The 56,150-nt window shown below is 64.6% G+C and carries 55 protein-coding genes (1 of these 55 running past the window's edge); 29 read left to right on the forward strand and 26 right to left on the reverse strand.

Going from position 1 to position 56,150, the window contains the following annotated elements; translation table 11 throughout:
* Positions 1-345: 345 nt before the first annotated feature.
* The 9 genes from pdhA to AC13FW_RS11565 all read left to right on the forward strand — a co-directional run bounded on the left by pdhA (position 346) and on the right by AC13FW_RS11565 (position 7,324).
* Positions 346-1,434 carry a pyruvate dehydrogenase (acetyl-transferring) E1 component subunit alpha gene (gene pdhA / locus AC13FW_RS11525; RefSeq protein WP_282273229.1) on the forward strand — a complete coding sequence of 363 codons (1,089 nt, stop codon included), beginning with the start codon at positions 346-348 and terminating at the stop codon, positions 1,432-1,434.
* A complete protein-coding gene (locus tag AC13FW_RS11530; RefSeq protein ID WP_282273230.1) occupies positions 1,427-2,506 on the forward strand; it encodes an alpha-ketoacid dehydrogenase subunit beta in 1,080 nt (359 codons plus the stop codon). The genes pdhA and AC13FW_RS11530 overlap by 8 nt, the downstream gene beginning before the upstream one ends.
* Position 2,507: 1 nt before the next feature.
* A complete protein-coding gene (locus AC13FW_RS11535) occupies positions 2,508-2,861 on the forward strand; it encodes an SH3 domain-containing protein (RefSeq protein ID WP_282273232.1) in 354 nt (117 codons plus the stop codon).
* On the forward strand, positions 2,858-4,228 hold the full coding sequence (locus AC13FW_RS11540; RefSeq protein ID WP_482989134.1) for a dihydrolipoamide acetyltransferase family protein: 1,371 nt from the start codon (positions 2,858-2,860) through the stop codon (positions 4,226-4,228). The genes AC13FW_RS11535 and AC13FW_RS11540 overlap by 4 nt, the downstream gene beginning before the upstream one ends.
* A 338-nt stretch (positions 4,229-4,566) precedes the next feature.
* Entirely contained in the window at positions 4,567-4,908 is a 342-nt protein-coding gene (locus tag AC13FW_RS11545; RefSeq protein WP_282273279.1) for a hypothetical protein, read from the forward strand.
* A gap of 26 nt (positions 4,909-4,934) precedes the next feature.
* Entirely contained in the window at positions 4,935-5,564 is a 630-nt protein-coding gene (locus AC13FW_RS11550; RefSeq protein WP_482989135.1) for a DUF998 domain-containing protein, read from the forward strand.
* Positions 5,565-5,603: 39 nt separating this feature from the next.
* Complete coding sequence (locus AC13FW_RS11555; protein WP_296246982.1) at positions 5,604-5,990, forward strand: VOC family protein; 387 nt, start codon at positions 5,604-5,606, stop codon at positions 5,988-5,990.
* A gap of 70 nt (positions 5,991-6,060) precedes the next feature.
* On the forward strand, positions 6,061-6,483 hold the full coding sequence (locus AC13FW_RS11560; RefSeq protein ID WP_482989136.1) for a hypothetical protein: 423 nt from the start codon (positions 6,061-6,063) through the stop codon (positions 6,481-6,483).
* Positions 6,484-6,559: 76 nt separating this feature from the next.
* Complete coding sequence (locus AC13FW_RS11565) at positions 6,560-7,324, forward strand: SDR family NAD(P)-dependent oxidoreductase (protein WP_482989137.1); 765 nt, start codon at positions 6,560-6,562, stop codon at positions 7,322-7,324.
* A 188-nt stretch (positions 7,325-7,512) separates the two neighbouring features.
* Here the strand turns inward: AC13FW_RS11565 and AC13FW_RS11570 are convergent, their stop codons facing one another.
* Complete coding sequence (locus AC13FW_RS11570; protein WP_282273161.1) at positions 7,513-8,145, reverse strand: NAD-dependent epimerase/dehydratase family protein; 633 nt, start codon at positions 8,143-8,145, stop codon at positions 7,513-7,515.
* A gap of 118 nt (positions 8,146-8,263) precedes the next feature.
* Between AC13FW_RS11570 and AC13FW_RS11575 the strand changes: the two genes are divergently transcribed.
* The 3 genes from AC13FW_RS11575 to AC13FW_RS11585 are packed head-to-tail and all read left to right on the forward strand — an operon-like array spanning position 8,264 to position 11,064.
* Complete coding sequence (locus AC13FW_RS11575) at positions 8,264-9,805, forward strand: GGDEF domain-containing protein (protein ID WP_482989138.1); 1,542 nt, start codon at positions 8,264-8,266, stop codon at positions 9,803-9,805.
* Between the two features lie 55 nt (positions 9,806-9,860).
* Positions 9,861-10,397 (forward strand): RNA polymerase sigma factor, encoded by a 537-nt coding sequence (locus AC13FW_RS11580; RefSeq protein WP_482989139.1) that lies wholly within the window; start codon positions 9,861-9,863, stop codon positions 10,395-10,397.
* 4 nt (positions 10,398-10,401) lie between these two features.
* The gene (locus tag AC13FW_RS11585) at positions 10,402-11,064 is read left to right on the forward strand and encodes a hypothetical protein (RefSeq protein WP_482989140.1); all 663 of its coding nucleotides are present in this window, start codon (positions 10,402-10,404) and stop codon (positions 11,062-11,064) included.
* Between the two features lie 153 nt (positions 11,065-11,217).
* Here AC13FW_RS11585 and AC13FW_RS11590 read toward each other — a convergent pair whose 3' ends face one another.
* A complete protein-coding gene (locus AC13FW_RS11590) occupies positions 11,218-12,126 on the reverse strand; it encodes a DUF808 domain-containing protein (RefSeq protein ID WP_482989141.1) in 909 nt (302 codons plus the stop codon).
* Between the two features lie 144 nt (positions 12,127-12,270).
* Here AC13FW_RS11590 and AC13FW_RS11595 point away from each other — a divergent pair, with 144 nt between their 5' ends.
* Together AC13FW_RS11595 and AC13FW_RS11600 are read left to right on the forward strand one after the other, a co-directional pair.
* Positions 12,271-13,965 (forward strand): ABC1 kinase family protein, encoded by a 1,695-nt coding sequence (locus tag AC13FW_RS11595; protein ID WP_282271459.1) that lies wholly within the window; start codon positions 12,271-12,273, stop codon positions 13,963-13,965.
* Between the two features lie 452 nt (positions 13,966-14,417).
* Entirely contained in the window at positions 14,418-16,517 is a 2,100-nt protein-coding gene (locus tag AC13FW_RS11600; RefSeq protein ID WP_482989142.1) for a phosphoglycerol transferase I, read from the forward strand.
* Positions 16,518-16,681: 164 nt separating this feature from the next.
* Here the strand turns inward: AC13FW_RS11600 and AC13FW_RS11605 are convergent, their stop codons facing one another.
* A complete protein-coding gene (locus AC13FW_RS11605) occupies positions 16,682-19,102 on the reverse strand; it encodes a DUF3772 domain-containing protein (RefSeq protein WP_482989143.1) in 2,421 nt (806 codons plus the stop codon).
* Positions 19,103-19,190: 88 nt separating this feature from the next.
* Positions 19,191-19,439, reverse strand: a complete 249-nt coding sequence (locus AC13FW_RS11610) for a hypothetical protein (RefSeq protein WP_481615066.1) — start codon at positions 19,437-19,439, stop codon at positions 19,191-19,193.
* 190 nt (positions 19,440-19,629) lie between these two features.
* Between AC13FW_RS11610 and AC13FW_RS11615 the strand changes: the two genes are divergently transcribed.
* The 3 genes from AC13FW_RS11615 (at position 19,630) to AC13FW_RS11625 (ending at position 21,933) form a co-directional block, all read left to right on the forward strand.
* Entirely contained in the window at positions 19,630-20,124 is a 495-nt protein-coding gene (locus tag AC13FW_RS11615) for a lipocalin family protein (RefSeq protein ID WP_481615065.1), read from the forward strand.
* Positions 20,125-20,154: 30 nt separating this feature from the next.
* A complete protein-coding gene (locus AC13FW_RS11620) occupies positions 20,155-21,366 on the forward strand; it encodes an NAD(P)/FAD-dependent oxidoreductase (RefSeq protein ID WP_482989144.1) in 1,212 nt (403 codons plus the stop codon).
* Positions 21,367-21,474: 108 nt separating this feature from the next.
* Positions 21,475-21,933, forward strand: coding sequence for a hypothetical protein (locus tag AC13FW_RS11625; protein WP_482989145.1), 459 nt, complete (start codon positions 21,475-21,477; stop codon positions 21,931-21,933).
* An 83-nt stretch (positions 21,934-22,016) separates the two neighbouring features.
* On the opposite strand, the gene AC13FW_RS11630 is transcribed toward AC13FW_RS11625, so the two are convergent.
* Positions 22,017-22,340 carry a DUF6122 family protein gene (locus tag AC13FW_RS11630; RefSeq protein ID WP_482989146.1) on the reverse strand — a complete coding sequence of 108 codons (324 nt, stop codon included), beginning with the start codon at positions 22,338-22,340 and terminating at the stop codon, positions 22,017-22,019.
* Between the two features lie 182 nt (positions 22,341-22,522).
* On the opposite strand from AC13FW_RS11630, the gene AC13FW_RS11635 reads away from it, so the two are divergent.
* Positions 22,523-22,993, forward strand: coding sequence for a YehS family protein (locus AC13FW_RS11635; protein ID WP_482989147.1), 471 nt, complete (start codon positions 22,523-22,525; stop codon positions 22,991-22,993).
* Between the two features lie 185 nt (positions 22,994-23,178).
* Here the strand turns inward: AC13FW_RS11635 and AC13FW_RS11640 are convergent, their stop codons facing one another.
* From AC13FW_RS11640 to AC13FW_RS11655, 4 genes are all read right to left on the reverse strand, one after another.
* Positions 23,179-23,640 (reverse strand): hypothetical protein, encoded by a 462-nt coding sequence (locus AC13FW_RS11640; protein WP_282271457.1) that lies wholly within the window; start codon positions 23,638-23,640, stop codon positions 23,179-23,181.
* Positions 23,641-23,944: 304 nt separating this feature from the next.
* A complete protein-coding gene (locus tag AC13FW_RS11645; RefSeq protein WP_482989148.1) occupies positions 23,945-24,517 on the reverse strand; it encodes an OmpO family porin in 573 nt (190 codons plus the stop codon).
* Between the two features lie 211 nt (positions 24,518-24,728).
* Positions 24,729-25,184: a Cu(I)-responsive transcriptional regulator gene (gene cueR / locus AC13FW_RS11650; protein ID WP_482989149.1), complete on the reverse strand. Its 456-nt coding sequence runs from the start codon at positions 25,182-25,184 to the stop codon at positions 24,729-24,731.
* 24 nt (positions 25,185-25,208) lie between these two features.
* Positions 25,209-27,701 carry a heavy metal translocating P-type ATPase gene (locus AC13FW_RS11655; RefSeq protein ID WP_482989150.1) on the reverse strand — a complete coding sequence of 831 codons (2,493 nt, stop codon included), beginning with the start codon at positions 27,699-27,701 and terminating at the stop codon, positions 25,209-25,211.
* A gap of 131 nt (positions 27,702-27,832) precedes the next feature.
* Here AC13FW_RS11655 and AC13FW_RS11660 point away from each other — a divergent pair, with 131 nt between their 5' ends.
* Positions 27,833-28,021 (forward strand): heavy-metal-associated domain-containing protein, encoded by a 189-nt coding sequence (locus tag AC13FW_RS11660; RefSeq protein ID WP_482989151.1) that lies wholly within the window; start codon positions 27,833-27,835, stop codon positions 28,019-28,021.
* 138 nt (positions 28,022-28,159) lie between these two features.
* On the opposite strand, the gene AC13FW_RS11665 is transcribed toward AC13FW_RS11660, so the two are convergent.
* Positions 28,160-28,564, reverse strand: a complete 405-nt coding sequence (locus AC13FW_RS11665) for a hypothetical protein (protein WP_482989152.1) — start codon at positions 28,562-28,564, stop codon at positions 28,160-28,162.
* A 130-nt stretch (positions 28,565-28,694) separates the two neighbouring features.
* Between AC13FW_RS11665 and AC13FW_RS11670 the strand changes: the two genes are divergently transcribed.
* Positions 28,695-29,084, forward strand: a complete 390-nt coding sequence (locus AC13FW_RS11670; RefSeq protein WP_482989153.1) for a DUF6165 family protein — start codon at positions 28,695-28,697, stop codon at positions 29,082-29,084.
* A gap of 623 nt (positions 29,085-29,707) precedes the next feature.
* Here AC13FW_RS11670 and AC13FW_RS11675 read toward each other — a convergent pair.
* On the reverse strand, positions 29,708-30,724 hold the full coding sequence (locus AC13FW_RS11675; RefSeq protein WP_481534374.1) for a hypothetical protein: 1,017 nt from the start codon (positions 30,722-30,724) through the stop codon (positions 29,708-29,710).
* 608 nt (positions 30,725-31,332) lie between these two features.
* On the opposite strand from AC13FW_RS11675, the gene AC13FW_RS11680 reads away from it, so the two are divergent.
* Entirely contained in the window at positions 31,333-31,692 is a 360-nt protein-coding gene (locus tag AC13FW_RS11680) for a DUF1428 domain-containing protein (protein WP_296246941.1), read from the forward strand.
* Between the two features lie 240 nt (positions 31,693-31,932).
* Here the strand turns inward: AC13FW_RS11680 and AC13FW_RS11685 are convergent, their stop codons facing one another.
* Together AC13FW_RS11685 and AC13FW_RS11690 are read right to left on the reverse strand one after the other, a co-directional pair.
* Complete coding sequence (locus AC13FW_RS11685; RefSeq protein ID WP_296246939.1) at positions 31,933-33,132, reverse strand: TFIIB-type zinc ribbon-containing protein; 1,200 nt, start codon at positions 33,130-33,132, stop codon at positions 31,933-31,935.
* Positions 33,132-34,208: an SPFH and helix-turn-helix domain-containing protein gene (locus AC13FW_RS11690; protein ID WP_296246937.1), complete on the reverse strand. Its 1,077-nt coding sequence runs from the start codon at positions 34,206-34,208 to the stop codon at positions 33,132-33,134. The genes AC13FW_RS11685 and AC13FW_RS11690 overlap by 1 nt, the downstream gene beginning before the upstream one ends.
* 119 nt (positions 34,209-34,327) lie before the next feature.
* Here AC13FW_RS11690 and AC13FW_RS11695 point away from each other — a divergent pair, with 119 nt between their 5' ends.
* Positions 34,328-36,679, forward strand: coding sequence for a membrane-bound PQQ-dependent dehydrogenase, glucose/quinate/shikimate family (locus AC13FW_RS11695; protein WP_482989154.1), 2,352 nt, complete (start codon positions 34,328-34,330; stop codon positions 36,677-36,679).
* A gap of 174 nt (positions 36,680-36,853) precedes the next feature.
* Here AC13FW_RS11695 and bioD read toward each other — a convergent pair whose 3' ends face one another.
* The 3 genes from bioD to AC13FW_RS11710 are packed head-to-tail and all read right to left on the reverse strand — an operon-like array spanning position 36,854 to position 39,424.
* The gene (gene bioD / locus AC13FW_RS11700; protein WP_482985779.1) at positions 36,854-37,504 is read right to left on the reverse strand and encodes a dethiobiotin synthase; all 651 of its coding nucleotides are present in this window, start codon (positions 37,502-37,504) and stop codon (positions 36,854-36,856) included.
* The gene (gene bioA / locus AC13FW_RS11705) at positions 37,501-38,793 is read right to left on the reverse strand and encodes an adenosylmethionine--8-amino-7-oxononanoate transaminase (RefSeq protein WP_482989155.1); all 1,293 of its coding nucleotides are present in this window, start codon (positions 38,791-38,793) and stop codon (positions 37,501-37,503) included. Before bioA ends, bioD begins: the two co-directional genes overlap by 4 nt.
* Positions 38,794-38,842: 49 nt before the next feature.
* On the reverse strand, positions 38,843-39,424 hold the full coding sequence (locus AC13FW_RS11710; protein ID WP_482989213.1) for a M23 family metallopeptidase: 582 nt from the start codon (positions 39,422-39,424) through the stop codon (positions 38,843-38,845).
* A gap of 171 nt (positions 39,425-39,595) precedes the next feature.
* On the opposite strand from AC13FW_RS11710, the gene AC13FW_RS11715 reads away from it, so the two are divergent.
* Entirely contained in the window at positions 39,596-39,871 is a 276-nt protein-coding gene (locus AC13FW_RS11715; RefSeq protein ID WP_482989156.1) for a hypothetical protein, read from the forward strand.
* Between the two features lie 269 nt (positions 39,872-40,140).
* Here AC13FW_RS11715 and AC13FW_RS11720 read toward each other — a convergent pair whose 3' ends face one another.
* Complete coding sequence (locus tag AC13FW_RS11720; RefSeq protein ID WP_482989157.1) at positions 40,141-40,836, reverse strand: TorF family putative porin; 696 nt, start codon at positions 40,834-40,836, stop codon at positions 40,141-40,143.
* A 133-nt stretch (positions 40,837-40,969) separates the two neighbouring features.
* Positions 40,970-41,761, reverse strand: coding sequence for a hypothetical protein (locus tag AC13FW_RS11725; RefSeq protein WP_482989158.1), 792 nt, complete (start codon positions 41,759-41,761; stop codon positions 40,970-40,972).
* A 178-nt stretch (positions 41,762-41,939) separates the two neighbouring features.
* On the opposite strand from AC13FW_RS11725, the gene AC13FW_RS11730 reads away from it, so the two are divergent.
* Positions 41,940-42,917, forward strand: coding sequence for an HPP family protein (locus tag AC13FW_RS11730; RefSeq protein ID WP_481510181.1), 978 nt, complete (start codon positions 41,940-41,942; stop codon positions 42,915-42,917).
* A 36-nt stretch (positions 42,918-42,953) separates the two neighbouring features.
* Here AC13FW_RS11730 and AC13FW_RS11735 read toward each other — a convergent pair whose 3' ends face one another.
* The 3 genes from AC13FW_RS11735 to AC13FW_RS11745 all read right to left on the reverse strand — a co-directional run bounded on the left by AC13FW_RS11735 (position 42,954) and on the right by AC13FW_RS11745 (position 45,223).
* A complete protein-coding gene (locus AC13FW_RS11735) occupies positions 42,954-43,352 on the reverse strand; it encodes a hypothetical protein (protein ID WP_482989159.1) in 399 nt (132 codons plus the stop codon).
* Entirely contained in the window at positions 43,345-44,004 is a 660-nt protein-coding gene (locus AC13FW_RS11740; protein ID WP_481510179.1) for a glutathione S-transferase family protein, read from the reverse strand. Before AC13FW_RS11740 ends, AC13FW_RS11735 begins: the two co-directional genes overlap by 8 nt.
* A gap of 76 nt (positions 44,005-44,080) precedes the next feature.
* Entirely contained in the window at positions 44,081-45,223 is a 1,143-nt protein-coding gene (locus AC13FW_RS11745) for an alpha/beta fold hydrolase (protein WP_482989160.1), read from the reverse strand.
* A 255-nt stretch (positions 45,224-45,478) separates the two neighbouring features.
* Between AC13FW_RS11745 and AC13FW_RS11750 the strand changes: the two genes are divergently transcribed.
* Positions 45,479-46,297, forward strand: coding sequence for a carboxylesterase family protein (locus AC13FW_RS11750; protein WP_482989161.1), 819 nt, complete (start codon positions 45,479-45,481; stop codon positions 46,295-46,297).
* Positions 46,298-46,586: 289 nt separating this feature from the next.
* Positions 46,587-47,705 (forward strand): alkene reductase, encoded by a 1,119-nt coding sequence (locus AC13FW_RS11755; protein WP_482989162.1) that lies wholly within the window; start codon positions 46,587-46,589, stop codon positions 47,703-47,705.
* 175 nt (positions 47,706-47,880) lie between these two features.
* Here AC13FW_RS11755 and AC13FW_RS11760 read toward each other — a convergent pair whose 3' ends face one another.
* The 3 genes from AC13FW_RS11760 to AC13FW_RS11770 all read right to left on the reverse strand — a co-directional run bounded on the left by AC13FW_RS11760 (position 47,881) and on the right by AC13FW_RS11770 (position 51,648).
* The gene (locus AC13FW_RS11760) at positions 47,881-49,095 is read right to left on the reverse strand and encodes a DUF2268 domain-containing putative Zn-dependent protease (protein ID WP_482989163.1); all 1,215 of its coding nucleotides are present in this window, start codon (positions 49,093-49,095) and stop codon (positions 47,881-47,883) included.
* A gap of 224 nt (positions 49,096-49,319) precedes the next feature.
* Positions 49,320-50,930 (reverse strand): hypothetical protein, encoded by a 1,611-nt coding sequence (locus AC13FW_RS11765; protein ID WP_482989164.1) that lies wholly within the window; start codon positions 50,928-50,930, stop codon positions 49,320-49,322.
* A 43-nt stretch (positions 50,931-50,973) separates the two neighbouring features.
* Positions 50,974-51,648 (reverse strand): hypothetical protein, encoded by a 675-nt coding sequence (locus AC13FW_RS11770; protein ID WP_482989165.1) that lies wholly within the window; start codon positions 51,646-51,648, stop codon positions 50,974-50,976.
* A 287-nt stretch (positions 51,649-51,935) separates the two neighbouring features.
* Between AC13FW_RS11770 and AC13FW_RS11775 the strand changes: the two genes are divergently transcribed.
* Positions 51,936-52,517, forward strand: a complete 582-nt coding sequence (locus AC13FW_RS11775) for an ester cyclase (RefSeq protein ID WP_482989166.1) — start codon at positions 51,936-51,938, stop codon at positions 52,515-52,517.
* Positions 52,518-52,637: 120 nt separating this feature from the next.
* Here AC13FW_RS11775 and AC13FW_RS11780 read toward each other — a convergent pair whose 3' ends face one another.
* Complete coding sequence (locus tag AC13FW_RS11780) at positions 52,638-53,867, reverse strand: MFS transporter (protein ID WP_482989167.1); 1,230 nt, start codon at positions 53,865-53,867, stop codon at positions 52,638-52,640.
* A gap of 96 nt (positions 53,868-53,963) precedes the next feature.
* On the opposite strand from AC13FW_RS11780, the gene AC13FW_RS11785 reads away from it, so the two are divergent.
* A complete protein-coding gene (locus AC13FW_RS11785) occupies positions 53,964-54,410 on the forward strand; it encodes a winged helix-turn-helix transcriptional regulator (protein ID WP_482989168.1) in 447 nt (148 codons plus the stop codon).
* A 193-nt stretch (positions 54,411-54,603) separates the two neighbouring features.
* Positions 54,604-55,590, forward strand: a complete 987-nt coding sequence (locus AC13FW_RS11790) for a hypothetical protein (RefSeq protein WP_482989169.1) — start codon at positions 54,604-54,606, stop codon at positions 55,588-55,590.
* 73 nt (positions 55,591-55,663) lie between these two features.
* Here AC13FW_RS11790 and yjjJ read toward each other — a convergent pair whose 3' ends face one another.
* On the reverse strand, positions 55,664-56,150 hold the 3' portion of the coding sequence (gene yjjJ / locus AC13FW_RS11795; protein WP_482989170.1) for a type II toxin-antitoxin system HipA family toxin YjjJ. It continues 905 nt past the right edge of the window; 487 of the gene's 1,392 nt are visible here — the last part of the coding sequence; the start codon falls outside the window, past its right edge — the gene reads right to left on this strand; its stop codon occupies positions 55,664-55,666.

Below are 56,150 nucleotides of genomic sequence, written 5' to 3' on the forward strand. Positions count from 1 at the left end.
GGGGGCGCCCCGCCCCCCCCCGCCGCCCCCCCCCCCCCCCCCCGGCCCCCCCCCCCCCCCCCCCCCCCCCCCCCACTACCAGGCTATCCGCCGGCCATGGGACGGCATGGTCTTTCCCGCGCAAACGGAATCGAAACACGCTCAAACCCAAGCAGCGCGACAATGTGCCGTTCCTGTTGCCACAGACTGAATACGCTGTAATTGCTCACCCGAATCGCACCCCGCGGAACAAAATCGCCCTGTACCCGGTCAATCTTGTTGCGGCGCAGGACGGCTTTTTCGGACTGAGTCCTTACCATGCGTAATTCCTATCATTTGAAACCATCTGTCCAAGGTGTTGCTGCAATGACGGTTTCCGCCCAGTTCCAAATCGATTACCTGCAGTACCTGGATGCCGACGGCAACCTGGTACGTGAAGACCTTCCCGCCTCGCTGCGTGAGCCACGCTCGCTGCTGCCGATGTTCAAGCAGATGCTGGCCACGCGGGTGTTCGACACCAAGGCCGTGGCGCTGCAGCGCACCGGCAAGCTCGGCACCTTTGCCTCCTGCCTGGGCCATGAAGCGGCCCACGTCGGCATCGGCGCGGCCATGAAGAGCGGCGACGTGTTCGCCCCCAGCTACCGCGAGTACGGCGCCATGTTCATGCGCGGCGTGCGCCCGCGCGACGTCCTGATGTACTGGGGCGGCGACGAGCGCGGCAGCGACTACGACCGCGACAGCGATGCGGTCCGCGATTTCCCCATCTGCGTACCGATCTCGACCCAGTGCCTGCACGCGGCCGGTTCGGCGCTGTCGTTCAAGCTGCGCAACATGCCGCAGGTCGCGGTCAGCGTCTGCGGTGATGGCGGCAGCTCCAAGACCGACTTCTACGCCGCGGTGAACTCGGCCGGCGCCTACAAGCTGCCGCTGATCCTGTGCGTGGTGAACAACGGCTGGGCCATCTCGGTACCGCGCTCGGCCCAGACCGGCGCTGAAACCCTGGCCCAGAAGGGCCTGGCTGGCGGCCTGTTCTGCCTGCAGGTGGACGGCAACGACCTGATCGCGGTGATGGCGGCGATGGAACAGGCGCGCGAGCGTGCCCTGTCCGGCCAGGGCGGCACGGTGCTGGAACTGCTCACCTACCGCCTATCCGACCACACCACTGCCGACGACGCCCGCCGCTACCGCGACGACGCCGAAGTGAAGTCGGCCTGGTTGAATGAACCGCTGATCCGCCTGCGCAAGTACCTGACCGCGCGCGGCGTGTGGAGCGAGGAAGAAGAAAAGAACTGGATCGCCGAGTGCGGCACCCGCGTCGACGAGGAGGTCAACGCCTACCTCAACTGCCCGGTGCAGCCGGTCGAGGCGATGTTCGACTATCTGTATGCCGATCCGCCGCCGGACCTGCTGGCGCAGCGTGCTGCCGCCATCGCCCTGGAGCAGCGCCATGGATGACATCAAGCGCAATGCTGCCGTCACCTCGGCCAGCCACGATCACGGCGTCGCGCACAGCGCGGCGAGCAACAGCGGAGACACCCCGATGACAGCTACCCCGATCACCCTCATCGAAGCCGTCACCCAGGCCTTGGCCTGGGAAATGGAACATGACCCGTCGGTGTTGGTGCTGGGCGAGGACGTGGGCGTCAACGGCGGTGTGTTCCGCGCCACCGCCGGCCTGCAGCAGCAGTTCGGCGCGCAACGCGTGCTCGACACCCCGCTGGACGAAACCACCATCGCCGGCCTCACCGTCGGCCTGGCTGCGCAGGGCATGAAGCCGGTGGCCGAAGCCCAGTTCGATGGCTTCGTCTACCCGATGGTCGATCACCTGATCTGCCACGCCGCGCGCCTGCGCAACCGTACACGTGGCCGCCTGCATTGCCCGATGGTGCTGCGCGTGCCGTGGGGCGGTGGCATCCGCGCGCCGGAACACCACAGCGAAGCCAACGAAGCCATCTTCACCAATGTGCCGGGCATGCGCGTGGTGCTGCCGTCCAGCCCGCAGCGCGCCTATGGCCTGCTGCTGGCCGCGATCCGGGAGCCGGATCCGGTGATCTACATGGAGCCCAAGCGCATCTACCGCCAGTACAAGGAAGTGGTCGTCAATGACGGCGAAGCACTGCCGCTGGACGTCTGCTTCGTGCTGCGTGACGGCACCGACGTAACCCTGGTCACCTGGGGTGCACAGGTCAAGGAAGCGCTGGAAGCCGCCGACAAACTGGCCGGTGAAGGCATCAGTGCCGAAGTCATCGACGTGGCCACGCTGCGCCCGCTGGATTTCGCCACCATCGCCGAATCGGTGGCCAAGACCGGCCGCTGCGTGATCGTGCAGGAAGCGCCGAAGACCGCTGGTTTTGGCGCCGAAATCGCCGCGCGCCTGGCCGAAGAGTCGATCTACGACCTGCTGGCACCGGTCGAGCGCGTTGCCGGTTATGACACCCACATCCCGTTGTTCCGCCTGGAGATGAAGTACCTGCCCAGCGTGGAGCGGATCGTGACCGCCGCCAAGCGTGCGGTCGCGGTGGGCTGACATGCTGGCACGCTTGATTGGCAGCTACCGCAGCCAATACCGCAACCCCCTGCAGTTCAGGACCGGGCAGATCGTCGAGCTCGGTGTACGCGACGAGGAATGGCCGGCCTTCGCCTGGGTGAAAACCAGCGAAGGCAGCGCCGGCTGGGCGCCGGTGGCCTGGTTGCAGGTATTGGACGATGGCCGCGCCGAGGCGCTGCGCGATTACAGCGCACGCGAACTGGACGTGGACCGGGGTGAGCAGGTACGACTGCATCACGAACATGGTGGCTGGTGGTGGTCCGAGCGCGCCGATGGCGCGCAGGGCTGGCTGCCAGCGCGCGAACTTGAATTGCTGGAAGAGAAACTCACATGAGCCAGACCAAGAATTTCAACCTGCCCGACCTGGGCGAAGGCCTGCCGGACGCGACCATCGTTGAGTGGTTCGTCAAGGAAGGCGACGTGATCAAGCTCGACGAGCCGCTGGTGGCCATGGAAACCGCCAAGGCCGTGGTCGAAGTGCCCTCGCCCTACTCCGGCAAGGTACTGAAGCTGGCTGGCGGCGCTGGCGACATTGTTGTGACCGGCCACGTGCTGGCGAGTTTCGAGCTCGACCCCAACCTGCCGCAGCGCGCGGAAGGCCAGGACACCGGCCATCACCACGGCGCACCGGCCGAAGCCGCGCCCGCGCCTGCCGCAGCCCCGGCACCGGTCGCTGCCGCCGAACGCGCCGACGAAGGCACCGTGGTCGGCGCAATGGTCAGCTCCAATGCCGTGCACACCGAACAGGCCGTGGCCGTCGGCGGCGTCAAGGCGGTGCCGGCCGTGCGTGCGATGGCCCGCAAGCTGGGCGTCGATCTGGCCCGCGTCCGCGCCACCGGCGCCGAAGGCGCGGTGACCATGAACGATGTGAAGCAGGCTGCGGCAAATCCGTCCGCCCTGCTCCCCTCTCCCACCGGGACAGTGGCCGGGGGTTCGATCGCTACTGCAGCCGCCGTACCCTCACCCCAACCCCTCTCCCAGGGGGAGAGGGGCTCAAGTGCTCGCACCCCGCTGTCTGCTGCTGGCAAGCCGATGCGTACCGCCCCTCCGGGTGTGGTCGCCAAGGGTCAGCCGGAACCGCTCAAGGGCGTGCGCCGCAACATGGCGCGGGTGATGGCCGATGCGCACAGCAAGGTCGTGCCGACCACGCTCAGCGACGACGCCGACATCCATGCCTGGGCGCCGGGCAACGACATGACCTCGCGTCTGGTCCGCGCCATCGTCAGCGCCTGCCAGGCGGTGCCGGCCATGAATGCCTGGTTCGACGGTGACAACCTCACCCGCACCCTGCATGCCCAGGTCGACATCGGCATCGCCGTCGATACCGACGACGGCCTGTTCGTACCGGCCCTGCGTAATGCCGACATGCTGGATGCACGTGGCGTGCGCGAAGGCATCAACCGTCTGCGCCAGCAGGTGGAAGACCGTTCGATCGCCCCGTCGGAGCTGAGCGGCTACACCATCAGCCTGTCCAACTTCGGCATGTTCGCCGGCCGCTATGCCACTCCGGTGGTGGTGCCGCCGTGCGTGGCCATCGTTGCCGCCGGCCGTGCCCGCTTCCAGGTCACCCCGGTGATGGGCGGCATTGAAACCCACAAGGTCATCCCGTTGTCGGTCACCTTCGATCACCGCGCCTGCACCGGCGGCGAAGCGGCGCGCTTCCTGCGCGTGCTGATCGATGATCTGGCGAAGATTCACTGACAGTTTCTTGATAGCGTTATTTGGGGCCCGCAGCGATGCGGGCCTTTTTTTGGCTTGGCGTTTGCCCTGGGTTTGCTTGTGACCTGCTTTGGGTTCGCTTGCTAGAAGCTTCCCCTCACCCCAACCCCTCTCCCGCAGGCGGGAGAGGGGCTCGGACCGCTCGCGCTCGCAGTGCACTAGCCCCTCTCCCGCTTGCGGGAGAGGGGTTGGGGTGAGGGCTGCTCTTGATCTTGGTCTTTCGCCCAATCAATACCGGCCCAAAACATCACCCACCTGTAACGCCACGCCAGAATTCCAGCGCTACGATTGCCCCACCCACATCTACAAGCAAAGCCACCATGGGCACCTGGACCTGCAGCAACTGCAAGGAAGTGAACGAAGACAACTTCGACCAGTGCTGGAAATGCGGCACCCATGCCGACGGCGCACCACCTCCACGCGACTTCCAGCCTGAGGCCGGGCGCAGCTGGATGCAGCCACCACGGTTGATCGACTGTCCGCGTTGCCCTGGCATGCGCATGGAATTCATCGGCCGCAAGCGCTTCCACGAAGGCTCGCAGGCCATGCCCTTCCTGCTGGGTGATATCGGCGAGCTGTTCGTCAACCGCGAGGAATTCGACCTGCATGCCTGCCCGAGCTGCGGCAAGGTGGAGCTGTTCCTGTCCAATCGCGTACGCTGAGCACCGCAACCATCCACGGGCCGACGATGCGTTTCCAGCGCTGCTTGATCCTGCTGTTCGTGGCGATGTACCTGCTGATGCTGCTCGGCGGTGCCGTGCTCAAACCCGGCTACTCACCGCTATCGCAGTACATCAGCGAACTCGGCGCGACCGGCAGCGCGCATGCACAGGTGATCAGCCTGCTCGGCTTCATTCCAGTCGGCGTCCTCGCTGCACTGCTGCTGTTCGCGTTCGCACGGACGGTGCCAGTACGTGGTGCCAGTCGCTTCGGCTATTGGCTGCTGCTTTGCGAACCGCTGGCATGGACAGGCTCCGCGCTGGCGCCCTGCGACCTCGGTTGCCCGATTGGCGGCAGCCTGTCGCAATCACTGCATACCCTGCTCGGCGTGTTCACCTATCTGGGCACCGCACTCGGTCTGGTGTTGTTGGCAAGCGCACCGGCAATACGACCAGGCACGCGCGTGCTGTGGATCGGTCTGGCGGGACTCTGGCTGCTGCTGTTCGTGTTGATGGGGCTGGAGCCATTGCACGCATGTCGTGGACTGCTGCAACGCTTGGCCGAATGGAGTGTGTACAGCGTGTTGTGCATCAGTGCATGGCGATTGAGCGCTTCTGCACCTGTTGCCGACAATGCGATAACACGCGCCCGCCAATAGCGGGTGTACGCTGCGCTCCCGTGTCACCGGAGCATCCGCATGAGCCACCGCAGCCGCCTGGCCGGTTTCATCATTGATTGCCAGGGCACCGACAGCGATGCCGCCGCCGCGTTCTGGGCGCCCGCACTCGGTCTGAAAGCCGAGCCCGGCTACACCGAGGACGATGGCGCGCAATATGCCGAACTGTTGGGCGCCCCCGCTGACCTGCATGTTGAAGTGCAACGCGTCGATCATGCCCCACGCGTGCATCTGGATATAGAAGCCGACGATATCGATGCCGAAGCTGACCGGCTTGAAGCGTTGGGCGCACGCCGCATCGGCAAGGTCAAACGCTGGTGGGTGATGGAAGCACCTACCGGCCATCGCTTCTGCATCGTGCAGATGAAACATCCGGAACGTGGCGCACCGCCCAATACCTGGAAGTAGCGCCGAATTTTCACGACAGCAGGCCTTGCGATGTGCTGGAATGCCGCCCCGACTTCAACGAGGCAACAGCATGGGTTTGATCACCGGAATGATCGTGGGTGCACTTGGCGGCTTGGCCCTGGTCAACATCCTGGCATTGATGGCAAGGAACAGCGGCAGGCCGCATGACCTCACCAGCTTCAGCTCCGACGAGAATGTAACGGCCAAGGTTGATGCCTGGGCAGGCCAGCAGGGTTACCGTCTGGTCCGCGACATCGATGGCACCCGCGTGTACCGCAAGGGCAACAACATCCTGACCTCGCCGATGTATCTGGAACTGAGCCAGGACGTGAACAAGTACAGCATCAAGAGCTATACCCAGATCAACGGCTTCATCCTCCGTGGCGATATGGCGCTCACCGGCGATACCTTCATCGCCAAGCTGCCGCGATCGATGGCCAAAAAGGCGCAGAACATCCTGTTCGCGTCCTTGAACGTGCCCGGCCTGCCCTGACCACGGACTCGCGCGTTGGCCACCTTCAATGCAACAGCGGGATAATGTGGGCCCTGAGTCCACCGGAACCGCAGCAATGAATTCCCCCGCTTCCCTGCAGGACGCACGTGTGCTGGTTGCCGGTGGCAGCCGCGGCATAGGCCTGGCCATCGCCCAGGCCTTTGCCCGCGAAGGCGCGCACGTGAGCATCTGCGCGCGTGGTACAGCAGCACTGCAGCAGGCTGGCGAACAGCTGCTGGGCGACGGCGCAGCTGCCGCGCACACGCAGCAATGTGACCTCGCCGACCCGGCGCAGATCCAACGCTGGATTGATGCGGCTGCGGCCGCATTGGGTGGCGTCGATATCCTCATCAACAACGCCTCCGGCTATGGCAACGGCAATGACGATGCCAGCTGGCAGGCCGGCTTCGATATCGACCTGATGGCTGCGGTGCGCGCCAACCGCAGTGCCCTGCCGCATCTGCGCTTGAGCACGATGCCGGCCATCCTCAACATCAGCTCGATCAATGCCTCGGTGCCGACGCCGCGCGCAGCGGCCTACTCCGCCGCCAAGGCCGCGTTGAATTACTACACCACCAGCCTGGCCACCGAGTTGGCGCGCGAGCGCATCCGGGTCAACGCGCTGGCACCGGGCTCGATCGAATTCCCCGGTGGACTGTGGGAGCAGCGTCGCAGCAGCGCCCCCGAACTCTACGAACAGATCCGCACCAGGATCCCGTTCGGCGGCTTCGGCAATGTCGAGGATGTGGCCAACACCGCCGTGTTCCTGTGCTCACCCGCAGCGCGTTGGATCACCGGCCAGGTGCTAGCGGTGGATGGCGGGCAGTCGCTGCCGGCGTAACAAGATTGTGGGAACCGCTGTTTGTAGGAGCGGGGGGGGGGGGGGGGGGGGGGGGCGGGCCAAGAAGCAACCAGCGCGGGCGGCGCGGGGCCCCCCCAACCCACCCCGCCCCCCCCCCGCGCCCCCCCCCCCCGGGCCCCCCCCCCCCCCCCCCCCCCCCCCCCAAACAACAACGCCGCTCAAGCGACTCACACCAACTCCGCCGACCCAACCACCCGCACACCCGGCTGCGGATCCAACACTGCCTGCACCAGCGCATCGGCGATCCGCGTAGCCGGATTGATCCGCCATGCCCGCGGCAGCACCGGCGCCAGCGCCCCCAGCACCACGCTGGCCAGATGCTCGCCGGCACGCCGCTCGGCGCGGTCGCCGCCAATCAGGCCCGGGCGTACCAAGGTCAATGAAGCAAACCCCAGCGCGCGAAGATCCTGCTCCAGCTCGCCCTTGACCCGGCTATAGAACACCAGCGAACGCGGATTGGCACCGGCCGCCGAGTTCAACGCAAACACCTCGCAGCCGTTGGCCCGTACCGCCTGCGCGATCGCCAAGGGATAGCCATGGTCGATCTGCCGGAAGGCCTCGCGCGAGCCGGCCTGCTTCATCGTCGAGCCCAGTGCACAGACCACCGCATCCACCTGCCAGCCCGGTGCCACCGCCGCCAACCCGGCGAAATCCAGCACTGGATTGAGCAACCTGGGGTCGGTGCGCGCCAGCGCGCGCCGGGTCGGTGCCACCACGCCACTGCAGCGTGGGTCGGACAGCAGGCGCTGCAATACCTGCGCCCCGACCAGACCGGTCGCGCCAGCCAGCAATACCCGCATGATGTGCTCCTGTGATCGGCTGCCATTCAAGCCGGCTGCTACCTTGCCGATAATGGGGCTTGGACACCACCTCCGGCTGCGCACAGGCGCCGCCGCAACCCGCCCGGACCCCTGCGCAATGGCCGACAGCCCCGACGACTCCTCCGCTTCCCGCAGCAGCGGGCTGGGCCGCATCCTGTCCCGGCGCACCGCGCCACAGGCGGCTGCAGCGGTCGAGGTCGTGGCCAACGGGAACGCTGGCATGGCGATGCTGCAGCGCCTTTTCATTGGCGCCAACGCACCGGAACCGGTGTTGGCGGCCTTCGCCCAGGGCATGTGCACCCTGCCCGGTGAACTCGGCGACATGGGCCAGCGCCTGCACAGCGCACACGCCGAACAGGACTGGGAGCGCTACGGCCGCCTGCTGCGGCAGTTGATCGACAAGTACATCCGCACCGTCGAGTTGGAAGCCTCCCACACCAGCAACAGCCAGGCCGAACAGCTGCGCGACATGCTGCGCGACACCCTCGGTGCCGTGCTGGCCAGCCTGATGCAGCAGTCGCCCGAGCTCGAACAGCAGGCCCAGCGCATGGGCGAGGAACTGCGCACCTGGCGCAGCGGCCAACCCTTGCAGCCGGTGGCCATCCATCTGCGCGAGCTTTGCCACCAGGTCGGCGTGCGCAGCAGCAGCCTGCAGGAACAGCGCGACCTGCTGCTCAACCTGTTCGACATGCTGCTGGAGAACATCTCCGAACTGCTCGATGGCGACAGCTGGCTGCAGGGCCAGATCCGCTCGATCCGGCAACTGCTGGCCGGGCCACTGGACGCCAACTCGCTGGAGCAGACCCGCAACGATCTGCGCGAGGTGATCTACCGGCAAGGGCTGCTGCGCGAAGGCATCGATCAATCCAAGCAGGCGATGAAGGACCTGATGGTGGACTTCGTGACGCAGGTGGACGGCATGGTCACCGAGACCGGCGAATTCCACGATCGCATCGCCAGCTATTCCATTGCCGTACGCCAGACCCGCAGCATCTCCGACCTGACCCAGCTGCTGCAGGATGTGCTGCAGGACACCGCCCGGGTACAGGCACAGGCCGCACGCGCGCGCGATCATCTGGCCAATGCCCGCGCCGAGGCCAAGGCCGCCGAGCAGCGCGTGCAGCAGCTGGAACGTGAGCTGGAAGAAGCCGGCAGCCAGCTGCGTACCGATCCGCTGACCGGCGCCCTCAACCGCCGCGGCCTGGAGCAGCAACTGGGCGAGCTGCTTGCCGACCACAGCACGCCGCTTAGTCTGGCCATGATCGACCTGGACCACTTCGGCCAGACCAATGCCCAGCACGGCCACGCCGGCGGCGACCAGGCCCTGCGTCACCTGGTGGCCGTGACCCAGCAACGCCTGCGCGGCCGCGACTGCATCGCCCGCCTCGGCGGCGACGAATTCGTGCTGGTACTGCCCGGGCTCAGCCGCGCCGCTGCACTGGAAACCCTGCAGCAACTGCAGCAGCAGCTGGCGCAGCGCCCGTTCCTGCATGAAGAACAGCGCGTGCAGGTCCGTTTCAGCGCCGGCGTCGCCCAGGCCCAGCCCGGCGAGTCCCTGCAGGCGCTGCTGCAGCGCGCCGACCAGGCCCTGTATGCGGCCAAGCGCGTAGGCCGCAACCAGGTTCTGCCCGCCGCCTGAGCGGCAATCTGCTCACAGCTGTGATATTTGCTGCGCTGGTGCGAATCACCAAGGCATGGACATCACCGCGACCACCCCCATCGCCGAGCAGCAACAGCGCTTTGCCCAGTTGCTGGCCCAGCACCAGGGCATCGTGCTCAAGGTCGCGCGTGGCTATTGCGCGCAGCGCGACGACCGCAGCGACCTGATCCAGGAAATCAGCACCCAGGCCTGGCGCGCCTTCCCGGCCTTTGATCCGCAACGGGCGCAGTTCAGCACCTGGCTGTACCGCATCGCCTTGAACACCGCCATCTCGCAGCTGCGCAGCCGTGAGCTGCGCCGCCAATATCACAGCGACGTGGCGCTGGAAGACGACCTGGCCAGCATCGCCGACAACGCCGAGGACAACGCCAGCCTGGCCCAGCTCAACCAGCTGATACATCGCTTGCCGGCACTGGATCGCGCCTTGCTGTTGCTGCATCTGGACGACTGCAGCCACCGTGAAATAGGCGATGTGCTGGGCATCAGCGCCAGCAACGCCGCCACCCGCCTGCACCGGCTGCGCCAGCAACTGCGCAGCCAGTTCGCCCCCACCGACACCACGCGAGGCTGACCTCATGGAACTCGACGAACTCAAGGCCGCCTGGGCACAGCAGGCGCAACGTATCGACCAGCTGGAAGTGCTGGCGCTGCAGGCATGGCAGCAGCCGCGCCAGGCCGACGTGCGGCGCCGGCTGCGCTGGTTCAGTGGCCTGCAGCTGGCTTGGCTGCTGGTGTGGATCGTGGTGACCGTGCTGGCGGCCAGCTTCTGGGTGGAGCACCGTCAGATGCCGCAGCTGCTGCTAAGCGGGCTGGCCGTGCATATCTACGGCATCGCCGCGATCTGGGTATCGGTGACCCGCGCCTTGTTGGCGCTGCACGCAGATGCGGCCGGGGCACCAGTGTTGATCCAGCAGCAACGGCTGGCGCGGCTGCGCCGCTTCACCGCGCTCAGCGAGCTTGGCCTGGGCCTGCCGTGGTTCTGCCTATGGCTGCTGGCGCTGCAATGCCTGTGCGTGCAGTGGCTGGGACTGGACCTGTACGCGATGGCGCCAGCGTGGTTCCTCGGCACTTTGGGCTTCGGCGTGGTGGTGATGCTGGCTAGCGTCGCGGCCGCACGCTGGGCGATGCAACGCTTGCCGGCCAGTCATCGCCTGCAACGCTTGCTGGACAGCCTGTCCGGGCAATCGTTGGCCCGCGCGCAGCAGCAGTTGCGGGAGTTGGAACAGGGCCTGCAGTGAACTGCTGTTGTGTTGCTGCCTTGTGGGAGCGGCGTAAGCCGCGAAGCTGACAATCTTTCAGATACCGCCAACGTCGGCACCATTGCTGATGCCTGAAGCATTCCCTGCTTCGCGGCTGACGCCGCTCCCACAATCAAGGCAGGAATGCCGGCTTCAATGCGCCGCTTTCGCCCCACGCATACGCTGGATCATGGTCACCACGGTCAACACCACTGCGCCGATGATGATGCCCACCACCATGCTGCCCAGTGCGTTGGCCAGCCACTCCAGATTGGCCGGTGCCAGCCCGACCACGAAGTGGTGCAGTGCCGGAATCGCGTGCACCAGGATGCCGCCGCCAACCAGGAACATCGCTGCGGTGCCGGCAATCGACAGGCCGCGCATCAACCATGGCGTGGCATACAACAGGCCGCGTCCAAGCGCCGCCAGCGCGCGGCCCTTGTCCAGCAGCCAGGCGCCGATATCGTCGAGCTTGACGATGCCGGCAACCAGGCCATAGACGAACACTGTCATGCCCAGCGCGATCACGATCAGGGTCGCTACCTGCTGTGCAAACGGATGGTTCGATACCACCCCCAGCGACAGCACGATGATCTCCGCCGACAGGATGAAGTCGGTGCGCACCGCGCCCTTGATCTTGTCCTTCTCGAACGCAACCAGATCCACCTTCTCATCGGCCATGGCCTTCAAGCGCTCGGCCTTGTGCGCCTCATCCTCATCCTTGGAATGCAGGAACTTGTGCGCCAGCTTTTCCACGCCTTCGTAACAGAGGAAGGCACCGCCGATCATCATCAGTGGGGTGATCGCCCACGGCAGCCATGCACTGATCGCCAAGGCCGCCGGCACCAGGATCGCCTTGTTGACCAGTGAGCCCTTGGCCACCGCCCACACCACCGGCAACTCACGGTTGGCAGTGACGCCGGTTACCTGCTGCGCGTTCAAGGCCAGATCATCACCGAGCACACCGGCGGTCTTCTTGGCGGCGACCTTGGTGAGGATGGAGACGTCATCCAGCAACGCGGCAATATCGTCGAGCAGGGCAAACAGGCTGGCTCCAGCCATGGGTCACCGTAAGGTCATAGGACAGGGGAAGGGAGGATTCTCACTCATTCGCGGCTGGATCGGGGCATGGGACCACGTATTCACCCACCGGCAACCCGGCTGCGGCCACACTGCAGCTTCGGCCGCCAGGAACACCCCCGCTTGATGGACCCGACCAACAGCGACAACCCGACCACCGTCGGCGGCAACAGCCGGCGCCAGCAGATCGTGCGGCTGCTGCTGCGCTACCGCAGTTCGGGGGTGTTCTCCGGCATCTCGCTGGATGGCGAAATCCCGCGCCTGGGCCGGCCGCCGGCCGCCGGCAATCCCACCCAGTTCGTCGCTGACCTGGAAGCGCTTGGCACCACCTTCGTCAAACTGGGCCAGGTGCTGTCGACCCGCCCGGACATGATCCCGCCCGAATACGTGGCCGCGCTGGAACGCATGCAGGAAAAAGTCGCGCCGATCCCGGTGGAACAGATCCGCGCGGTGATCGAGGACGAGCTGGGCGCGCCGGTCAGCAAGCTGTTTGCCTGGTTCGACCCGCAGCCGCTGGGCAGCGCCTCCATCGCCCAGGTCCACCAGGCCGAGCTGCACGATGGCCGCCAGGTTGCCATCAAGGTTCAGAAGCCCGATGTCGCCGCCCAGCTGCGTTCGGATATCGGTGTGCTGCGCAGCTTCGCCACTGCCGCCGATCACCTGACCCGGGTAGGCCGCAAGGTGCGCTTCTCCGACTGGCTTGGCGAGTTCGCCAAGACCCTGCGCATGGAGCTGGACTACGAGGCCGAGGCCGCCAACCTGGCGCGTTTCGGCCAGCATCTGGCACCCTACCCCGAACTGTGGATACCGCAACCGGTGTGGGACCTGTGTGGACGCCGCGTGCTGACCATGGAACTGGTGCAGGGCGTGCGGGTGGATGCGATCCCACCGGTGCGCCGCACCGAGCAGTCAATGGTGCCGCTGGCCGCCGCACTCGTACGCGGCTATCTGGACCAGATCTTCGTGCATGGCGAAATCCATGCCGATCCGCATCCCGGCAATCTGCGCGTCACCCCCGAAGGCCGGCTGGCGATCTTCGACCTGGGCATGGTCGCGCATGTGCCGCCACGGCTGCGCCAGCGCCTGCTCAAGGTATTGTTCGCCGCAGTGGATGGCCGCGGCGAGGAAGTGGCCGACGAGATCATCGGCATCAGCACCCGGCTGGAGGACTACGACGAGGAGCGCTATCTGCGCGAGACCGGGCAGATGATTGCCCGCTACGCTGCCAATGGCACCTTGTCCGAAGGCCATGTGGTGCTGGAGATCGTGCGCATCGCCACCTCCAGCAACCTGCGCACGCCACCGGAGCTGAGCCTGCTCGGCAAGGCGCTGCTCAATCTGGAAGGCGTGTGCCGCTTCCTGGCACCGGAGATGCAAACACGCAAGGTCGTAGAGCGGCAGCTGCAGCATGTGATGCGCGCACATTTCCGCAAGTCGTTCTCGGCGGCCAACCTGGCCAGTGAGGCGATGGAGCTGCAGCAGCTGCTGCGCAACGGGCCGCGCCGCATGTCCGACATCCTCAGCGTGCTGGCCGAGAACCGGCTGCAGATGAAGGTCACCGGCCTGGACGAGTCGCGGCTGATGGAGAACATCCAGAAAGTTGCCAACCGCATTGCAGCAGGCTTGATCACCGCTGCACTGCTGCTGTCCTCGACATTGTTGATGCGCGTGCCGACACGCTGGACGCTGTTCGGCTACCCGGCCTTTGCGATGCTGCTGTTCCTGCTCGGCGTGATCATCGGTCTTGGACTGATTGTCAGCTCACTGCTGTTCGATCGCCGCACAAGGGCACGGGCACGCGAAGAGCGCGGACACCGCTGAGCACGGCGGTATCACCGTAGCCCGGGTAAGCACAGCGCACCCGGGAGCACAGGGTGCATGCAGCAATACAACAGCAGTGTGATGCGCGCTTGCCTTGAACGGGCGCAGACAAGCGCAGGTCATCTCCCTTCGATCATTCCCTGCCCCGGGTGCGCTGCGCTTACCCGGGCTACGTGGGTGCATTGCCAGTTGAATTGCAGCTGCAGAATCGACAGCAGACGTTGCAGTAACGGGAGTGAGGCAAAAAAGCACACTCTCTCACCGCAACTCACAGCTTTCGACGTACAGCACATAGCGTGCAACTGATGATGAATGCAGCTGCGCCGTCCCAACATTTCAGTCAGGTTACGGCAGGCAAGATCCAGATGCTTCTGCCACAACACTGAAACAACAGTGTGTAGAGCGATGACGGCCTAGGCCGTCGCCCCTGTCTCCGCTACCCACGTGACCGCATGCATTGGATCATCTGGCTGTCTCTGGCAGCACTGTTCGTATTGTTGATGTTGTCACCCACCCTGGCCCGCGTGAAGGCAGGTCTTCTATCGCTGCTGTTGTTGGCACTGAGCAGCTGGTGGCTGATCGACAAACTCAGCGGCGATGGCATCAACTCGGCCACGCTGTACCACCTGCGCAGCGACATGGAAGGTGCCGGCGTTGGCGACTTCAGCGCCTACATCATCGGCTTCATCGGCCTGGTGATCATCTCGCTGACCCCGTTGCTGTTGCTGCGCGTGCGTCGCCTGCAGCGCCCACGCCATGGCGTGGCAGTGTTCGGCGGCTTCGCCGCACTGCTACTGACAACATTGCTGCTCAGCCCGTTGTACACCGACGGCAAGCGCATCTATCAGCAGATGCAGCCAGTGGACTACAGCGCGGTAGCGCCGGAATACCAGTTGCCATCAAAACCGCTGGCGCAGCGGCCGAACATCGTCTGGATCTATGGCGAGAGCCTGGAACGCACCTATTTCAACGAAGACGTCTTCCCGGGCTTGATGCCCAACCTGACCCGGCTGGCGGGCGAAGGCCTGGATTTCCGCAACATCGCCTCGGCCGACGGCAGTGGCTGGACCATCGCCGGCCTGGTGTCCTCCATGTGTGGCGTGCCGCTGACCACCGCGCAGGGCGACGAAAACAGCATGGGCCGGATGGGACGCTTCCTGCCTGAAGCCTTCTGCCTTGGCGACTATCTGAAGCAGCAGGGCTATAGCAACCACTACATGGGCGGCGCCAACGGGCAATTCGCGGCCAAGGCGGACTTCCTCAACTCGCATGGTTTTGACGACGTGCGCGATCTGGAATGGTTCCAGCAGCAGAACATCGCCAAGCGGCATTTCTCCAATTGGGGCGTGCACGATGACGTGCTGCTGGACCGCGCCTACGAACGTTTCCAGGAACTGTCCGAGCGCGGCCAGCCCTTCATGCTTACCGCGCTGACCATGGACACCCACCACCCGGCCGGGCATCTGCCGGTTGCCTGCAAGAACACCCGCTACCGCAGCGCACACGGCAATATCGGCCTGCTCAATGCGCTCAAGTGCAGTGATCGCTTGATCTCGCGCCTGGTCGATCGCATCCGCAGCAGCGCATTCGCCGACAATACGCTGGTGGTGGTGGCCTCGGATCATCTGGCCATGCCCAATGACCTGAGCCATGTGCTGGAGAAGCAGAAGCGCGAGAACCTGCTGCTGTTCCTCGGCAACAAGCTGCAGCCGCGGCAGATCGTTGCGCAGGCGGGCACCACGCTGGACTCGGGTGCTACCGCGCTGCAGCTGCTGGATCCTGCGATCGATGCGATCGGCTTTGGCCGCTCGCTGTTGAAGCCGGCACCCGCGGCCAGTGCCAGCGTAGCGGCCACCAGCGGTGATACGAGGACCTACGCGCGCTATAGCGCGTTCGCACGCTCGCTGTGGCTGGGTGAACAGACCCGCATGCTGCGGCTGGATGACGACCAGGTACTGGTCGGCGTACAGAAGGTGCAGCCACCTGTATTGCTGGAATACGACCAGCAGTGGGACCTGAAATCCGTGTACCTGGAGAACACGTCACGCAAGTTCGAGGAGGCCGATCCGCAACATCGCCTGGCCTATGTCGATCGCTGCACCGCGTTTGAAGATGGCTCGGCCGATGGCCAATGGTGCGCCTTGCTGCTGGACAGCGATCAGGGCATGCGCCTGTACCGCGATGCGCAGCTGCGCCGTGGCATCGCTGTGGATGCGCCCTTGCAGGCGTTCAGCGGGCCACGCCCGAGCGTGCGTCAATCACGCATGATCAGCCGCCAGCCGCGCCACACCAGTCCCGGCCAATACGTACTGGAGCTGTATGCCGCACAGCGCCCGCAGCGCGGCTTCTGGGTGGAAGCGGTGGCATCAAAGCGCAACGTGGTGGTGGCACAGCAATGGGTACAGCCCGATAGCGAAGGCCGCATCCGCATGCCGCTGGGCGTGGACCGGGAGATCGATGACCTGGAGATCCGCGCCTGGCTCAATCACGCCGAGCAGTTGGCGGTCGACGACTATGCGCTGGTGCCGACCAGCGGTCATCCTAGGTCGTGACCGGTATTTGTGATTTTGTGATTTTGTGGGAGCGGTGTAAGCCGCGAAGCTGGCAATGTTGCAATCGCCATTGCAGTCGCAATCGAATGGACCATCAGCTTCGCGGCTGACGCCGCTCCTGCAAATCACCGGTAAAGCCCCAGCCGAGCATGGCTCGGCACTACCTAGGCCTCGGGCGGATCGCGCACCAGATGGATGTCGGTCGGGGTGACCAGGACGATGCCGGCGGCAGCACTCTGCTCCAGCAAAGCGAACAGCACATCACTGCGGGTGCCGTACACACTGCGCGACGATGACACGTAGGCAAAGCTGTTCACCGCCACCTGTCCACCACTGATCGAATCAATGAAGAACGACGGCGCCGGATCGATCAGCACCGTTTCGTTGGCCGCGTAGATCCCCAGTAGCAAGGTCCGCAGCTTGCCCATGTCGGTGCCCAGCGGCACCGAGAACTGCACCTGGATGCGGCCCAGCGCATTGGCCATGGTCATGTTGCGGATGGTCTTGGTGATCAGTTCCGAATTGGGCACGATCAGCGTGGAACGATCGCCCACCTGGATCTCGGTCGAACGCACCGAGATGCGGCGGATATCGCCCTCCTGGTCACCGATCTTGATCCAGTCACCGATCTTCACCGGGCGTTCGGCCAGCAGGATCAGGCCGGAGACGAAGTTCTGGGTGATCGCCTGCAGACCAAAACCAATACCCACCGACAAGGCGCTGGCCAGCAAGGCCACCTTTTCAAAGCCAATGCCCAGCGCGGCCAGCGCCCACAGCGCAGCCAGCACGATGCCGAGGTAGTGGGCAACGGTGCTGATCGAATTGCGTGCACCGATATCCAGGTCGGTCTTGGGCAGATAGGTATCCACCAGCCAACGTTGCACCACCCGCATCAGCGCCAGGCCCAATACCAGCACCAGCACCGCGCTGATGATCGAGGCCGGCGTCAGCAGGTTGCCGCCGATCTTGATGCCAGCCGACAGGCGCTCCAGCCAGCCATACAGGGCGCTGACGTTGCCGAACGGCGCAACAAAGGCGGTGATGCCCAGCATCACCAGCGCGAGCCGTGAGGTGGCTGACAGCAATACACCGGCCTGTTCCAGGCGATTGGAGGACAAGCCGGTCGACAGCCGCAGCATGCGTCCGGCGGCACTGTCCGGTGCCAGCAGCCACAACGCGAAGTCATCGGCGAAGCGCGTCAGCAACGTCGTCGCCAGCACGATCACCGTGCCCCATACCATCTGCTGGGCGGTGAACATGGCGAAGTTGAGGTAGCCGAGCAAGGTCGCCACCAGCGCGGCGAAGATGCTCAGGTAGCCGCCCAGGCGCGCCACGATCAGCCAGCCACTGCGCGGTGCACGCGGCGAGCGGCCGCTGCTGGTGGTCTCTGCTTCGGCCTGTGCGGCCTGTGCGGCGCGGCGCCGGTGCAGGCCGGCCAAGGTCGCCAGCATGCTCATGATCAACACCACGTAGGTCAGTGCGATCAGGCCATCCAGGGTCACCGTGCCCACCGCCGAGGTGCGCGCCGCGCGATTGACGTCGCGCAGCAGCATGGTCAGCCAGGTCAGGCTGGCCGCACCCCAGGCAAAACGCCGCAGGCGGGCGGCGGCGACATCATCGATGTCCAGCAGGCGCCAGGTCGGCCGCGACGGCACCAGCAGGCTGGCCGCCACCGCACCGATGAAGGCCGCCACGAAGGTGGCGACGACGAACATGTCGGCCACCGATTCCAAGCGCGGCGCGATCGCATCGATTGCCCGCAGGCTGGCCACCAGTACCGTGGCCGCCAGCCCGGGCAGCAGGGTGCCGACCAGCAGCAGCCACACCGCAAGACCGGTGCGACGCAGGCGTCCGTCCGGGGCGCGCTCGGAAGCGGCATAGCGGCGGCCAAGGTGGCGCAGCCAGATGCGCAGCGGGAACAGCATCAGCAAGGCCAGCGAGGCGCCCAGCAGCGGCATGCCCCAGCCCTGCTTGCGGGCTGCCTTCAGCAGGGCATCGTGGGCTTGCCGGTACAGCGACCGGAAGCGGGCGAGATCGTCAGGCACATGCGCACCAAACTCGCGCCACAGCGCCGGCGACAGTGGCGAAGCCACCTTGCGACCCATCTGCTCGCCAAACTGCTGGGCGCGCATCTTCTCGATGGCTTCGTTGGCCTGCTTGGCCTCCTCGGCCAGCAGCTTGCCGCGCTTGATGTCGGCATCGATCTGGCTGCGCTGCTGGTCCAGCAGCTTGCGCTGGCGGGCGATACCCGACTCTTCCCCGCCCTCGGGTGCCGGCCCGAGCTGCTCGATGCGGGCATCGAGCTGGGTCAGTTCCGGCTGCAGCGCGGCGACGCTGGCCTCGGCCTCGCGCTGCGCCTGGGTGGCACGCTCGGCCAGGGTTTTCAGGGTTTCCGGCGCGTCGGCGTCATTGACCGCACGTTTGACCGCCGCAACTGCGCGCGAGGCCTGTTCTATGCGGGTCTGCGGACTGCTGTCAGCCGCCGCACCATCGGGCGCGGCCCAGGCCACATTGCCGGCAGCCAGGCCAACCAGCAGGACAAACAACAGCGCGCGCAGCGGATGCAGAAAGCGTTGGGCAAGCAAGACAGGACACCGGATCGCGCGGACCACCGCGCCTGCCGGGAACTATATGTCAGTGCGCGTTCACATCCTGCAAAACCGTGCCCACTCTTCAGTACTCGAGCGACAGCTCGACGATGTGGTGGCGGTTGAGCTCGTAGATTTCCTTGAACTCATCCTCGGTCAAGGCATGCGGCGCGTAGATCGCCACTGGCTCCCACACCTGCGTGGTGGCTTGCGGCTGGCGCGGGCCGGCACGCAGGGTGAAACCCAGCCCCTCGTACTCGACCACCTCCGGCAACTGCTCCCAGCGCTCGCGTGCATAGCGGTTCTGCCCCATGAGCAGGATCACGACAAACATGGAGGACTCCTGTTTTCGGACGACACCAGCCTAGCGCAGCCGGATTTGCCCGGCACGAAGAATCGCCGCCGTCGATGGCGGCGATTCAGTGAATGGCGAATCAACCCACCGGGCACAGTCCCTTAACCGGCAGTGGCCTATAGCTGTCGTCCCGGCGCTGCCTCCCGCGCCACCGCCGAAGAGGTCAACCATGACGCAACACTCCTCCCTGGCAACCGTTCCGCACGTGGACCTGCAGCGCTACCTGGGCACCTGGTATGAAGTAGCGCGCCTGCCGATGCGCCACGAACCCGAGGATGCCACCGACATCAGCGCCCATTACTCGCTCAACGAAGACGGCAGCGTGCGCGTGCAGAACCGCTGCCTGCATGACGGCAAACTGGAAGAATCGATCGGCCAGGCAACTGCAATCGATGACAGCAACAGCAAGCTGGAAGTCAGCTTCCTGCCCGAGGGCCTGCGATGGATTCCCTTCACCAAGGGCGACTACTGGATCATGCAGCTGGACTCGGCCTATACCACCGCGTTGGTGGGCAGCCCCGACCGCAAATACCTGTGGCTGCTGGCGCGCCTGCCGCGGATGGATGCCACCACCCGTGACCATTACATCGCCTATGCACAACAGCAGGGCTTTGACACCAAACCCTTGATCCACACCCCGCATACCGGCCACCCGACCGGCTGACAACCGCTGCAGCGGCGAACGGAGGCGCGCATGGACCTGAAGAGTGGCTACCCGTTCTGGGCCATCAAGAACGGCCTGATGCATGCCTTCCCGCCGTTGCAGCAGGATCTGCGCTGCGAGGTGGTGGTGGTTGGCGGTGGCATCACCGCCGCGCTGATCGCCGATGAGCTGGTGCAGCATGGTCATGAAGTCGCGGTCATCGAGCAGCGTGATATCGGCTGGGGTTCCACGGCTGCCAGCACCGCGCTGCTGCAATACGAGATCGACACGCCCCTGCGCGAGCTCGCCAAGCGTCATGGACTGGAGGCAGCAGTGCTGGCCTACCGTGCCTGCGAGCAGGCCATCGATGAACTGCAGGCGCTTGCCAGGCAGGTGGACGACGTCGATTTCCGCAACGCGCGCAGCCTGTATTACGCCAGCCGGCGCCGCCACCTGGGGCCGCTGCTGGAAGAATTCGAACTGCGCAGCCGGCATGGCTTCGCGGTGGACTGGCTGGACGCCGCGGGCGTTGCCGACGAGTTCGGCTTCAACGCGCCCGGCGCGATTCTCAGCACACCGGCGGCAAGCATGGATCCTTACCGCATGAGCTACCGGCTGCTGATCCGGTTGCTTGCACGGGGTGCGCAGGTCCATGACCGCTGCCGCATCGACGCGGTGGAGACCAGCACCCGGTGGGTGCAGCTGCGCACCGCCGATGGCCTGCGCATCGAGTGCAAACACCTCGTGGTGGCCACCGGCTACGCGGCCCAGCAGTGGTTGCGCCAACGCGTTGCACGCAACCGCAGCAGCTATGCGTTCGTCACCGACCCGTTGCCGGCGGATGCGCTGGCGCAACTGCGCGACACCTTGCTGTGGGAGACCGCCCGCCCCTATCTCTACCTGCGCACCACCGCCGACCAGCGCCTGCTGGTCGGCGGCGAGGACGATGCCATCGACCTGCCGTTGCGCCGCGATGCGCAGGTGGATCGCAAGGCGCAGCGGCTGGCAAGAAAGGTCGGCAAACTGTTCCCGCAACTGGCGATGACGCCGACCTTCGCCTGGGCAGGCACCTTTGCCGAGACCGAGGACGGCCTGCCCTTCTTCGGCCCGCACCCGCAATGGGGGCCGCGCGTGCATTTCGCCATGGCCTACGGCGGCAATGGCATCACCTATTCGATGCTGGGTGCCGGCCTGATCCGCGCCGCCATCGAGCGCCGCCAGCACCGCTTGGCGGAGTTGTTCTCCTTCCAGCGCCTGGCCTGAAAGTTCCCCTGCAGCGACGGTGATCGACAGCCATCGTTCAACGCTTTTCTGTTAGCGTCCATGTTGCCCGCCAGCACGGCGTGGTCCCCGTACCGGAGCACCCGCAACATGATCCGCACATCCCTGATCGCCGTCCTGTTGTTGGCACCTGCCCTGGCCATGGCGCAGGACGATGCCGCCAGCACTGCGGGCGGGCTGGACCTGAGCGTGCCGCAGGCACCGCTGCGCTACCTGGGCGATACCTACAAGGGCGACGCGCCAGGCACCTATTACGGCGACCACAGCGGTCGCGGCCTGGCCAAGAAGGACAACAGTCCAGGCGCCGAGGTAATGGACGACAAGCTGCAGGTGCATGGCGCGGTCAGCGCCGGCATCGGCTATTCCAAGGCCTACGGCAACAGCAATTGGCAGGCCGTGGACCTGAACTTGGGCAAGAACTACAACACCGACGAGGGCGAGAGCCGTCGGGTGAACCTGAACATCCATATGAGCAAGAGCGAAGGCCCCGGCCCCTATGGCTACGGCCCTGGCCCGGGTTTTGGTCCCGGCCCCTGGGGCGGCTGGTAAGCCCGCCCCTGCTGCTCCTGGCGGCTACTGAGCCCGCCGTTCCCCGGTTCCAGCGGGTGGCAAGCCCGTCCACAGGCGCCCACTTAGCGGCCGGCGTGCATCCACAGGCAATCCAGCGCATCCAGCGCGATATGCACCAGCAGGCCGATGCCGAACAGGCGGGTCCGCTTGGGCAGGGTCAAACCCGCGTACAGCACGATGGCAGGCGCGGTATGCAGCGGGTGGAAGCCGATGCTGCAGCGGTTGGGGGCATAGACCGGGTCGGCCAGCAGGTGGTCCAGGTCGATCACCCAGCCCAGCAGCAGCAATAGCCAGGCCTTGCCGAACTGCGGCCGCCAGAACAGCCAGGCCAGCAAGGCCGGCACCGCCACATGCAGGCACAGGTGCAGGATCGCGCGTGAACTCATTGCCGGCCGGCCAGCGCTGAGGTAGCAAATCGAGCCCCGATGGGCCGCGCGGGAATGGGAGCGTGAGGGAGCATGCGGACGGACTTTGCTGAACCAGCCCCGATTGTAGGCTGGGGGCCCGCCGGTGCGGCGTTACACTATGCCCCCGCCGGCATCTCCGCCGCGGTGGTTCCGGAGTGGCAATGATCAACAACGACGTACTGCGCAGCATCCGCTACATGCTCGACCTCAGCGACAGCATGGTGGTGGATACCATTCACCTGGCCGATTCCAACTTTGAAGTGGATGCGGCACAGGTGCACGATTTCCTGCGCAAGGACGACGAGCCGTTGTTTGAAGCCTGCCCGGACGCGGTGCTGGCGCGCTTCCTGGACGGTTTGATCTACCACTACCGTGGCCGCGACGATTCGCAGCCGCAGCGTCCGCCGGAAAAGCGCATCACCAACAACATCGTGTTGAAGAAGCTGCGCGTGGCCTTCGAGCTGAAGGACGTGGACATGCATGCGATCTTCGAGGCCGCTGGCTTCCCGATGTCCAAGCCGGAACTGTCGGCACTGTTCCGCCAGCCGGGCCACAAGAATTACCGCGAATGCGGCGACCAGGCCCTGCGCAACTTCCTCAAGGGCCTGACCCAGCGCGTGCGTCCGGCGTAAGCGACTGTGGGATGTGGGAGCGACAGCTCTCTTGTGGGAGCGGCGTAAGCCGCGAAGCTGACAATGCATTCGCGCCGGAGATTCTCTTCGGCCGATATGCCGTTGTCCGCTGCTTCGGAAACAACTGTGGCTTCGCGGCTTACGCCGCTCCTACAAAAGCTGCAACGCCCGCGCGGTCTGACCGTTTACAGAATCCGGTAAACCCGCGCCTTCGGCAGGTCTTCGTCCACCTGCAGGAACCAGCGCCCGGCGATGCCCGGGATCACTTCGATTTCCGGTGACTGCAAGGCAGTACGCAGGCGCATCTGGCCTTTGAGCACCTTCCATTGCTGGCCATTGGCCAGCACGAACACCGTACCCGGTTCCCAGCCCTCCACCGTTCCCTGCACGCTGCTGTGCACCGGCCCTTCTTCCAGGCCGATCTGCATGGGGGCCGGCGTGGGCGTGGCGGCGGCCACTGGTGCCGGTGATGGCGCTGCTTCGCTGAGCATGCGATTGAGCAGCTGCAGCTGCTGCGCACTCAAGCCGACCTGCTGCAGCTGTTCGGCGCTCAGGCGCTGCTCCAGCGGCAGGTAGTCACGCTGCTGGCTCCAGGCCAGTGGGGTGGTGGACAACAGCATCGCGGCGAGCAGCAGGCGGGTCTTCATACGCAGGGTCCTTCCGGCCGATGCCGGTTGAGGCGCACTTTGCTGCAATTTTGTTGCAGTGGTGTTACATGAAGCAAAGCAAGAGCTTGCCCTCACCCCAACCCCTCTCCCGCAGGCGGGAGAGGGGCTAAATCGGGATTGCTTGCGCTCGCGTTGCACTAGCCCCTCTCCCGCCTGCGGGAGAGGGGTTGGGGTGAGGGGAAGCTTCTAGCTGAAGATCTCAAGCCCAAGCATTCGGCAAAAAGAAAGGGCCCGGCAAAGCCGGGCCCTCCTTCGCAGCATGACGCCAAGGCGTCAGTACGTATTACCAGCTGAAGCGCGGACCCACGGTCCACTGCTTGTCGCCGTCACCGGTCATCTTGATGTCGCCATTGATGCCCCAGTTCTGGTTCAACTTCACCTGGCCGCCAAGACGGCCGTAGAAGTCACCGTCCGGATTGACGCCGTGCTTCTTGCTGAAGTCTTCGTAGCCAGCCATGGCGTACACCTCGGCATGCTTGCCGAATGCGGTGCGGATGCCGGCTTCAGCGCTGTAGCCTTCGAAGTCCAGATCGATGTGCTTCGGGTCGAACTTTTCGTAAGCCACGCGAGCAACGAAATCGGTGGACGGTGCAATTTCCTTGTTGAAGCCAGCACCAACGCGCCACTGCTCGATATCAAGGTTGGTGCGCGAGATTTCCTGGCGGGTGTATTCGCCGAAAGCGTGGAAGTTCGGCAGGAACCCGTAGGAGCCCTTTACGCCCCAACCTTCAGCCTTGCCGTCGGCCGAGGTCTTGGCGTAATCGGCTTCGGCATAGTTGTAGGACAGGCCGTCAGCGGCCGAAGCGGCGAACGGGAGGGCGGCAACCAGCGCCAGGGCAATCAACGAAGTCTTCATGGGGGTACTACCTCTGCATTACTGAGCTTGATGGCACGACAGCAAACAGCTGTCTGCGTCCGGATGTAAGTTTTCCGTTAGACGCCCCAACAAACCCTGAAACCACGCCTGCAATAAAACGCCGATTTTTGGCTTTTATTCAGCCTATTTCTGGCACGCGCGCAGCGCGCGCACCTCGCATTTTGTTCATTTATGCAAATTCACGCTGTGATCAGCGCGTGCGTTTTCCAGCGCTCATGCTGTCAAACGTCGTCGGCAATGCGACGTCGTGCAGCGGCACGCCGGTCTCGATATCACGCAGGATGGGACAATCCGGGCGATCGTCACCGGCACAGCAATTAGCCAGCGCCTGCACGGTCTGCACCATGCCCTGCAGTTCGGCGATGCGCTGCTGCAATACCTGCACGTGCTCCAGCGCCATGCGCTTGACGTCGCCGCTGTGGCGCGAGCGGTCGCGCCACAGCTCCAGCAGTTCGCCGATACGCTCCACGCTGAAGCCCATGTCACGCGAGCGCTTGATGAAACCCAGCGTATGGATGTCACGCGGTGCGTACAGGCGGTAGCCGGCGTCGGTACGTGCCACCGGCCCGATCAGGCCGATGTCCTCGTAGTAACGGATCATCTTGGCGGAGATGCCGGAGGCCTTGGCGGCCTGACCGATGTTCATGCCCTCTTCCATCGTCATCACTCCTCAGGCGTCCATCTGTGGGGCGCGGAAGCGCTTCAGGCGCAGCGCATTGCCGAGCACGAACACCGATGACAGCGCCATCGCACCGGCCGCGAACACCGGCGACAACAGGATGCCCCAGACTGGATACAACACGCCGGCCGCGACCGGAATCAAGGCGGCGTTGTAGACGAAGGCCCAGAACAGGTTCTGGCGGATATTGCCCATCGTCGCCTTGCTCAGCGCGATGGCATTGGGCACGCCCTGCAGGCTGCCGGACATCAGCACCACATCGGCTGCCTCGATCGCCACGTCGGTGCCGGTGCCGATCGCCAGGCCGACATCGGCTTCGGCCAAGGCCGGCGCATCGTTGATGCCATCGCCGACATAGGCCAGCCGACCGTGCTCGGCCTTGAGCCGGCGTACCGCATCGACCTTGCCTTCCGGCAGGACTTCGGCAACCACTTCATCGATGCCGAGCTGGCGCGCGATGGCTTCAGCGGTGCGACGGTTGTCGCCGGTGATCATCGCTACCTTCAGGCCCAGCGCATGCAGGCTGGCGATGGCGGCGCGGGTATCGGACTTGATCGGGTCGGAGACTGCGATGATCGCCGCCAGGCGGCCATCCAGCGCGGCGTACAGCGGGCTCTTGCCCTCTTCACCCAGACGCTGCGCATCGGCGGCAAACACCGCCACATCCAGGCCGAGCTTGTGCATGAAGCGATCCGCGCCCACTTCCACACGCACGCCGTCCACGTTCGCACGCACGCCGTAACCGGTCACCGATTCGAAGGCATCCACGGCCGGCAGCTGCAGGTTCTCCTGCTGTGCGGCGGTGACGATGGCGCGGGCAATCGGGTGCTCCGAGCGGTCTTCCACTGCCGCCACGCTTGCCAGCACCTCGCTGCGCTGGAAGCCGTCGGCCAGCTGCAGATCGGTCAACAGCGGACGGCCTTCGGTCAGCGTACCGGTCTTGTCCACCGCCACCACCTGCGCTTCCTTCAACAGCTGCAGCGCCTCGCCCTTGCGGAACAGCACGCCCAACTCGGCGCCACGACCGGTGCCGACCATGATCGAGGTTGGCGTCGCCAGGCCCATCGCACACGGACAGGCGATGATCAGCACCGCCACCGCATTGACCAGACCAAAGGTCAGCGCCGGTTCGGGGCCGAAGATCAGCCACACCGCGAAGGTCAACAAGGCCAGGCCCATAACGATCGGCACGAACACCAGGGTGATGCGATCAACCAGCGCCTGGATCGGTAGCTTGGCGCTCTGCGCCTGTTCCACCAGGCGGATGATCTGCGCCAGCACGGTTGCGCCGCCGACGGCGGTGGCACGCACGCCGAGCGCACCGGTCTGGTTGACGGTGCCGCCAATGACAGTGCTACCCGGCGCCTTCTGCACCGGCACCGGCTCGCCGCTGATCATCGATTCATCGACATAGCTGTCGCCGTCGACAACCTCACCATCCACCGCGATGCGCTCGCCCGGGCGCACTTCGATCACGTCGCCACTGGCGATCTGTTCCAGCGGCAGCTCGACCACGCTGCCATCGCGACGCACCCGCGCGGTCTTGGCCTGCAACTTGAGCAGGCGCTTGATCGCCTCGGAGGTGCGGCCCTTGGCCTTGGCCTCCAACATGCGACCGAGCAGGATCAAGGTGACGATGACCGCGGCGGCCTCGTAGTAAACGTTGACGGTGCCGGCCGGCAGCAGCCGCGGCAGGAAGGTCGCCACCAGCGAGTAGCCGTACGCGGCCAGCGTGCCGACCGCGACCAGCGAGTTCATGTCCGGCGCTGCGCGCAGCAGGGCCGGGATGCCCTTCTGGTAGAAACGGCGACCCGGGAACACCAGCACCAGCGTGGCCAGCACGAACTGCAGCAGCCAGCTGTTCTGGGTGCCCAGCGTGCCAGCGATGAAGTGATGGAAGGCCGGGATCAGGTGCCCGCCCATTTCCAGCAGGAACACCGGCAGGCTCAGCGCTGCGGCTATCCACAGATCACGGGTGAGCACGCGCAGGTCATCAGCATGCCGTTGCGCCTGCTGATCCTCATTGCTGCCGGCGCTGCCGATCACGCTGGCCGTATAGCCGGCCTTTTCGATCGCCGCCAACAGCGCGGCCGGGGCGGCGCTGCCCTGCACGCTGGCGCGCTCGGTGGCCAGGTTGACGCTGGCCGACTGCACGCCCGGCACCGCCTTCAGCGCGCGCTCGACGCGACCTACGCAGGAAGCACAGGTCATGCCTTCGATCAGCAGCTCCTGCGCGGTGGGGGCGGTAACCTCGTAGCCGGCCTTGTGTATGGCCTGCACCAGCGCCTCGCGCGGCACGCTGCCGTCGGTCTGCACGCTGGCGCGTTCAGTGGCCAGATTGACGCTGGCCTGGCTGACCCCGGGGATGGCCTTCAGCGCACGCTCTACCCGGCCCACGCAGGAGGCGCAGGTCATGCCCTCGATCATCAGATCTTCGGTAGCAGGCCCGGTCTTGTGCTTGCCCGGACTGGCGATGCTGCTCATCGGCACGTCTCCATTTCGATTGTTGGAGGCACCTTAAAGCTTCCAACGATGGCAGGGTCAAGCGCTCTTTATCGCTTGACCTTCCCATCGTGGCAAGCTGCAAGCTGGCTCCACCCCAACGGAGAAACCCCATGAAACTGCATATCGAAAGCATGACCTGCGGCGGCTGCGCACGCAGCGTGACGGCCGCCATCAAGGATGTGGACCCCGCCGCCACGGTCGACATCGACCTGCCAGGCAGGAACGTGAAGATCGAGTCCAGCCAGCCGGTTGAGAACTTCACCAAGGCACTGGAAGACGTGGGCTTCCCGGCGCGGTAAGCATCGCGTTCATGGTTTGTGGGAGCGGTGTAAACCGCGAAGCTGATGGAGCACCAGATCGCGGCATTCCGGGACGGTCATGGATTGTCAGCTTCGCGGCTTACACCGCTCCCACAAAACCATCAACCCCAGCATCCCTCAGCGCGCGCGTTTCCATACCTCACGCTCAACGCGGCGCTCGCCGTCCCAGCGCTCCAGCGTCCACACATCGCCTTCCAGGGTGTAGCGGAAGCTGTAGCTGCCGCCGCTCCCCAACGGATATGACGCCATCAACGGCGTTTCCACATAGTGCCCGTCAGCACTGCGATACGTGCCTGAGCCGCCGGCCCAGAACTTGCCATCGCTGGTGGTGGTGAAAGCAAAACGGCCATCGGCCAATACCTTGGTGCCGGCCAGCTTCTGGCTGGCGTAATCCACGACCTTCCCTTCCGGGTTGATGAACTCCCCGGACTGCAGCTGCCAGGCGCCCTGCAGGCCCTCGGCGCCGTGTGCGCTGGCAGCGCCCAGCATCAATACAACGGTGGCGAAAGAACGCAGCAGCATCGGCAAGTCCTGATCGGGATGGGCCCGCATTGTGCGCATCGCCCCTGCCCGAACGCCAATACCGGTTCATTGGCAACCTTTGGCGGGGCGCTATCATTGCCGCATTACACGAATCAACGGCGGCCACAACGTGCAGACCCTACTCACCCCGGTATCGATTGGCGAACTGATCGACAAGATCACCATCCTCGAGATCAAGGCCGAGCGCATCACCGACACCGCCAAGCTGGCCAACGTGCGCACCGAGCTGCAGGGCCTGTGGCCACTGTGGCTGTCGCAGCAGGACGCGCGCCCATCGCTGAGCGCGCTCAAGGACCAGCTCAAGGCCATCAACGAGCGCATGTGGGAGATCCAGGACCGCCTGCGCGAGAAGGAAGCGGCGCAGGATTTCGGTGCGGAGTTCATCACCTTCGCGCGCGGCGTGTACGGCACCAATGGCGAGCGCATCGTGGTCAAGAACGAGATCAACCGCGTTGCCGGTTCGGCGCTGGTTGAAGAGAAGCAGTACCAGGGCGAGTAAGCGCCCTGCCCCCTCCCTTTCGCGCAGCGAAGGGGAGGGTTGGGGAGGGGTGCTCTTCGCAACAACCTCAAAGCCTCAAGCAAAAACCAACCCCCTCCCAACCTCCCCCTTGGCCTACGCCAAAGGGGAGGAGCAAAGCGCTGCCGGCCGTAGCTCCGCCCCCTCCCTTTCGCGCAGCGAAGGGGAGGGTTGGGGAGGGGTGCTCTTGGCAGCGATCGCAAAGCCTCAAGCAAAAGCCACCCCCCTCCCAGCCTCCCCCTTGGCTTACGCCAAAGGGGAGGAGCCAAGCGCTCCCGGCCACGCAAGCAGCCACGCCCCCTCCCTTTCGCGCAGCGAAGGGGAGGGTTGGGGAGGGGGGCTCTTGGCGGCAACCGCAAAGCCTCAAGCAAAAGCCACCCCCCTCCCAACCTCCCCCTTGGCTACGCCAAAGGGGAGGAGCCAAGCGCTCCCGGCCGTAGCTAAGCCCCCTCCCTTTCGCGCAGCGAAGGGGAGGGTTGGGGAGGGGTGCTCTTCGCAACAACCTCAAAGCCTCAAGTAAAAGCCAACCCCCTCCCAACCTCCCCCTTGGCTACGCCAAAGGAGAGGAGCAACGCCAGCCTCGCCGGAGGCTCAGCGCAAAACGCTTAGAACGCTATCTGCGCCCACAAGCCGGCTTCATGGCTTTCCAGCGACTTCTTCGCCGTCTCCTGCTTCAGCTGCTTGCCCACCGCCGCCAGACGCAGGTGCTTGTTCGGTTTCCATTCCACACCGACCATGTGATACCGCTCGCGGGTACGCGGATCGATGTCCAGGCTCATCCGGGTTTCTTCGTGGCGGGTGAACACTGCGTACTGCGGGCTCAACTGGTAACTGCCCCACACCGACCAGCCGCGCTGGTCGTCGCTGCCCGGCTTGACCACGCGGGTCCAGTCCTCGGCACGGAAGTACTGCGCGCCGATCCGGCCACGCTCGCCGACCCAGCTGGCCATCGCGTTCCAGCGCTGCGCGGTGTGCTGCCGCGGCATGTCGCCGGCATCCAGCGCGCGGGTACCGCGATAGCCGCCCAGCGCCAGCTCAACGCCCTTGGCCGGCGCCCAACCTACCCGCGCCTCCACGTCCGGGCGATTGCCCAGACGCGGCTTCTGGTAACCACCGCCGGTGACCACCGAGGCGGCATAGGTGAAATCGCCACGGGTGTACTGGCCATGCACGCCGTAGTCGGCCGCATTGCCCATCTTGCTGCGGGTGATCAGGGCACCATCGACATAACGATAACCATCACGCGCCGACTCCTGCTGGATCCACGGCAGCGGCGCGTTGCCCAACCGCAGCCAGTTGCCCTTGCCGAAGCTGCGCTGCAGGTAGGCATGGCGCAGCCACACGTCGGTGGGGTCGCTGTTGCGCAGCCACTGCACGTCGGTGGTCACCTGCGCCGTCCAGTGCTGGTTGAAGCGATGATCGACGGTGATGAAGGTGCGCTTCAGATCCAGCGCCAGGCCTTCATCATCGGTGACCACGCCATCACGATCCAGCTGGCTGGCGTTGACGAAGATCTGCGCCGACACCTTGGTGGCGGGCGCTGCATCCTGGGCCCAGGCCACGGCCGGCAGGCACAGCGCAGCCAGCGCGGCGGCCAGTGCATTACGGGAAACAAACTGCATCACTACTCTCCTGGTGCCAGCCAATGCTGGCGGTATGCGATCTTTCGGGTAAATAACTGGCGGCCGTTCCTGCGCGGCTGCCAGGCAAGCAGGCCGCCTCATCCAGCCGCCCCGTGCTCACCGAGACCACGGGTGCGGCGCCGGTGAAGCAAGGTCTTTCACAAAGGGGGCTTTCTGGCGCCAGCAGCGTGCCGGTGCAGGCTTTGAACGGGGTGCTTCCCCATAACGGCAGCGACGGGCATTCATTGACCCCTCTCCTGCCCCCTCGCCCCCTGTCACCACGCCTGCTGGTACGGATGCGTTGGCACGGAGCCGGGCTGGCTCGCAAATCGACGTCCTGAAGCTGGTTCATGTTCCCTGCCTTACCCGAAGCAAGGCCATTGTCGGCAGGCCGACGCCAGCCCACCCTGATCAATATCAACGCCGTTGGCGGTTCGTCGCCGATCCGTTGTGCGCCAGGCCACATAACCGTGCTTCCGCTGCGTGCAAGGACGGCTCGCAACGGAGTTTTTGCAGGACCGAAACATTGTCCGGCGCAGAATCGATGTTGCCCATTACCGCGGTTCCACCGAAGGCGGCCCCACGCCGCCCACCCTGCGAGGCCCGACATGTCTTACGTAGATGGTTTCCTGGCCGCCGTGCCGCTGGCCAACAAAGCCCGGTTCATCGAACACGCGCATATTGCCGATGCCCTGTTCATCGAGTTCGGTGCCTTGCGGGTGACCGAATGCTGGTCCGATGACGTGCCCCACGGGAACCTGACCGACTTCTACCGCGCCGTGCAGGCCGGGGACGATGAAGCGGTGGTGTTCTCCTGGATCGAATGGCCGGACAAGGCCACCCGCGATGCCGGCATGCAGAAAATGATGGAAGACCCACGCATGGACCCGGCCACCAATCCGATGCCGTTCGACGGCAAGCGCTTGGTCTATGGCGGCTTCATGCCGGTGCTGCATCTGGGCGATTAGGCGGCTGGTGCAGCTTTGCAGCTACGGGTAAGCGCAACCGCTGGCCGGACACGCAGGATCTGCAGGAATGGTCGAACGCGATCGCTGCACGTTTGTGGGAGCGGTGTAAGCCGCGAAGCTGACATCGCTGAAGAAACCACCCGCGGGTGCCAGTGGTTGAGGACAAGCGTCGCGGGGGTCACCCCACCCACAAAAACGGCAGCCCGGCCTATGTGGCCGACGACAACAATAACCGCGCCGTCACTGCGCCATCCCCAACACGTACATCAGCACCAGCAAGGCGAGCACACCCGCGAGCACCGCGAAAAAAATCTTCCACGCGCTATACGGACGCTCACCCGCCAGTTGCCCCGTGTAACCATTGGCCAGCACCTGGTAGCTGCGCGAGCCGTAGGTGTAGCTGACCAGCCACACCGGCACCAGGATGTGCTTGAAGGTGCGCTTGCTGTACGTGGCCTGCACCTGCAGGTTGCGTTGGGTGTCGCCCGGCACCTGCTCGGAACACAGGTAGCGGGTCTGCGTCTGCATCTGTTCCTCCCCCTGCCGCGCGGCCTGGCGCAGATCCACCTGGTAGCGCTCCACCGTCCAGCCGCGCACGAACTCAGGTGAATACGGCTTCAAATCGGTGGTGGTCGGAAACTGGCCGATCTTGCCCAGCAGTTCCGGATGCACGCCTACCGTGCCCGGCACCAGCTCATCGTCGAAGAAATGCTGCAGCGAACCAGATGCCGGTTCCCAGCGCACACGCCGTTCCTGCCGGGTCTGCGTATTGCCCTTGGAATCGCGGTAGCTGACGGTGACGTAGTAGTAATACCCCGCCTCGGCGGTCCAACGCGCGGCGACCTGCGCGTCGAACGTCCAGTACGGCAGGTACATGCCCTTGAGCGTATCGGTCAGCGCGGCGCGCTTGAGCTTGCTCGGCGCGAACCAGCGCGTGCCATACCACTTGCGGATGATGTCGCGGACCTGGCCGTCGCTGATCTTGAACGGCAGCACGCTCTGCGGGGTGATCGCATCGCCCAGCGACTCATGGTCGATGATCGATGGCGAGCCGCAGAACTCGCAGCGGTCGGCCACCTTGCGGTCGACAAAGACCGAGATCGCATGACAACTCTGGCATTGCACCTCGCGCGGCTGCGCGCCATAGCCGCGTTGCTCGGCCGGGGTGGCGGCCATGCTCTGCAGCATGCCGACCACACCGCCCTGCGGCTGTGGCGGCAACGGTGGCGGCTGGTTCGCCTCGTCCTGCAATCGCTTCAGTGCCGCCAGCAGGTCCTGCTCGACCACGCCGGCACTGCCATCGCCCACGCCCATGGCCGCCTCCGACAGCGGCACGATGGTGCCGCAGTAGGGGCAGGCCAGGGCTTGCTTGCCGGCATTCCATTGCAGATCCCCACCGCATTCCGGGCAGGGATGTTTGCCAACTGTTGCGTTGTTCATCAGCCGCGCAGGAACTCTTCCAGTGCCGAGCGGGCGATGCGGGTGGCATTGCCGATCTTGCGTGCCTTCAGGTCACCTGAAGCGATCGACGCCATCACGTCCTCGACCGATACCGACAAGGCCTGTGCAGCCTGTTCGGGGGTGAGCACGTCCAGCGCCACGGCATCACCGGCAGCCGGCAACGGCGGCGGTGCAGCAGCGCCCGGCACCACCGGCGCACCGGTCTGCATGTTGCGCATCATCTCCTGCGCCATGCCGAAGCCCATCGCCATCTGTGCCGGCACCGCAGCGGCGGCTGCACTTTCGCCGCCCTCGCCCATGCCGTGGCCCATCTGGTACTTCACGTAGTCGTTGAGGTTGCCGATCACGCCCATGCTGGAGCGCTTGTCGATCGCCTGCTCCACTTCCGGCGGCACCGACACGTTCTCCAGGATGAAGCTGGTGACCTCGATGCCGTACTTGTCGGTCATCGCCGGGTTGATGATCGGCAGCAAGGCTTCGCCCAGCTCGGAGTAGCGCGAGGCCACATCCAATGCCGGCACGCCGGCCTTGGCCAGCGCCTCGGTGAACACGCTGACGATGCGCGAACGCATGGTGTCGGCGAACTCATCCAGGCGGAAATTCTGGTCGGTACCGGCCACTTCCTTGAGGAACTTCGGCGGGTCGACGATACGGAAATCGTAGGTACCAAACGCGCGCAGGCGGACCACGCCGAAATCGGCGTCGCGCATCATCACCGGATTGGACGTGCCCCACTTGTTGCCGGTGAACAGGCGCGTGTTGAGGTAGTAGACATCGCATTTGAACGGCGATTCGAAGCCGTACTTCCAACCCAGGATGGTGGACAGCACCGGGATGTTCTGGGTGCTCAGCGTGTGCTTGCCCGGGCCGAACAGATCGGCGTACTGGCCGGCAGCGACGAACTGCACCATCTGCGACTCGCGCACGATCAGTTGTGCGCCGTTCTTGATCTGGCGGTCGTCATCCGGCCAGCGGTACGACAGCGTGTCACGCGAGTCATCGGTCCACTCGATGATCTCGATCAGTTCCTTTCTGATGAAGTCCAGAATGCTCATGCTCAGTCCCTGGTCGGCAAGGCTCCGATTCTACGGCGGGAATGTTAAGAGTGCGCATGACGCCGCGCAGACATGCCGTGGCGCAGCATGGCCGCATCTTCCGGAGCTGCGGGGACGCCATGCGTGTTCTGACCCTGTTGTTGACCACGTTGTTCGGGCTGGCCCTGGCAGTGGGTGGCGGCTGGCTGCTGGCGCTACATGGCAGCCCGTTCTACCTGCTCAGCGGACTGCTGTTGTTGGCCGTCGCCTGGGGGCTGTGGCGACACCGGCGATGGCCGACCTGGCTGTACGCCGGCTGGCTGCTGGTGCTGCTGGGCTGGTCGCTGTGGGAGGCCGGCCTGTACTGGTGGCCGCTGGCCACCCGCGTCGGCCTGCCCGCCCTGCTCGGCTTGCTGATGGCCTTGCCCGCGTCGCGCCGCTCCAGCCCGCGCGGCTATACCGGACCGGCGGGCTGGCCGGTGCTGCTGGCCTCGCTGGGCGTGGCCGCGGTTGCCTTCGCTGGCATCCCCCGTCACCTGCATGAGATCGATGGCCGCCTGCCGATGGACATCGTCAACGCCGCCCCGGCCCTGGGCAACACCCAGCAGCCGGAGGGCGAATGGCAGGCCTACGGCCGCAGCGGTTACGGTCAACGTTACTCGCCGCTGGCGCAGATCACCCCGGCCAATGTCGGCCAGCTGCAGCTGGCCTGGCAGATGCAGACCGGTGATGTGCGCCTGCCGCAGGACGTGGGCGAGACCACCTACGAAGTCACCCCGTTGAAGATCGGCAACACGCTGTATCTGTGCACGCCACACAGCCTGGCGTTCGCGCTGGATGCCGACAGCGGCAAGGTGCTGTGGAAGTTCGACCCGGGTGCTGGCATGGAACCGCAGCGCCAGCATCAGACCTGCCGCGGGCTGTCGTACTTCACCGAACCCCTGGCCCCTGCCGCAACAAGCGCAGCAACCGGCGTGCACACCTGCAGCAGCCGCGTGTTCCTGCCCAGCGCCGATGCCAAGCTGCATGCGCTGGACGCCCAGACTGGCGAGCACTGCAGCGACTTCGGCAACAGCGGCGTGCTCGACCTGCTGCACAACATGCCGTTCAAGCAGGCCGGTTACTACTATTCCACCTCGCCGCCGCTGATAGCGGGCGGCAAGGTCATCGTCGCCGGTGCGGTCAACGACGACTATGCGATCAACTCGCCGTCCGGGGTGATCCGCGCCTACGACGTGCACAGCGGCCAGCTGCTGTGGAACTGGGATTCTGGCAATCCCACCCAGACCGCGCCGCTGGACCCTAACAACCCCAACCAGGTCTACACGCCCAGTTCGCCCAACAGCTGGTCGGTGGCCAGCGCCGATGAAGCACTGGGCCTGGCTTACTTCCCGATGGGCAACCGCACCCCGGACCAGCTCGGCATGTACCGCAGCCCCGCCGAGGAAACCTACGCCTCATCGGTGGTGGCGCTGGATATTGCCAGTGGCCAGGTGCGCTGGGTGCAGCAGTTCGTGCACCACGATCTGTGGGACATGGACACCCCGGCGCAACCGGTGCTGCTGGATCTGGATCTACCGCAGGGCCGCGTACCAGCGCTGGTGCAACCGACCAAACAAGGTGACGTCTACGTACTGGACCGCCGCGACGGCAAGCCCCTGCTGCCGATCAGCCAGCGCACCGCACCGCAGTACGTGGACATACCCGGCCAATTCGCCGCACCCACGCAACCTGCGTCCGCGCTGAGCTTCGAGCCCAAACCGCTGCGCGAAGCCGATATGTGGGGCGCGAGCCTGATCGACCAGATGCTGTGCCGCATCCAGTACCGGCAGCTGCGCTACGAAGGCCGCTACACACCGCCGACGCTGCAGGGCAGCCTGATCTATCCGGGCAACTTCGGCACCTTCAACTGGGGCAGCGTTGCAGTGGACCCGCAGCGGCAGGTGATGTTCGGCATGCCCACCTACCTGGCCTTCGTCTCCAAGCTGGTGCCCAAGCATGAGACCAGCGGCCGCGAGATGAACAAGGGCGAGCATGGCTTGAATGAAAACAAGGGCGCCGACTATGCGGTGGAAATGACGCCCTTCATGTCGCCGATTGGCGTCCCCTGCCAGGTGCCGCCATGGGGCACGGTTGCCGCCGCCGATCTGCGCACCGGCAAGATCGCCTACCAGCACCGCAACGGCACCATCCGCGATCTGTCACCGCTGCCTTTGCCGATACGCATCGGCGTGCCCGGCATTGGCGGACCGATGCTGACTGCAAGCGGCGTGGCCTTCATGAGCGCGGCCACCGACGACAACTTCCGCGCCTACGACCTGGCCAGCGGCAAGGTGCTGTGGGATGTGCGTATTCCGGCCGGTGGGCAGGCCACGCCGATGACTTACCTCAACAGCCAGGGCGAGCAGATGGTGCTGCTGGTGGCGGGTGGTCATGGTTCGACCGGGACCAAGGCGGGCGACTATGTGTTGGCGTACAAGTTGAAGAAGTAGGGGCTTCTGCGAGTGAAGCAGGAGCAGAAGCAGAAGCACCCCTCCCCAACCCTCCCCTTGCCTTCGGCAAAGGGAGGGGGCGCAAGCAACAGCTCGGTACTGCACGATCAGCCCCCTCCCTTGCGCAACGCGCAGGGGAGGGTTGGGGAGGGGTGCCTTTCGCAAAGACCCCAATCAGCCCAGATCAATCCGCGGCACGTCGTACCACACCGCATCCGGAAACCGCTTCAATACCCAGTCGCGAATGAAGCCACGGCTATCCGCCGCAATCACTTCATCACTGCTGTCATCACGGCTGTTCCAGGCCACGCCATGCAAGGCGATGCCACGCGCCGCCAGCGCTTCCAACGACAGCAAGGTGTGGTTGATCGAACCCAGGCGCCCGGAGGTCACCAGCAACACCGGCCAGCCCTTCTGTGCGACGTAGTCAATCGTCAGCAGCTGCTCGGTCAGCGGCACCATCAAACCGCCGGCACCTTCGATCAACACCGATTCGTAGCGCTCAGACAACCGCGCCGTAGCGCTTTCAATTGCAGAAAGATCCAACGTCCTCTGCTCGAGACGCGCGGCCAGATGCGGCGATGCCGGATAGGCAAACAACGCCGGCATCGTGGTGCCGTCGCGGTCCTCTTCAAACAATCCCGTGCCCATGATGCGCCGGTGCAGCAGGATGTCATCAGAGGCGGCCACACAGCCGGTCTGCACCAGCTTCTGGGTGATCACCTCCTCGCCCTGCGCCGCCCATTGCTGCGCGAGCCAGCCGGTGACAACCGTCTTGCCGATCTCGGTATCGATACCACTGACAAACACAATCTTGCCGCTCATGCGCGCATATCCTCTTCCTGCAGGCTGGCCACCAGCGCGACCATGCCATCGCACAGCTGCTGCAGCTGCGCATCGTCGATTACAAACGGCGGCATCACATAGACCAGCCGGCCAAACGGCCGGATCCAGATGCCGTGATCCAGCATCCGTTGCTGGATGCGTTCCAGACGCACCGACGTCTTCAGTTCGATCACGCCGATGGCCCCAAGCACGCGCACATCGGCCACCTGCGGCAAGGCGCGCGCGGGTGCCAGGCGTTGTTCAAGATGTTGCTCGATCGCCGCCACCCTGCCCTGCCAATCCTGCGACAGCAGCAGCTGCACCGAGGCCAGCGCCACCGCGCAGGCCAGCGGATTGGCCATGAAGGTCGGCCCGTGCATGAACACGCCCGGCTCGCCGCTGGCGATCACGTCGGCAACCTCGCGCGTGCACAACGTCGCCGCCAGCGTCATGTAACCGCCGGTCAGTGCCTTGCCGATGCACAGGATGTCAGGGCTGATGCCGGCATGCTCGCAGGCAAACAAGCGCCCACTGCGACCGAAGCCGGTGGCGATCTCATCGCAGATCAGCAATACATCGTGTTCGCGGCATAGCCGTTCCAGCTCGCGCAGATACTGCGGATGGTAGAAGCGCATGCCACCTGCGCCCTGCACCACCGGCTCGATGATGAAGGCAGCCAGTTCATCGGCGTTTTCAGCAAACAGCTGTGCGAGCGCTGCGATATCGGCCGGATCCCATTCCTCGCCGAAACGCGTCTGCGGCGCAGGCACGAAACGGCGTGTCGGCAGTGAACTCCCGAACAAACCATGCATGCCGGTAACTGGATCGCATACCGACATCGCGTTCCAGGTATCACCGTGATAGCCCGAGCGCGTGGTGGCGATATTGCACTTGCCCGGCTTGCCGCGCGCAGCCTGGTATTGGATCGCCATCTTCAGCGCCACTTCCACCGACACCGAGCCGGAGTCCGCATAGAAGATCGCGTCCAACCCCTTGGGCACGATCTGCAGCAGCTGCTTGCCCAGCGCGATGGCCGGCTCGTGGGTCAGCCCGCCGAACATCACGTGCGACATGCAGCCCAGCTGGTCAACCACCGCCTGGTTCAGTTGCGGATGGTTGTAACCATGAATGGCGCACCACCACGAGGCCATGCCGTCGATCAGCCGGGTACCATCTTCCAGCTGCAGCAGCACGCCATCGGCGCGGGCCACCTTGAGTACCGGCACCGGGCTGCCCAGGGCGCTGTAGGGGTGCCACAGGTGTTCACGGTCGAATTGATCAATCAGCATCGTTCAGTACAGCTCACGCCGCGGGAAGGCGGCTTGCAGGGGGCGTACCTTACCGCTTGCGCGGCTGGCCTGCATGCATCAGCGGCAACGGGTCGAACGGGCCATCGCCACCATAGATGCCGTAGTGCAGATGCGGCGGCGTACCGCGCGCATTGCCGCTGTCACCCACGAAGCCCAGCACATCCCCGGCCTGCACGATGCGCCCGTAGGCCAGCTCTGGCGTCCAATCCTGCAGGTGCGCGTAGTAGTGCCTTTGCCCGGCCGGCCCGAGCACCCACACCTGACGCCCGCCCAGGCCGCTGTCGCGCACCGCTGCCACCACGCCCTGGGTGGCGGCGACAACCGGCGTGCCGCGTTTGGCGAAGATGTCCACGCCATGGTGCTTGCGGTCGCGCCCGCGTGGTGCGCCGAAAGTATCGGCAATCTGCCGTGGCTTGATGCCCTGCACCGGCACGGCTATCGCCGTTGGTGCTGGCAGGCGGGAGAGCTTCCAGCCTTCGCGGGCAACCACGGTGAAGGGCTGCTGCCAGAGCCAGCTGCCGGCAAGCGTCAGCACTGTAAGCAGCAAGACGATGCGCACTGTTCGCGGCCAGTTGGTTCGATCGGAAGAGTTCAAGGTCGTCTGTTGAATGTCTACGGAGTGGCAAAAGCTAACCGCAGCCAGCAACGGATTTCCAGAGCTTTTTCAACGCCAGGCGCAGGCATTCAGCACTTCAAATTCGCTTCACATTGGGCGCATATCCAGCACATGCGACGTACCCAGAATTCGCCTCCAACAACCCAACAAGCATGCATCCCCGAGATGGAAATTCTCTACTTCATGGCGCGGACGCCAGCACTGCCAGCGGCGCTGTATCTGCTGATCCTGGTTGCTGCCTGGTGCTTGAGTCGCTTGCTGTTCGATGCGCTTTCCATCTTTGGATTCATTGGTTTGCTTATGGCGTTCCTGGCCAGTCATGGTGAATCGGCCATGGTCATCGCGCTCATCGCCCTCATCCACCTGTCACTGACCTTCGCCGGTAACAGGAAGCAAGGTCGAAGCAGCATCAAAGCGCAGGCACCAGCCGAAAGCCGCTGACGGATCCGCACCAACGCCGTTTTGTAGGAGCGACGTAAGTCGCGAAACTGATGGACCACCAGATCGCAATCGATATGGCTGCTCATTGATGCCAGCTTTGCGGCTGATGCCGCTCCCACAAGGGCACCCCGCCTTCTTGTGGGAGCGACGTAAGTCGCGAAGCTCACACACCATCAGATCGTTGGGCGACTGGCCGCCAGCAATTCCCGGCTTCGCGGCTTACGCCGCTCCTAGAAAAGCAGCGCGCGCTCCCACAAAGCCGGGCCCTGTCAGAACGACGCCTGCACGGCAGCTTCCCAGCGTGTGCCAGCGGCCTGATCGCCAAACAGATCACGTGCGTGCTGGTCGGTGAAGTGCCCACTCAATCGCAGCTCGATCGGCGCTGCCACTGCCCAGATCGCACTGACCTGTCCGTGGGCGTAACCACCGCCCACCCCATCCTGCAACTGGTACCAACCAGCGGCGGCCTCAAGACGCAGTTGCGGCGACAGCGGCATTCGTGCGCCCAACTGGGTGTACAGACCATCCTGGTTGGTGCCCAGCGCCTGCGGCGACCAACCCAGCGACAACCAGTAATTGTCCTTCCAGGTCAGCGTGGTATTGAGCTCGGTCCAGTTCAGGTCGACGGTCGTTGCCGGATACCGGTAATGCAGCAGGTTGGCATCCAATGCCCAGTCATCGGCCAGCTTCCCGTTCCAACCAACGACGAAGTCCAACTCGCTGCTGGCATGTGTTTCCGGTGCGAACTCCACGCTGGATCCCCACGCCGAGGCGTAGAAACCACTATCGCCGGCAACGCGGAAACCAGCCTGCACGGCAGCATCGCCCTGGCTCTGGCTGGAACCGCGCCAGACATAGTCGCTGGTCAGGGCGGCGCTGCCGCTGGTGTCGATGGCCAATGCATCCGCGCTGGCGGTGAGTGCGATGAAGGCAGCTAAGTACAACGAAGAACGTGAGCGTTTCATGGGATTTCCGGAAGCGGCCGCGCGAGCTGCGCGGCGATGCGGAATTGTTCACGCAGCTTCCATAAACCGACGATGGCGACGCCCCAAGGTCCGCATCAAATCTGTGTAAAACCTGTCTCCCTGCTGCAGAAGATCAGTTCTGCCGCGCGAAAACCTGTGGCGTCGCGCCCGTCGGCATCGGCTCGGCGAAGGCCGGTTTGATCTCCAGCGGCCCCCAGTCGCGCTCACAATGGGTGAACTGCCATTGGCTGGGTTTGAAGCGTGCGGCTGCGCCATCCGGCTCACCGGTCGTGAACTCGGCCTGGATGTCATAGTCGATCAACGGTGTATTGAACCAGGCGACCTCACCGGCCTTGCAGTCGATGAACGGACGCGAAGGATCGACCACCCAGTCACCACTCTCCGGATCGGAGTGATAGACCGGGCTGATGCGCTGATCGGCAGTCAAGCGCATGCGCCCGGGAGATGTTTCCAGTACATCGACCCACAGACCCGCCAGCTGCACTGGCTCGGGGAACTGCAGTGCATCCAGGCCACGCAATCCCAATGGCCGTTGCGGCTCGCCGTTGTCGAAGACATCGCGGCGATTGACCAGCGTTCCCTTGGGGACGGTGAACTCGCCATACTGAAAATCACGGTCCAGCACGAACTGTGCACGGCTACCGCGCTGCCAGCTCTCGATGGCGAACTCGCGCTTGAACTCGGTGGTCTTGTAGATCAGCACCCCTACCCAGGCCGCCACCAGCACTACAAACGCGGTGCACAGGCGCACCTTCCAGTTGAAGAACGCGCCCCAGCCGCCCTGGCCGTGGCGATGGAAGTACCAGGCCCGCACAAGCAAACCAATCGCCACCAAGCCGCCCAGCAGCGGCAACACAAACACCATCAGCAGGAACGGCCAGGAGATCAATGGTCCGGGAATCATCACGCAGACAACAGAGGGGGGAGCACTTCACATCCTACCCCTTCAGCGTGTCGGCGCATGCAGACGCGGCATGAGAACCAAACCAATCCGCATCAGCCAACGGCCAATGAGCCGATCCGGACTCATGTACAGCGCGGGAAACGCGGCAAAATAGCCTCCCCTGAACCCATCCACCGCCATGAAGTCCAGCAGCAAGCCCCTGCATCCACTCCGTAGTTGGTTGAGCATCGAGCGCAACCAGACCAGCCACGGAGAAAAGTGGATTTCCGCACTGGGCGCGCTGATCGGCATCACGGTGGTCTACCAGCTCACCCATTGGTGCTTCCCCGCAGGCTTCAACCACGCAGGCGGCGCGATCATGCTGGCCTCGATGGGCGCGAGCGCGGTACTGGTGTTTGCCGTGCCACATGGTGCCTTGTCGCAGCCGTGGGCGGTGATTGCCGGTCATCTGGTATCCGCCTTCATCGGCGTCAGCTGCCAGCTGATGTTCCCCGATCAAGCCTGGACGGGCGCACTCGCGGTCGGCCTGGCCGTCGGTGCGATGCACTACCTGCGCTGCATCCATCCACCCGGCGGCGCCACTGCGCTGGCCGCGGTGATTGGCGGTAGCGACGTGCACGCATTGGGCTACAACTACCTGCTCACCCCGGTGGCAATCAACGTCGCCGCCATCCTGTTGGCCGGCATCGCGTTCAACGCCTGCTTCGCCTGGCGCCGCTACCCGGTGCAGCTGCATCGTCGTCGCCAGCAGGCCATCGCCGTGCCCTCGGCACAGCGCCATGTCGACTTGACCCAGGAAGACTTTCACGCGGCCATTGGCCAGCTCAACTCCTTCGTCGACATCACCGACGAAAGCCTCACCGAGCTGCTGGAGCTTGCCAAACAGAATGCGGAGCGTGATGCGCTGCACCCGGACCTGATCGAACCCGGCCGCTGTTACAGCAACGGCCGCCTGGGGCGCGCCTGGAGCGTGCGACGGGTATCGGTAACGCCAGCGCTTTCCGGCCCTTCTGCTGATCGCCTGGTATTTGCCGTGGTGGCGGGCGATGGCATTGGCGACATCGGTCATGCAACCGCTGCGGAGTTGCGGCAATGGGCCCGCTTCGAGGTGTCTCTGCATGAAGGTGGGCGCTGGGCAAAGCTCGGTAGCCGCTGATCCTGCAACCCGGCTGAAAGCACGCGCCGTCCGGCATTACAGCGAAAGCAATTCCAGCACGGTGCCAAACAGGCTGATCGGCACCCGGCAGGCGAGCGACTCATGCACGCCGAACCAATTGCAGGCCACCCAGCCAAAGGGCATCAACAACAGCCCCAGGATCAGCGCATCGGTGATCCAGTTCCAGCGGCGCCCGCGCACCAGCTGCAGCACTGCGTCGACGAAGAATCCCACCAGCATCAGCAATGCAACAGCGCCCAACAGCAGGGCGATGCCCAAGCCGGTATCACCGCGATGCTGTTGGGTGGACGCATGTGCGACGGCGATGCGCGCGTACAACAGCAGCGCCAGCAAGGGCGTGACGAACGCGGCAATGCGGATCACAGGCGACCACGGGTAACGCAACCACCAGGCGCGCTGCAGGCCGTCAATCACGATCGGGCGCGCCCAGGGGGAACAGGTGACGGTAGCCGCGCGCTTCATCCACCGCTCGCGCGAAGGAGGGCCGCTGCAGCAGGCGTTGCCGGTAATCCAGCAGCAGTGGGTATGCATCGCTGATGCGGTGTGTCCAGTCGGCGTAGAACAACGCAGGCGCCGCGGCACAATCGGCCATCGAGAAGACCTCACCACAGGCCCATCGGCGGCCCGGCAATTGGCTTTCCAACCAGGCATAGGCAAGCTCCAGCTTCTGCACGCTGAAGGCGCGGGCTTCGTCGCGCTTGCCATCGTCGCCACTGAGCGCGCCGTTCACTGCATGCTGCACCGGGCTCATCACATGCAGGTCGAAGAAGCGATCATGAAAGCGCACGTCCAGCGCCTGGATTGGTTCTTCGGGCAGCAATCGCACCGCGCCGCGGTGTTTCAGCTGGAGGTATTCGATGATGATGCTGGTTTCCACGACACTGCGCTCGCCGTCGAGCAGCAGCGGAAACTTGCCCAGCGGCCAATGCTGCAGCCACTGCCCGATGTGTTCAGGCGTGTCGGGGCCGAGCTGGCGAAACTCGAAGTCGATGGCGTTCTCGTAAAGCGCAATCAGCACCTTCTGCGTATATGAGGAGAATGGATGGCCGTAGAGCACAAGCGACATGACGAAGTCTCCGTGATTGGAACCACAGCGGAATACGCTGCTGCCAGGGCGGGCTGTTCATTGCATGAAGGCCGCTTCATCCGCCAGCGTCCGTACCAGCGCTCATCGCCAGCCCACAATCGCTGCCAGCTGGTCGCCCGCTGAAGCGTTCGGCGATCCAGGCAATGGCGCGATCCGCCGAGGCGATTGCCGTGGTGGCATGGCCGGTATCTGCCAGACGCAGGTAGTTCACCGCTGCGCCGCGCTTGCAGCTCTGCTCGAAGAAGCGCCAGGTGACCGGCGTCGCGACCAGGCCGTCAGCGTCGGATTGCACCAGCAACAGCGGCGCCGAACCGGCAGCCAACGCCGTGATCGAATTGCGTGCCATCAAGCCATCCCAGGGCGCACGACCGCCCAGATCCAGGCTGCCGAGGCGCGCGCGCAAGCGCAACAAACGCACCAGTGCCGCGGCCGAGAACGGATCGCCTTCGCAGCCGCTGGTGGCTCGCTCGATCACGCCGCGGGTTGTTGCATTGGCAATGGTGGACAGATCGGCGCCGTAGACCCTGGACCAGCTGCGCGCGGTGAACGCGGTCAACAGGCCGCGAACCGTGGTATCGGCATGCTGCATGTTGGCTGCCAGATCCGTAGGCGGCGACACTGCAACCACGCCCTGCAACTGCAGGTCGGGCGCATAGCTGCGTGCGCGTTGCGCGCTGAACAGCGCCGCGTGCCCGCCCTGCGAATGCCCCCAGACCGCGAAGCTGCGGCTGGCACCGGCGGCTGGCAGCGCCGTCGCAGCGCGCACCGAGTCCAGCACCGCTGCCGCGGCGGCGTCGCCCGCCAGGTAGGCATGCGGACCGCGCGTGCCGAGTCCCGGGTAGTCACTGGCGACCACCACCCATCCCCGCGCCAGCATGTCGGCCAGCCCCGGGATCTGGTCCAGGCTACGAATCGGCGTGCACGCCGAATCGATGCCCACGGTGCCGTGCGCCCATGCCACGATGTCGCGCCCTTGAACCGGGCTTGGCCCGTCAGGCGCAACCAGCACGCCGGTGGATTGGGTGGGATCGCCATCGACATCGGTAGTCTCGTAGCGGATACGCCAGGCCTTGGCGCCAGCGGGAGCGCCGTCGGTGGCAACCGCCTCCAGCAGCTTGCCGGGCGCGGCCAACCCAGGCGCGCAACCGGAGTACAGCAAGGTAGCCAGCAACAGCCAGCGTGTCACCGCGTTTCGCATGCGTTCCAGTCCCTGGCTGCCCGATTGCGCTGATGCTAGCTCAATGCAGCGACTGTGGGAGCGGCGTGAGCCGCGAAGCCGGCAATCCAGGCTTTCCGGGCATGCCTGTATACGGCGTGCTGGGATTCCCAGCTTCGCGGCTCACGCCGCTCCCACAACATCCCGCCTGACTCATGGCTGCCATGAGTTAATCTCGCGGCGCTGCATGAAAGCCCGGCCCTACAATCACCGGCACTCAAACCGGGACGATCAAACATGCGCAACCGTCACCTGGCATTCGCCTTCGGCCTGCTCGCTGCGTGCACGCTTGGCAGCGCCGCTGCCGAGCAGGTCGTCGGTGTAGCGCCGCTGGGCAAGGAGGTGTTCGCGTCGGTTGATATTCGCCAGTTCGAGACCGGCAGTTTCACCTCGGCTGGCGGAGTGGTCATCCCCTATCGACTGTTGCGCCCTACGGCAGCCAAAGCCGACGTGACCTACCCATTGGTCATCCAGTTCCACGGCTCTGGCGGCATAGGCACGGACAACAGCAGCCAGCTCGACCGTTTGGCCAGGAGCTGGGCGATGCCTGAAGTACGGCAGCACTACCCCGCCTACGTGCTGGTACCGCAGTTCGCTGAGCGCAGCGCGAACTACGGCCCTGCGTCAGCGGATCAGCATGCGGAAGCCTCTCTGGTGCTCAGCGCCGCGCTCGAGCTGGCGAACAGGATCGCCGCCGACAATCCCGTCGACACCACGCGGATCTATGCGCTTGGATTCTCGATGGGCGGGTCGGCGGCGTGGCTGGCGCCCACCTTGCAGCCAGACCTGCTCGCCGCCATCGTGCCGATCTCCGGCATTGCACCAGCGAATGCTGATGCCGCCACTTTCAGGAACCTGCCGGTGCTGGCCATGCACGGCACTGCCGATGACGAGAACCCAATCACCGCTGACAGGCGCTTTGTCGCCGCCATCCGCGCAGCTGGCGGCGAGCAGGTACAGCTCAGGGAGTACGACGCACTGCCGCACGCACCGCCGGCCGATATCCACCCTGGCAAGTGGTGGCGCGATTGGCTGTTCCAGCAACACCGTCGTTGACCGCCGCCCTTGCAGTAGCGGCGTAAACCGCAAAGCCGGCGATCTTCCCACGCAGGTGGAATCAGCGATTGCGGCGCCAGCCGCCAGCGGTCTCGGGGCTTCCCCCTTCCTGCAACACCGGCCACGCTCGCGACCAGATGTTGCACAAACCGCAACTCTGCTTTCCACCGCGTCCGGTTGTGACACCCCAGACAGGGCCCATGTATTCCGCAATACATGCTGCGACAGCGGTTTCCCGCTGTCGCGACAGGCACTGCCCTCCCCGTCTGGATCCACCTGGAACACTTCAATGACCAAGCTCTTCGAGCCCTACGGCCTCATCGGCACCAAGCTCTCCAACCGCATCGCCATGGCGCCCATGACCCGCGCACGCGCCCCCAAAGATATCGCTGACGAGCGCGTTGCCCTCTATTACGCCCAGCGCGCCAGCGCCGGACTGATCGTCAGCGAAGGCACGCCAATCTCGCGCGAAGGCCAGGGCTACCTGTTCAACCCCGGCATCTACACTCCCGAGCAGATCGAAGGCTGGCGGCTGACCACCAACTCGGTACATGCGCTCGGTGGCAGGATCGTCGCGCAGCTGTGGCACGTCGGTCGCATGTCGCACCCGTCGATCCAGGCCGATGGCCGCGCACCGGTCAGCGCCAGCAGCAAGCAGCCGGCCAACTCCAAGGCCTTCGGCTACAACGAAGAAGGCCAGCCAGGCATGGTCGATGCGCCGGCGCCACGCCAGCTGAGCACCGCTGAGGTTGCACGCGTGGTCAACGACTTTGCCCAGGCTGCACAGAACGCGATTGATGCGGGCTTTGACGGCGTCGAGATCCACGGCGCCAATGGCTACCTGCATGAGCAGTTCCTCAACCCGCTGGTCAATGATCGCAGTGATCAGTACTCCGCTGACACGCTGGAGAACCGCATCCGCTTCACGCTGGAGGTGATCGACGCCATCGTCGCGCGCATTGGTCCTGAGCGCACCGGCATTCGTCTCTCGCCGTACGGCAACCTCTTTGACATGCCCGCCTACCCGCAGATCGATGAGACCTACACCGCACTTGCGGCGGCCATCGGCGAGCGCAAGCTCGGCTTCGTGCACCTGATGAACCAGGCCGGCTACTCAAGCAGCGCCCCGGGACAGACAGGCTTCAACAACCTGCTCAGGACGATACGCAGCAAGCTGCAGGAAACCCGCTTGATCCTGGCCGGCGGACTGGACCGCGAATCGGCGCAGGCACTGATTGATGAGGGTCTGATCGACATGGCCGGTTTCGGTGTGCCGTTCATCAGCAATCCCGATCTGGTCGAGCGCCTGCGCAACGGCTATCCGCTTGCCAAGGCCGATCCAGCAACCTTCTACGGCGGCAGCGGCAAGGGCTACATCGACTACCCGCCATACAACGCCGCAGCCTGATCCGCCCCTTGATTGTGGGAGCGGCGTAAGCCGCGAAGCTGGAAATCCCAAAGCCGGCCGGTCCGTGCAATTGCATGGCCAAGGACCGCGCACCGATACCCAGCTTCGCGACTCACGTCGCTCCTACAAGGCGTGCATCGCCTTGTGCGGTTGCTTGGCCCGTTACCCAACCAACCTAGAACTGCCCACGCTCCACACCTTGTTTCCACGACTCCGGCCGCGGCGTCCACTCGCCTTCACCCAGTACCGCCTCCAGCAGGTTCTGGATCGGATAACCCAGGTGCTGCTCCGCCGCCAAACCGCCGTCGCTCATCTGCGCGGCGGCCACGAACTTGCGGAATGCACGCTCATCACCCGCCGCTAACGCGGTGATCTTCTTGGCCAGATCGTAGGACAGCCGGTTGCCATCATCCGCAGCCAGGAATGACTTCCCGGACCAGAATGACTGGATGCTTTCTTCGTTCCAGTAAGCGGCGTGTTGCGCAGCGATCTCGTGCGGAAAGTACATCTGTGCGCCGGGTGCGGCCAGCTGTGGATACAAGGTGTGCTCGGTGTTCACCGCCAGGCCCTCGTTCAACCACGCCGGAATCGGCAGGTGTTGCAGCAGGCAGTGAGTAAGCTCATGGGCGATCACCGGCTCCATCGAATCAAGGATCTCCAACGGCATCACGAAATGCCCATATCCTGCCTTGATGAACATGCCCGAGGACATCGCGTACTCGCCGCCATCCGGGTAGTAATGCGATACGTAGGCGTAATAGTCTTCCTGGTCGGCGAACACCATCACCACATGCTTGCCAAGGCCGGGCGCGACTGCAAGATCGCCAAGGCTGCGATTGATCCGCGCCAGCAGGCGCTGGCAGGTTGCGAGGAATACCTCGCCTGGCCTGTCCATCAGGTTCGACAGCAGCAGGAAGTCGGCGGACTCGGTGATGCGGTAATGCTCCCCTAGCCGCTGGTTGAGCGCTTCCAGCCACTCCTTGGCCGCCGAGGTGCGGTGGATATGCGCGGCGTCGGCATCCAGTCCCGTCGGCGCGTCCTCGCTGATACGGTCCCAATCCGCGATTGGCAGCTGGGTGCCGTCATACCAATGCATGCGCACCGGCACACGCGGCAATGGCGCTACTTTCGCAGACCTCTTTTCGCGCGACAGGTGCGTTGCCAGCCAACCAATCAGGATGAAGACCACGAGGAAGAACGCTACCGCATAGAGCGCGTCCTTTCCTTTCTCCCTGTCATCAGCGAACGGACCGGCGTCTGCAGCCGCCACAACCAACGGCGACACGGCTGCGGCCTGTGGCAGCGCGGCATGCGCAACCCCAACAGGAGCGAGCAAGGAAGTGCCGATGCTGGATGCCAGCAGCAGCGCAAGAATCAAGAAGAATTTCATATTGCTTCGTTTACCTGTGCCTGGCCATTACCAACATTGAAGTCGCTTTCCATCTGATCATCCCATCACCGAGCGAGAGCGCGACATGATCCTGCTTTGTTGGAGCGGCGTAAGCCGCGAAGCTCGCCAACTTTCCAACAAAGGAGTTGCTGTAGAACGATCAAGCTCGCTTCGTCTCGGAGTATCAGCTTCGCGGCTTACGCCGCTCCCACATACAACTGTTGCTATCGCGAGCCCAGCACGAGGAAGTACTTCCCATCCTCCCCGGAGCCAACCCGCAGGCAAGCTTCGTCCTCCTTCCGATCCATCGCGTAATCCCGATCCAGCGCCAGATGCCGGAACACCACGCCGATATCAGCAGAGGACGTTACGATCCACGGCGCTTGGCAACTGTTGCCGTCGCCACTTGCCATGATGGCCTGCAACAGTCCGTCAAACCCGAAGCGCACAGCCGCGTCATCGCCAGCAAGACTCTCCAGCGCATTCAAATGCAAGGGATACCGCCCCAGAAAATCCTGGTAAAGCTGCAGGCGCACACCAGCTGAGCCGCCCGCCCCGTCCAACGCAGCAAGTTGCCTGCGCAGTTCGAGATAGCCCTCGGCCGCTGCCAGCTCGTCGGCCCCGGTGATTGGCGAATCGCCTTCGGCCGGTTTCGGCCCGAGGTTGCGCTGCAACCATGCGCCGTAATACAGATGGGCGAACTCAGTACCTGCGAGACCGCGATCACGGCCGATGAATCGCGTCAACAACTTCGAGTAGAACGTTGCCTGCTCAGGCTCCAGCACCGCATCCGCGCGCACGCCTGCGACGCTCGCCATCATGTCCGGTCCTGCCGTAGCGCCACGTTCCCACAACTGGCGTTCCGCGCGATAACTCATCGGCCCTGCAAGGTCGTCACCAGTGCTTCCATAGCGCCGGACCAGCAACATCACATCGGTCCCGGCGCTGTGCTTGTAGCCGTCAACCGCCAGGACGTCGCCGTTCCAATCGGATGCAGCGTTCCCCCGACCATCCAGCGCCACCTCGCGGAACAGCAGGCAACGATTACCAGGCAGCCAGCTGTTCGCGCATGCAGCCGATGCCTCCTTGATCTGCAGCAGTCGTTCCGCCCCCTGCAGACCGTAGCGCGCGCCCTGCACGAGCGCCGTCCCTTCGAAACGCAGTACGCCACCAAATGCGTCGCCAAGCTCCAGTTGCGGTCGGTCCTTCTTCGCCGGCTCAACGCGCATGCGTAGCGCATGCCCGCCGGACAACATCTGCAGCAGGCGCAGCTCAGCGGTGTAGGCCGGCTTTTGACAGGTCAATGCAGGCGTGCGCTCATGCGGCTGCCTGCGCAGGTTCAACTGCCAGGCCACCTCGCGCTGCGGATCAGCGCCTTGCACCTGATAGCGCCGCAGCACCACCTCGCCATCCACCTGCCGCTTGCACAGCTCGCTATGCAGCAGCAGAGACGGTTCCGCTGATGGGCTTTTATCCTCGACACCGAATTGCAGCTGCGGTGCATCTGCCCCCTCGCCGAACCAGGCTCGCGGCATTCCATCCTTGTCCACAGCAGTGAGCAAACGCCAGCGGTACAGCGGAAGCAGCTGTTGATAGCGCTGGGCGGTCTGGCGTGCTGCGGATTCGTCGGGGTGCGTTGGAGGCGCCGCCAGTGCAGCCGGCATTGAGGCTGGCTGTTGTCCAATCGCCAGTGCGGGCAATGCGACTGCAGCAAGTGCAATCGCCGCGCAGATACCACGCAAGTAGCAATGACGAATCCCGGTCATTCCACATCTCCCTATGTGGCTCTGGACTGTCGCACAGTCCAGAGCGTCCTCAACATCCGGCTCAGTCAATCAACCCTGCTATCGGACTTCAGCGTCCCACTCCAAGCCGAACTCAAAGCTCTTCGTCGCAGGGTTCATCACTTAGCAGCGCAGGATCCACCGGCTTGGTTTCATCGATAAGCGCACGCTGCTCAGCCGTCGGATTGCCCAACCACCACACCTTGCAGCGCGATACCAGGCGACCAACCATCCTGGCGTGCTGGGGCTGATAGAGCATTGCCAGCTGCTGCGTGTCGCACTGGTGCGCCTGGCAGGCCGTGTAGAACCACCATGTTTCGCTTCCCAACATCTTGGGCACGCCCGGTGCGCTGGGGCCACTGAGCAGCCGGTCGCGCTGCGGTGGGACATGCGGATCGGCGATGTCGCCCTCAGCCGCCTCTTTCAGCAGCTCGTCGAATGCGGCGGTGACCTTGGGATCAGCACGGCCGCAGTTGTCCACGGTGTTGCCGCCCACCAGGGTGAAGAAATACGTCGCCAGTGGATCTTCCTCACAGCTGGGTTCGTAGTCGAACGCGGCTGGCGTGGGCGCATCGCCCTCCGGGTCGCCCTCTTCATAGGGCGAGGATTCGGTGTCTTCGATCTCGGCGACCGGATCCGCGCTTGCCTTGGCCGGTAACTCGGCCGCCGGAACTGCGCTGGCGGCACCCTCCGCTTCACCCGCCGGCACCTGCTTGCAGCCCAGCAGCAGACCTACAAGCAGCGACACTCCAAAAATACGGACTTTCATTTTTCACCTGGGGTAATCAGTACGTTGCATCCATGTAGTTCCCGGTCATGCAATGGGAATCGGCCGATTGTAGCTTCCGGGTCAGGGAATTGACTGCGTGCGCCCGCAAGCACAGCGATACCGGGAGAAGCGAAAGACCTGAATCCGCCGCCAGACTGGCTTCACATACCTCGAACCAGCGGCGGCTCATGCTTCCTCCGCTTCCAGCCGGGCGGCTGGCTTTTGCGACAAAGGCTGGAACACCACGAACGTCGTTAGCTCAGCGCACACCTTGCAGGAGCCGTTCAATGAATGCCATGAAACGCGTCGCTTTCGCTGCTTCCGTAGCACTCACCACGGTTGGCGTCGCATCTGCAGCCGGACAACCGATCGACAGTTGGCCGGCAAGCAAGGTGGGCGCAGCAACTCCCGCCGTACAGGGAATGCCGTCAGCCTTGGCCAGGAACCTTGCGACCTTTGATGACCTGGACTTCCGCGTCTACACGAAGCAGCAATGGGATGACCTGCACCTGAGCCATGCCAAGGACATCGTCGTGCACTATCCCGACGGCCACACCACCACCGGTTTGCCTGACCACATCAAGGAACTGGACTTCATGTGGACCTTCGCGCCCGACAACCGGATTACCGAGCATCCGGTGCGCTTCGGCTCAGCGAACGCTGAGTGGACGGCGGTTGCGGGCTTCATCGAAGGCACCTTCAGCAAACCCATGGTGCTTGCCGATGGCACCGTGATCCAGCCGACCAATAAGACCTACCGGCTGCCGATGGTCACCATCGGACATTGGAACGAGGAGGGACAGATGACGGAGGAGTTCCTGTACTGGGACAACGCCGCTTTCATGAAGCAGATTGGTGTTGGCAACTGAGGTTGATACCACTCACCAACATAGCGGTTTACACACTGAAGCTTCGCTTGTGGCTCGGGGCGGCGTCACGTGCCCGGGCCACTTCATCCACCTATCGAGTGATGCTGTTCGCTAGTGCAGCTACTCAGGCATGTAGCGCCGAGTTGCGAGCCAGAAAACTCCAGCAACGCCACAAGTCGCCGCGCCCAGCACGCATACACCACTCCAGCCTGCCCGCGCATACGTCGCCGTCGTGGCAAGCGCACCGGCCCCGCTGCCCACCGCATAGAACAACATGTACAGCCCAACCAACCGGCTATGCGCCTGCGGCTGTTCGCGGAGGATCAGGCTCTGGTTGCTCACGTGCAGCGCCTGGCCGCCCAGATCCAGCAGCACGATGCCGAGCGCCAGTGCCCACAATGAGGCAGGCATCAACGATAGCGGCCACCACGCCAGCAGCAGCACCAGCAGCGCCATCGCGGTGACGGCCTGGCCTCGCCCGCGATCGACCCATCGGCCTGCTCCAGTCGCGCCCAACGCACCAACAACGCCGACCAGACCGAAGGCACCAATTGCCGTGTGCGAATAGCCATAAGGCGGCGCACTCAGCGGCAGCACCAGTGCACTCCAGAAGATGTTGAATGCCGCGAACATAAGCAGTGCCAGCATTCCCCTGATCTGCAGCACCCGGTCCTGCCGCAACAACTGAAACATCGAGGCGAGCAACTGCGGGTAGCGCATCGTCACTGCGCTCGCCGGTAAACGCGGAAGCCTCTGATAGAGAACGCCGGCCAGCAGCAGCATCGCCAGCGCCGCAACGACGTAGATACTGCGCCAGCCACCCAGGTCGGCAACACCGCCAGCGACCACACGCGCCATCAACAGGCCGATGAACACACCCGCCTGCGCGGCACCGACTACACGTCCACGCTCGTTGTCGCCGGCAGCACTGGCGGCATAGGCAATCAGGCCCTGCGTCATCGCCGTGCCGAGCAGACCTACCGCCAGCATGCCCAGCAACAACAGCCACGGCGATTGCGCCGAGGCCACCCACAACAACGCGACCACCAAGGCCAGCAGCTGGACCAGCATCAGGCGGCGCCGCTCCAACCTGTCGCCCAGTGGCACAAGCAGCAGCAAGGCCAAGGCACTGCCGATCTGGGTTGCAGTCACCACGCTGCCGACGGCGGCCAGGCTGATGCCCAGCGATGCCGCCAGCAGGTCCAGCAAGGGCTGCGCGTAGTACACATTGGCCACGCACAGCCCGCTGGCAATCGCGAACAGCCATACCAGACCTGCGGGCAGCGCATCGCCCGGCAGCTGCGCGGTGGCCTCGCGGTGTTCCAGCGAGCTTTCCAAAGGCAAATTCACGGCCGATCCAATCCAGTTGCAAATAACAACCAAATAGATGCTATCGGACAGTGGTTTTAAAATGCAACTACAATGCCCGCAACCACAGGAGCCGCCATGTCCCGCCGCAGCCCAGAACACGATTCCCCTTGCCCCGTGGCACGCAGCCTCGACCTTGTCGGCGACCGCTGGTCAATGCTCATCCTGCGCGATGCATTCGACGGTGTTCGCCGCTTCGGCGATTTCCAGCGCGGCCTGGGCGTGGCCCGTAACATCCTCACCGACCGCCTGCGCAAGCTGGTGGATGCCGGCATCCTGCAGCTGCATGCCGCATCGGATGGCACGGCCTATCAGGAATACGTGCTCACCCCCAAGGGCGAGAGCCTGTTCCCCATCCTCGTCGCCCTGCGTCAATGGGGCGAACAGCATCTCTACCAGCGCGGTGAAAGGCATTCGCAACTGCTCGACAACCGCACCGGCAAGCCGGTTCCGTTGATGCGGTTGCAGGGTGCTGACGGAGCGCCGCTGAAGGCGGCGGATACACGGGTGCGCAAGTTGGCCTGATACCTCAGCCCGGGCCTGTATTGGTTGCTGCCCCGCGAGGCGAGGCGGAAGCAACGTGCTTGTTCCTCCCTTTTGAATTCAGCTGCAACCGGCCCTGTGCCCGGCTCTGCAAGTCCGTGCAACTTCCGCCACACGACAACGGGCACATGCATCTGCGAAGATCGGGCAACCAATGACAACAAGGATGTGCTGCATGACGTTGTTCGCCCGCCGTGACGTACTCGTATTGGGGTTGATGCTGTCTGCGGCCTGCCCGGTGACCGCGCTGGCGTCCGAGAGTGCTGCATCGCAGCCAGCTCCCACGCGCACGGTGGTACCTGCCCTTTTCGAGCACCAGCGCATCCTGCTGACACCGCGCCTGGCCAATGGCGCGACGATCGTGTTCTACACCGATACCGGTGGCGGTCTGAACATGGTGCGCGACGATATCGCGCAACGCCTGGGCCTGCGCCCCGGTGCGGACGTGGAGGAAGAAGGCCAGCCGCCGCTCAAGACCGCGGAATGGCCAGCCTTCGCCGATGGCGCCAGCATTCCGCCCGCCGAACACGACAGCTACCTGCAGGGTCGGCTCGCGATAGTGCCCGCCGAGGGCTTCGGCGAAGGCCCCATGCTCAATGAGGGCTTCCTTGGCAGCCGCTGGTTTGCCGGGCGCGTGTGGGAGTTCGATTACCCCAACAGCACGCTCAGCGTGCTGCAGGGCTGGACGCCTCCGGCCACTGCCCGCAGCACACCGCTGACGATGCTGCCGAAGCGCAACATGTACTGGCCACGCATCCAGGTTGAGATCGACGGCGAACAGCTCGACATGCTGTTCGACACCGGTGCCGAACTCCGGCTGGGCGCGGATGGCGCCAAGGCGCTGGGCCATGCCGAAGGTGCGCGCGTGGCAGGCAGCTTCATCACCGCCCGCCAGTACCGCAAGTGGCGCGATGCGCACCCGGACTGGCCGGTGGCACTGAAAGGCGATGGCGGCATGCCGATGATCCAGGTAGCCAACGTGCGCATCGCTGGCACCGATACCGGCCCAGCATGGTTTGCGGCGCGCCCGGACCGCAATTTCACCGAGTACATGTCATCGATGACCGATGCCCCGGTGGAAGGCGCGATCGGCGGCTCGGCGTTCGGTCGCTTGAAGATGGTGGCGGATTATCCGGCGCAGGTGCTTCATGTGCTGCCCTGAGCGGAGCGTTGGTTTCCCGGAATCCTGGCCGAAGAGCCGCATCTAGAAAACCGACTCTGACCCCGGTTTTCATTCAGCTGCCGAAGCGTTGGGCGTAGCGGTTGACTACGTCGATGTTTTGCTGGGCTACGGCCTGAATCTCCGGGGCGACCTCCGATTCCGCCACCCGCCGCCAGAACTGCTCAGCCAGTTCTGCGGCCCAGGCAATGAATGGCGCTTGCCCGGTCCTGCTGGGCGCATTGATGCTTACTGGTGCCAGTGCGCGAATATTTCCGGTCTGTGCGGATGGCGCCATATACATCGGCAGCATGTCGTAGGCAGGACACAGGGCTAGCGGACCCTCGTCGATGAGGTGGAAGCCGACGTTGCCCAGATGCATATCGGTGTTACCGATCAACCGGCCGAACCAATGCAGCCGCGCCATGTTCTGGGCGGTGTCCTGAGTGATCAATCGCTCGTCAACAAGCTGCTCGCCGCCCAGACCCCAGTCGCGCGGTCCCTCACCGATGAATGCTGCATCCAGCGCCAACAACGAAACGAAACCGCGCCGACCCAATACG

Source organism: Stenotrophomonas sp. 21LCFQ19, from assembly GCF_056861425.1.

Coding starts and splice junctions, on each gene's coding strand:
- AC13FW_RS11550 (WP_482989135.1), top strand. CDS start 4,935: ATGCGTTTCCAGCGCTGCTTGATCCTGCTGTTCGTGGCGATGTACCTG.
- AC13FW_RS11610 (WP_481615066.1), bottom strand. CDS start 19,439: ATGTTTGTCGTGATCCTGCTCATGGGGCAGAACCGCTATGCACGCGAG.
- AC13FW_RS11635 (WP_482989147.1), top strand. CDS start 22,523: ATGATCAACAACGACGTACTGCGCAGCATCCGCTACATGCTCGACCTC.
- AC13FW_RS11620 (WP_482989144.1), top strand. CDS start 20,155: ATGGACCTGAAGAGTGGCTACCCGTTCTGGGCCATCAAGAACGGCCTG.
- AC13FW_RS11580 (WP_482989139.1), top strand. CDS start 9,861: ATGGACATCACCGCGACCACCCCCATCGCCGAGCAGCAACAGCGCTTT.
- AC13FW_RS11645 (WP_482989148.1), bottom strand. CDS start 24,517: ATGAAGACTTCGTTGATTGCCCTGGCGCTGGTTGCCGCCCTCCCGTTC.
- AC13FW_RS11690 (WP_296246937.1), bottom strand. CDS start 34,208: ATGAGCATTCTGGACTTCATCAGAAAGGAACTGATCGAGATCATCGAG.
- AC13FW_RS11760 (WP_482989163.1), bottom strand. CDS start 49,095: ATGAAATTCTTCTTGATTCTTGCGCTGCTGCTGGCATCCAGCATCGGC.
- pdhA (WP_282273229.1), top strand. CDS start 346: ATGACGGTTTCCGCCCAGTTCCAAATCGATTACCTGCAGTACCTGGAT.
- AC13FW_RS11790 (WP_482989169.1), top strand. CDS start 54,604: ATGACGTTGTTCGCCCGCCGTGACGTACTCGTATTGGGGTTGATGCTG.
- cueR (WP_482989149.1), bottom strand. CDS start 25,184: ATGAACATCGGTCAGGCCGCCAAGGCCTCCGGCATCTCCGCCAAGATG.
- AC13FW_RS11640 (WP_282271457.1), bottom strand. CDS start 23,640: ATGAAGACCCGCCTGCTGCTCGCCGCGATGCTGTTGTCCACCACCCCA.
- AC13FW_RS11675 (WP_481534374.1), bottom strand. CDS start 30,724: ATGCAGTTTGTTTCCCGTAATGCACTGGCCGCCGCGCTGGCTGCGCTG.
- AC13FW_RS11545 (WP_282273279.1), top strand. CDS start 4,567: ATGGGCACCTGGACCTGCAGCAACTGCAAGGAAGTGAACGAAGACAAC.
- AC13FW_RS11590 (WP_482989141.1), bottom strand. CDS start 12,126: ATGGCTGGAGCCAGCCTGTTTGCCCTGCTCGACGATATTGCCGCGTTG.
- AC13FW_RS11595 (WP_282271459.1), top strand. CDS start 12,271: ATGGACCCGACCAACAGCGACAACCCGACCACCGTCGGCGGCAACAGC.
- AC13FW_RS11630 (WP_482989146.1), bottom strand. CDS start 22,340: ATGAGTTCACGCGCGATCCTGCACCTGTGCCTGCATGTGGCGGTGCCG.
- AC13FW_RS11740 (WP_481510179.1), bottom strand. CDS start 44,004: ATGTCGCTTGTGCTCTACGGCCATCCATTCTCCTCATATACGCAGAAG.
- AC13FW_RS11680 (WP_296246941.1), top strand. CDS start 31,333: ATGTCTTACGTAGATGGTTTCCTGGCCGCCGTGCCGCTGGCCAACAAA.
- AC13FW_RS11625 (WP_482989145.1), top strand. CDS start 21,475: ATGATCCGCACATCCCTGATCGCCGTCCTGTTGTTGGCACCTGCCCTG.
- AC13FW_RS11555 (WP_296246982.1), top strand. CDS start 5,604: ATGAGCCACCGCAGCCGCCTGGCCGGTTTCATCATTGATTGCCAGGGC.
- AC13FW_RS11685 (WP_296246939.1), bottom strand. CDS start 33,132: ATGAACAACGCAACAGTTGGCAAACATCCCTGCCCGGAATGCGGTGGG.
- AC13FW_RS11585 (WP_482989140.1), top strand. CDS start 10,402: ATGGAACTCGACGAACTCAAGGCCGCCTGGGCACAGCAGGCGCAACGT.
- AC13FW_RS11615 (WP_481615065.1), top strand. CDS start 19,630: ATGACGCAACACTCCTCCCTGGCAACCGTTCCGCACGTGGACCTGCAG.
- AC13FW_RS11725 (WP_482989158.1), bottom strand. CDS start 41,761: ATGATTCCCGGACCATTGATCTCCTGGCCGTTCCTGCTGATGGTGTTT.
- AC13FW_RS11660 (WP_482989151.1), top strand. CDS start 27,833: ATGAAACTGCATATCGAAAGCATGACCTGCGGCGGCTGCGCACGCAGC.
- AC13FW_RS11770 (WP_482989165.1), bottom strand. CDS start 51,648: ATGAAAGTCCGTATTTTTGGAGTGTCGCTGCTTGTAGGTCTGCTGCTG.
- AC13FW_RS11730 (WP_481510181.1), top strand. CDS start 41,940: ATGAAGTCCAGCAGCAAGCCCCTGCATCCACTCCGTAGTTGGTTGAGC.
- AC13FW_RS11655 (WP_482989150.1), bottom strand. CDS start 27,701: ATGAGCAGCATCGCCAGTCCGGGCAAGCACAAGACCGGGCCTGCTACC.
- AC13FW_RS11530 (WP_282273230.1), top strand. CDS start 1,427: ATGGATGACATCAAGCGCAATGCTGCCGTCACCTCGGCCAGCCACGAT.
- AC13FW_RS11745 (WP_482989160.1), bottom strand. CDS start 45,223: ATGCGAAACGCGGTGACACGCTGGCTGTTGCTGGCTACCTTGCTGTAC.
- AC13FW_RS11535 (WP_282273232.1), top strand. CDS start 2,508: ATGCTGGCACGCTTGATTGGCAGCTACCGCAGCCAATACCGCAACCCC.
- AC13FW_RS11715 (WP_482989156.1), top strand. CDS start 39,596: ATGGAAATTCTCTACTTCATGGCGCGGACGCCAGCACTGCCAGCGGCG.
- AC13FW_RS11575 (WP_482989138.1), top strand. CDS start 8,264: ATGGCCGACAGCCCCGACGACTCCTCCGCTTCCCGCAGCAGCGGGCTG.
- AC13FW_RS11560 (WP_482989136.1), top strand. CDS start 6,061: ATGGGTTTGATCACCGGAATGATCGTGGGTGCACTTGGCGGCTTGGCC.
- AC13FW_RS11570 (WP_282273161.1), bottom strand. CDS start 8,145: ATGCGGGTATTGCTGGCTGGCGCGACCGGTCTGGTCGGGGCGCAGGTA.
- AC13FW_RS11695 (WP_482989154.1), top strand. CDS start 34,328: ATGCGTGTTCTGACCCTGTTGTTGACCACGTTGTTCGGGCTGGCCCTG.
- AC13FW_RS11540 (WP_482989134.1), top strand. CDS start 2,858: ATGAGCCAGACCAAGAATTTCAACCTGCCCGACCTGGGCGAAGGCCTG.
- AC13FW_RS11565 (WP_482989137.1), top strand. CDS start 6,560: ATGAATTCCCCCGCTTCCCTGCAGGACGCACGTGTGCTGGTTGCCGGT.
- bioD (WP_482985779.1), bottom strand. CDS start 37,504: ATGAGCGGCAAGATTGTGTTTGTCAGTGGTATCGATACCGAGATCGGC.
- AC13FW_RS11665 (WP_482989152.1), bottom strand. CDS start 28,564: ATGCTGCTGCGTTCTTTCGCCACCGTTGTATTGATGCTGGGCGCTGCC.
- AC13FW_RS11720 (WP_482989157.1), bottom strand. CDS start 40,836: ATGAAACGCTCACGTTCTTCGTTGTACTTAGCTGCCTTCATCGCACTC.
- AC13FW_RS11600 (WP_482989142.1), top strand. CDS start 14,418: ATGCATTGGATCATCTGGCTGTCTCTGGCAGCACTGTTCGTATTGTTG.
- AC13FW_RS11775 (WP_482989166.1), top strand. CDS start 51,936: ATGAATGCCATGAAACGCGTCGCTTTCGCTGCTTCCGTAGCACTCACC.
- AC13FW_RS11755 (WP_482989162.1), top strand. CDS start 46,587: ATGACCAAGCTCTTCGAGCCCTACGGCCTCATCGGCACCAAGCTCTCC.
- AC13FW_RS11750 (WP_482989161.1), top strand. CDS start 45,479: ATGCGCAACCGTCACCTGGCATTCGCCTTCGGCCTGCTCGCTGCGTGC.
- AC13FW_RS11785 (WP_482989168.1), top strand. CDS start 53,964: ATGTCCCGCCGCAGCCCAGAACACGATTCCCCTTGCCCCGTGGCACGC.
- bioA (WP_482989155.1), bottom strand. CDS start 38,793: ATGCTGATTGATCAATTCGACCGTGAACACCTGTGGCACCCCTACAGC.